A 53252-nucleotide genomic window follows, 5' to 3' on the forward strand; every position below is an offset into this window, starting at 1 on the left:
TCGATCTGCTTTCCCGGGCTGAGTGTGGGGAGTTGGTGCCGGTGTCGGGTGGGTCGGGGGTGTCGGGGCGGGTGTTGGTGGAGTTGTTGTCGGCGTCGGTGGTTCGGGATCCGGGTGCGGTTGCGGTGGTGTGTGGGGGGCGGGGGTGGACGTATGGGGAGTTGGATGAGCGGTCGAGTCGGTTGGCGCGGTTGTTGATCGGTCGGGGTGTGGGTCCGGAGTCGTGTGTGGCGGTGGCGGTGGCGCGGTCGTTCGAGTCGGTGTCGGCGGTGTGGGCGGTGGCGAAGTCGGGGGCGGCTTTCGTGCCGGTGGATCCGTTGTATCCGGCTGGTCGGATTGGGCGCATGTTGTCGGATTCTGCTGTGGTGGTGGGGGTTACGGTGGCTGAGTGGCGGGATCGGTTGCCTGGGTCGGTGGGGTGGGTGGTGCTCGATGATCCGGTGGTCGAGGTGGAGTTGGCGGGGTTGTCGTCTGGGCCGGTGAGCGACGGGGAGCGGACGGCGTGCCTGGGTATCGATCATGCGGCGTATGTGATTTATACGTCGGGGTCGACGGGGGTGCCGAAGGGTGTGGTGGTGACGCATCGGGGGTTGGCGAATCTGTTGGCGGAGCAGGGGGTTCGGTTCGGGTTGGGTCCGGATGCGCGGGTGTTGCATGTTGCGTCGCCGAGTTTCGACGCGGCGGTGCTCGAGCAGTTGTGGGCGTTCGGGTTCGGTGGGCGGCTGGTGGTGGTGTCGCCGGCGGTGGTCGGCGGTGCCGATTTGGCGGGGATTCTGCGGCGGGAGAGGGTGACTCATGCTGCGTTGACGCCGACGCTGTTGGGGACGGTGGATCCGGTGGGGCTCGACGATCTCGGGACCGTTGTGGTCGGTGGTGAGCGGTGTCCGCCGGAGTTGGTGGCGCGGTGGGCGGCCGGTCGGCGGATGTTCAATACCTACGGTCCGGCGGAGGCGACGATCCAGTCGAATGCCAGTGTGCGCATGACGGTTGCGGGTGGGGTGACGATCGGTGGTCCGATTCGGGGTGTCGGGGAGTGTGTGCTCGACGGTTGGTTGCGGCCGGTGCCGGTGGGGGTGGTCGGGGAGTTGTATCTGGCGGGTTCGGCTCTGGCGCGTGGTTATCGAAACCGGGCGGGATTGACGGCGGCGCGGTTCGTTGCGGATCCGTTCGAGGGTTCGGGTCGGCGGATGTATCGGACGGGGGATCTGGTGCGGTGGTTGCGGTTGCCCGGTGGGGGTCTGACGCTCGATTACGTCGGTCGCGCGGATCTGCAGGTGAAGGTTCGTGGTTTCCGGGTGGAGTTGGGTGAGGTCGAGTCGGTTCTGTCGGCGTGTGTGGGGGTGGCGCGTGCGGTGGCGGTGGTGCGTGCGGACGATGGTGCCGGTGATCGGTTGGTCGGGTATGTGGTGCCCGGGGTGGGTGTGGATCTGGATGTGCGTGAGGTTCTTGCGTTTGCGGGGGAGCGGTTGGCTCCGCACATGGTTCCGGCGGCGGTGGTGGTGGTCGAGGCTGTGCCGCTGACGCCGAATGGCAAGCTTGATCGTGCGGCGTTGCCGGCGCCGGATTTTGCTGCGGGCCGAGCGGAGTACCGGGCGCCGGACACCGAGATCGAGAAGGTACTCACCGGGCTGTTCGGGGAGGTGCTCGGCGTCGATGTGGTGGGCGTGGAGGATTCGTTCTTCGCGCTCGGTGGCGACAGCATCATGTCGATCCAGTTGGCGGCGCGGGCGAAGGCTGCGGGTGTGGTGTTCTCGCCTCGGGACGTGTTCGAGTGCAGGTCGGTGTCAAGGCTGTCGGAGGTTGCCGTCCGCGGCGACAGTGGTTCGACGCAGTTGCTGGAGGAGCTTGCCGGTGGCGGGGTAGGGGAGATCCCGTTGACGCCGGTACTGAGGTGGTTGCTCGAACGCGGAGAGTCCGGGTTCGGTCGTTTCTCCCAGGCCGTGATGCTGAATCTGCCGGAAGGCATCGGAGCCGACGGCCTGATGAGCACAGTGCAGGCGGTGCTCGATCACCATGACATGTTGCGCGCACGGTTGCGCCAGGATGCCGATGGAGTGTGGGCGTGGGAAGTGTTGCCGCGCAGTACGATCCTCGCCGACGGGCTGATTCGTCGGGTGCCCCTCGACATGTCGCCGGGAACGGTCGAGTTCCACGAGCTGGCGGCGGCGGAGTTGAACACCGCGGCGGATCGGCTCGACCCGGCGGCCGGGATCGTGGTGCAGGTGGTCTGGTTCGATCCCGAGGACGAGGCGGAACGGGGTCGGGTCCTGGTGGTGGTCCATCATTCGGCGGTCGACGGGGTGTCCTGGCGGGTGCTGGTGCCGGACCTGGCGGCAGCGTGGTCGCGGATCGAGGCGGGTGAAGCGCCCGATCTGGCCCCGGTGGGGACGTCGATGCGCAGGTGGGCGCACGGGCTGGCCGAGGCGGCGCACCGGCCGGAGCGGGTTGCGGAACTCGAGATGTGGCGGGCGCTGGCTGCGGTGGACGATCCGGTGATCGGGTCCCGACTCCTCGACCTCACGATCGACCTGGTCGCCACTACCCGGAGCGTGGAGGTCGACATACCGCCGGAGGTAACCGAGGCCCTGTTGACCACAGTCCCGGGGGCGTTCCACGGCGGGGTGGGCGATGGGTTGCTGGCCGCGTTGGCGGTGGCGGTGACGAAGTGGCGGCGCGAGCGTGGAGATGGTGTTGACGGGTCCCTTCTCGATGACGCGGTGATCCGGCTCGAGGGGCACGGGCGCGAAGAGAGTGTGGTCGCTGGTTCGGACCTGACTCGCACGGTCGGGTGGTTCACCACGAGTTTTCCTCTGCGTCTGGATCTTTCCGGAATCGATCTCGACGATGCGTGCGCCGGTGGGCCGGCCGCGGGGGCGGTGGTCAAGTCCGTCAAGGAGCAACTCCTCGCGGTCCCGGACCACGGGATCGGCTACGGACTGCTGCGCTATCTCAACGAGGACACCGGATCGGTGCTGCGGGACCAGCCTGCGCCGCAAATCGCGTTCAACTACCTCGGCCGCGTCGCCGGCGGGATCCCCGACGGCGGGCGTGGGGCAGGCTGGCTCCCGGTCGACGACGCCAGCGATCTCACCGGTGCGCAGAATCCAGACATGCCGGTGCCGGCGGTGCTCGACATCAACGCTTTCACCTTCGACGACGGAGGCCGACCGAGGTTGCGGGCGATCTGGTCCTTCCCCGGCGGAGTGCTCACCGCCCGTGAGGTGGGTGCGGCGGCCCGGATGTGGCGCAATGCGCTGGTCGCGCTGGTCGCGTATGTCGCGACGCCGGGGGCAGGCGGGCGGACCCCGTCCGATCTCGACCTGGTCGGGCTCGGGCAGGCGGAGATCGAACGGCTCGAGGACCGGTATCCGAACATGACGGATGTGTGGCCGCTCTCGCCGCTGCAGGAGGGGTTGCTGTTCCACACGTCGGTGTCCGAGGAGTCGGTGGACGCCTACGTGGTGCAGTTGGTCGTCGAGCTGCGCGGGGACGTCGACCCGGCGCGTCTGCGGCGCGTGGGACAGGTGCTGCTGGAACGGCATCCGAACCTGCGGACCGCGTTTGTCCCCGGCGTCGCCGGGGGCCCGGTACAGGTGGTTCAGGACCACGTCGTGGCCCCGTGGTCGGCGAGCGACCTGTCGGGTTCGGACGACGATGAACGGAATTGTGCGTGGGATCAACTGATGTCTGCCGACCGGGCGACGCGGTTCGATCCGGCCCAGGCCCCACTGCTGCGCTGGATGCTGGTCACCACCGGACCTGAGCGTCACCGACTGGTGCTGACCAATCATCATCTGCTGCTTGACGGTTGGTCGACGCCGCTGCTGTTGCGCGAACTGTTGCTGCTCTATGCCACCGACGGCGACGGCGCGATGCTGCCTCGTGTCCATCCCTATCGGGACTACCTGACCTGGGTAGGTGGGCAGGATGAGCCGAGGTCACTCGAGACCTGGGCTCGCGCGTTCGATGGCGCCGACGAGCCGACCCTGGTGGCGCCGGCCGACCCGGGCCGTCGATATTCGGAATCGCGGGAGGTGCTCGGTGGGCTGACCGAGGAACAGACTGCGGCGCTCACCTCCCTCGCGCGCGCCCGCGGAATCACCCTCAACACCGTGGTCCAGGCGGCGTGGGCGATCGTGTTGGGCACGTGGACATCCCGGGACGATGTGACGTTCGGTGCGACCGTGTCCGGGCGCCCTTCGCAGGTTGCAGGCGTCGAGTCGATGATCGGGCTGTTCGTCAACACACTGCCGGTCCGGGTCCGGCTCGACACCGCAGACAGTCTGGGACAGCTACTCGACCGGATCCAGGCGGAGCAGGCCGGACTACTCGATCACCACCACGTGAGGCTGGCCGACGTCCAGCGGGCGGCCGGGCCTGGAGCAGTTTTCGACACGATGACCGTGTTCGAGTCCTATCCGGTCGATCGGGGTGGGCTCACCGCCGAGACCGACATAGCCGGAATGCGGGTGGTGGATGTGAGTGGGATCGACGCCTCGCACTATCCGATCGGTCTCGTTGCCCACGTCGACACGCGACTGCACCTGCGAATCAGCTACCTGCCCGAAGTCTTCGACCGCGACACGATGGAGGCGATCCTGCAGCGGGTCCTGCGCGTGATCGATGCCGTCGTCGCCGACCCTGACCTGCCGCTGGCCCGGCTCGATCTGCTTTCCCGGGCTGAGTGTGGGGAGTTGGTGCCGGTGTCGGGTGGGTCGGGGGTGTCGGGGCGGGTGTTGGTGGAGTTGTTGTCGGCGTCGGTGGTTCGGGATCCGGGTGCGGTTGCGGTGGTGTGTGGGGGGCGGGGGTGGACGTATGGGGAGTTGGATGAGCGGTCGAGTCGGTTGGCGCGGTTGTTGATCGGTCGGGGTGTGGGTCCGGAGTCGTGTGTGGCGGTGGCGGTGGCGCGGTCGTTCGAGTCGGTGTCGGCGGTGTGGGCGGTGGCGAAGTCGGGGGCGGCTTTCGTGCCGGTGGATCCGTTGTATCCGGCTGGTCGGATTGGGCGCATGTTGTCGGATTCTGCTGTGGTGGTGGGGGTTACGGTGGCTGAGTGGCGGGATCGGTTGCCTGGGTCGGTGGGGTGGGTGGTGCTCGATGATCCGGTGGTCGAGGTGGAGTTGGCGGGGTTGTCGTCTGGGCCGGTGAGCGACGGGGAGCGGACGGCGTGCCTGGGTATCGATCATGCGGCGTATGTGATTTATACGTCGGGGTCGACGGGGGTGCCGAAGGGTGTGGTGGTGACGCATCGGGGGTTGGCGAATCTGTTGGCGGAGCAGGGGGTTCGGTTCGGGTTGGGTCCGGATGCGCGGGTGTTGCATGTTGCGTCGCCGAGTTTCGACGCGGCGGTGCTCGAGCAGTTGTGGGCGTTCGGGTTCGGTGGGCGGCTGGTGGTGGTGTCGCCGGCGGTGGTCGGCGGTGCCGATTTGGCGGGGATTCTGCGGCGGGAGAGGGTGACTCATGCTGCGTTGACGCCGACGCTGTTGGGGACGGTGGATCCGGTGGGGCTCGACGATCTCGGGACCGTTGTGGTCGGTGGTGAGCGGTGTCCGCCGGAGTTGGTGGCGCGGTGGGCGGCCGGTCGGCGGATGTTCAATACCTACGGTCCGGCGGAGGCGACGATCCAGTCGAATGCCAGTGTGCGCATGACGGTTGCGGGTGGGGTGACGATCGGTGGTCCGATTCGGGGTGTCGGGGAGTGTGTGCTCGACGGTTGGTTGCGGCCGGTGCCGGTGGGGGTGGTCGGGGAGTTGTATCTGGCGGGTTCGGCTCTGGCGCGTGGTTATCGAAACCGGGCGGGATTGACGGCGGCGCGGTTCGTTGCGGATCCGTTCGAGGGTTCGGGTCGGCGGATGTATCGGACGGGGGATCTGGTGCGGTGGTTGCGGTTGCCCGGTGGGGGTCTGACGCTCGATTACGTCGGTCGCGCGGATCTGCAGGTGAAGGTTCGTGGTTTCCGGGTGGAGTTGGGTGAGGTCGAGTCGGTTCTGTCGGCGTGTGTGGGGGTGGCGCGTGCGGTGGCGGTGGTGCGTGCGGACGATGGTGCCGGTGATCGGTTGGTCGGGTATGTGGTGCCCGGGGTGGGTGTGGATCTGGATGTGCGTGAGGTTCTTGCGTTTGCGGGGGAGCGGTTGGCTCCGCACATGGTTCCGGCGGCGGTGGTGGTGGTCGAGGCTGTGCCGCTGACGCCGAATGGCAAGCTTGATCGTGCGGCGTTGCCGGCGCCGGATTTTGCTGCGGGCCGAGCGGAGTACCGGGCACCGAAAGCGGGCGTCGAATCCGCTGTGGCGGCTGCCTTCGCGGTCGAACTCGGTGTGGCGAGGGTCGGTGCGGACGACAACTTCTTCGCCCTCGGCGGCAACTCGTTGACGGCCACGGGGGTGGCTGCGCGACTGCGGGAATCGACCTCCACGGAGGTACCGGTCGAGTGGATCTTCACACATTCGACGCCCGAGTCGCTGGCACACCGGATCGAGACGCGCGAGGCCGAGACCGTCGAGAACGACGGCGCCGGTTCAGCGGTCGAGGTGCTACTCCCGCTGCGTGCCACGGGCAGTCGGAATCCGCTCTTCTGCATACATCCCGCCATCGGGCTCGCCTGGTGTTACAGCGGGCTGGTGCAGCACGTCGACGACGACCGGCCGATCTACGGAATCAATTCCCCCGCGCTGACCGATCCCGATGTACGTTTCGGATCGCTCGACGACCTTGCCCACCGCTACGTCCGGGAGATCCGGTCTGTGCAGCCACACGGTCCTTATCACCTGCTCGGCTATTCGGTGGGCGGGCAGATTGCGCACGCGATGGCGGTCCAACTTCGTCGAGAAGGTGACGACGTGCTCACCCTTGCCATGATGGACAGCCGCGCGCCGTCCGGAGCCGAGGTCGACGGTGAGATGACCACGGCCGCAAGGTTGGTCGCCGAGTTCGGTGGGGTGGAGTTGGTCGACGAGGGGGAATCGGACATGACGACCGAGCAGGCCGCACGGCTGCTGCGTGCGAAGGGTGGACTCTTTGCATCACTGACTCCGGATCACCTCGACACCCTCTACCGGGAGTACCAGGACCTCGTCCATGGCGCTCTCGCGCATCGGCCGTCGACCCTCGAAGGTACCGTGGTCGCGTACTTCAGCGCGGCGACAGACTCGGACGACGATCACGGTCTCGACCGTGAGGCCGGAGCAGCGGGCTGGAGAAAGTACATCATCGGTGAAGTACGCGAGTACCGAATCCCTACGCGTCACGAGCAAATGACGAGCCCGCAGGGCCTTTCGGTCGTGGGCCCCCTCCTCAACCGGCACTTGAATCTGGTCGACCGAGAGCGGGGGGCACCCGAGTAATGCGCAGCACGACACAAACCGTGCACCCGTTGCCCGACTCTTCGGCGCGGACTACCGTGGTGTCGAGCGGGCCGAATGGATGTACAGGTCGTGCTCGATGCCCTTGGCTGCCCCGGACCCGGCAGTCCCATTGGAGGACAGCGATTCGCCGAGAGGGTTCCTCAGGACTGCAGCTGTTCACGGCACTCGCCGAAGCAGTGTCTCTAGTCGGTCTTTCGCCTGATCGCCAGGTGCGGACGCACCGCAGTCGACCCGGAAAGCATGCTTTTGCGTATGGCGCGGAGCGCCACCGGTCCCTTCCTCTCGTCGGCGCCTTTGCGCGTCGGATGGTGGTCGATGCGAATCGGGTAGGAGGACAAATGACCGCGATTCGGCTCGAGAAGTTGTTCGGAGAGGACGCGGTCGTGGGCTCCGAGCATCGGTGCTCCGAGGTGCTGCGTAGTTGGGTTTGCGACTACCTGATCCGACCGCATCCGGATCTCGGCAGATCGGGTCCGGTCTGCCCGTTCACCAATCCGTCGATCTCGCGAGGACTGTTGTGGGTCGGATTCATCGATGGCTGCGACGTCGGTGTTCAGCAGATGACCGAGGCGGTGGACGAGATGTTCGCTGCTTTTCGTGAATTGCCGCCGGTTGACGGCGACGATGCGCTCCTGAAGGCCGTGCTCCTCGTGTTCGCCGACGTCTCGGACTACTCGCTGATCGAGGAGGCGCAACGCGAAGGTAAGTCCAAGTTCGTCCAGGAAGGACTCATGCTCGGCCAGTTCTATCCGGGATGCACCACGTCCGGGCTACGGAACAAGGCGTTCCAGGCACTGGACGCGCCGCTTCCCATTCTGGCGGTGCGCAGTATGGTCGGCTCCGATTTTCCGTTCCTGGCGGAGCGGAGCGAGTGGGTCGACGCCTATCTGAAGAAGTTTGCAGACCGGATCCCAGGTCCGGTCAGGAGCAGCATCACGGAGAAGGTGGTCGGGGAGTTCGCGGTGGACACCTGCCCGGACCGGTAGACGGGACAGGATTGATCGGGTGTGACAGGTGACTGCCGCGACGCGGTGGCAGAGCGGGGTGCCGGTCACAGTCGACAGGTTGCTCCTGACGGCTGCGTCCCATAATCGGAGTATGGCGATCACCATGCGACGATCCGGGCCGCAGGACCGGGAGGCGATCCTCGCGCTGATGGCGGCCTCGCGCGGTGACGGCCTGTCCGTCCAGGAGCGCGCCGAGCGCGGCTTCGTCCAGGGGCGCATGGACGCTGATGTCCTCACCCGGTTCCAGGAGGGCACCGGCGTCTTCATCGCCGAGGAGACCGGCAGACTCGCCGGGTTCGCGATGACGTCGGAGCCCGGCGCGGTCGCCTCGGGTCCGCCGCGCTTGGCGCTGGATGCGCTGTCGGGCGCCCAGGCGCCGGGACGATTGTTCCTGTACGGGCCGGCGGCTGTGGACCCGGGCTTCCAGGGGCGCGGGGTGTTGACGATGCTGCTCACCGCGCTCAGTCGTGAGCTTCGGGACCGCTTCGATCTCGGCGTCGCCTTCGTCGAGGCGGCGAACGCGAAGTCGCTTGCGGTGCACCGGCATTACGGGATGACCGCGGCGGCGACGTTCGTGTTCGACGGGCGCGACTACTTCGTGTTCACGTTCGACCCGGCCGAGTTCGCGGCCCGCCCCAACCCCTGAACGGGAGTTCAGCACACGCCGTCGCGCTCGAACCGTGCCGTGAACTCCCGTTCAGGGGTTCGCGGGGCGCGCGCGGGGTCAGCCGTCGCCGGCGGTGAGCTTGCCGAGGATGCGGCGCAGCTGCGCGCGGTCGTCGGCGTCGAGCGGGGCGAAGAAATCGGCGGCCTGGGCGTCGCGGGCGTCCGACATCTCGGCGATCAGCTTGCGGCCGGTGTCGGTGAGCTGGACGCACACCGCGCGCCGGTCGCCGCCGTCGGAGACGCGCTCGACGAGCTCGCGCTTCTGCAGGCGGTCGACCACCTCGGTGGCCGACCGGGGCGCGATGCGCAGCGCCTTCGCGACGTCGCCGAGGCGGGGGCGGCCGTCGGACTCGGTGCCGATCACGCGCAGCGCGCGGAACTCGTGCGGAGAGAGTTCCCATGGTTCGAGCGCGGTGAACCACTTGCGCCGCAGGGCGCGGGACGTGGACATCACGAGGTCGCGGAGCTGTTCGGACGATGCCTCGGTCATGGTGTCGGAGCTTACCTCACTTGACAGTCACCTCATGTTGAGGCAACCTCAGTAAAGGCTTGCCCCGACTTCTGAGAGGGGTGGTTAGATGACAAGCCCACCATTCGGTGGACCCGGTGGGGGTCCCATGCGTTCCCGCAAGATCGATCCCGCCGACCGCGCCCAGCTCGAGGACTCCCCCGTGAGCCTGCGCCGGATCGGCTCCCTGTTCGCGCCGTACCGCTGGCAGATCGCCGTGGTGATGGCGCTGATCGTGGTGTCGTCCACGATCTCGCTCGCCAACCCGTTCCTGGTCCGCGAGGTGATCGACCGCGCGATCCCGGAACAGAACGTCAGTCTGCTGGTGTGGGCCGTGCTCGGCATGCTCGCGATCACGGTCGCGGGCTCGGTGCTGGGCGTGATCCAGACCTGGATCTCGACGACGGTCGGCCAGCGGATCATGCACAACCTGCGCACCCGCGTGTTCACCCATCTGCAGCGGCAGTCGCTCGGCTTCTTCACCCGCACCCGTGGCGGCGAGATCCAGTCCCGGCTCACCAACGACATCGGAGGCATGCAGACCGTCGTCACGTCGACCGCGACCTCGATCGCCTCCAACGTCACCACGGTCGTCGGCACCGCGATCGCGATGGCGGTCCTCAGCTGGCGGCTGTCACTGCTGTCGCTGATCGTGCTGCCGCCGGCGATCTGGCTCACCCGCAAGGTCGCGCTGATGCGCCGCGAGATCACCGCGCAGCGCCAGCGCGCGCTCGCCGACATGCAGACCCAGATCGAGGAGAGCTTGTCGATCAGCGGTGTGCAGCTGGGCAAGACGCTCGGCGCCGGCCCGGCGATGTCCGACCGCTTCACCGACACCTCGCACCGGCTGGTGGATCTCGAGGTCCGCTCGCAGCTGTCCGGACGCTGGCGGATGGCGACGATGAGCATCATCTTCTCGGCGATCCCCGCGCTGCTGTACCTGGCGGCGGGGCTGCCGGCGACGTCCGGCGGCATGACGATCGGCACCCTGGTCGCCTTCACCGGACTGCAGACGACGCTCTTCCGCCCGCTGATGGGCCTGCTCGACGTCGGTGTGTCCGTGACGAGTTCGCTCGCGCTGTTCAGCCGGATCTTCCAGTACCTCGACCTGCCCGTGGAGATCGACGACCCGGCGAGACCGGTGCCGATGCCGCGCGAGAAGGTCGACGGCGGCGTGCGGTTCGAGGACGTCGGCTTCCGCTACGAGAACGCCGACCGCGACGCACTCGCCGGCATCGCCATCGATGTACCGGCCGGATCGTCGCTCGCACTGGTCGGTGAAACCGGTTCGGGCAAGACCACTCTGGCATCGCTGGTGGCGCGGCTGCACGATCCGACGTCCGGCCGGGTGACCATCGACGGCGTCGACCTGCGCGACATCTCGCTCGCGGAACTGTCCGAACTGGTCGGTGTCGTCTCGCAGGAGACGTACCTGCTGCACGCGACGATCCGGGAGAACCTGCGGCACGCGAGGCCGGAGGCGAGCGACGCCGAGATCGAGTCCGCGGCACGGGCGGCTCAGGTGCACGAGCTGATCGAGTCGCTGCCCGACGGCTACGACACCGTCGTCGGCGCCCGTGGCCACCGGTTCTCCGGCGGCGAGAAGCAACGCATCGCGATCGCGCGAACCCTGTTGCGGGACCCTCGGATTCTGGTGCTCGACGAGGCCACCAGCGCGCTCGACAACGAGACCGAGCGGGCCGTGCAGACCGCGCTCGACGTCGTCAGCCGCGGCCGCACCACGATCACGATCGCGCACCGGCTCTCCACGATCCGGGACGCCGACCAGATCGTGGTGCTCGACCACGGCCACGCCGCCGAGCGCGGCACCCACGAGGAGTTGCGCGTGCTCGGCGGCCGGTATGCGGCGCTACTCGCCCGCGGAAGCGGCGATGCCGGCGCGGCGGCCGAAGAACGTGCCGTCGCCGAGCGAGGTGCCGCTGATGTAGCCCCACGAGTGCAGGCCCGACGTGGCGCGGCCGGCCGCGAAGAGTCCGGGGATCGGGTCGCCGTCGAGGTCTAGGACGCGGCCGTCGACGGTGGTCCGCAGGCCGCCGATCGTGAACACCTCGGCGCCGCCCCCGCCGGTCCCGCCGTCGCCGTACTCCGGCGGGGCCATGCCGCGCTGGACGTCGATCGCGGCGAACGGCGACTGCAGCGGCCGCAGCCACCGGGCGGACTTGTGGAAGTAGGGGTCCTCGCCGTCGGCGGCGAAGCGGTTGTACTCGCCCACGGTGCTGCACAGCGCGCCCTCGGGCATACCGATCTCGCGTTCGAGTTCCTCGAGTGTCTCGGCGACGAAGTGCGGCTGCACGCCCCAGCGCTCGTCGACCGGGACCTCCTCGTACGCCTGCTCGTCGAGGATCACCCACACCTTCAGGTTGTGCTTGAACAGCGCCGCCTGGCCGACCAGGCCGGGGTAGACGTCCTCGTTGATGAACCGCTGGCCCACGCTGTTGACGATCATGCCGCGCACCATCATTCCCGGCACCAGCGAGATACCGACCTGGCCGGCGGACATGTGCTTGACGGCCGCGCCCACGGCCTGGGCCATGACGATGCCGCGGCCGTCGTCGCCGCCGTCGCTGTTGACGCCCAGGCCCACCAGTTGCGGCGCGTGCTGGGCGAGCATCTCCTTGTTGTCCGCGAAGCCGCCGGTCGTGATGATCACGCCGCGGCGGGCCCGGTACGTCACGGTCTCGTTGAAGTGTCGGGCCACGACGCCGACCACGCGGTCACCGTCGAGGATCAGCCGCAGTGCGGTGGTGTCGGCGTGCACCGCGATGTCACTCTTGCCGACGGCCTCGCTCAGCACCGCCATCAGGACCTTGCCGCCGAAGCCGTCGGAGGTGACGCGGTGACCACGCGGGGCGGGCTTGGCGATCTCGTAGAACGGATAGGCGTTCTCGCCCATCCACATCAGACCGTCGTCGGTGGGCGGCACCCAGGTGGGGGAGTCCCACAGCGACGGCTTGAACGGCACGCCGCGATCGACGAGCCACTGGTAGTGCCCGACGCTCTCGCGGCTGTAGAGGCCCACCTTCTCCTGGTCGGCGTCCGGGCCGAGCGCGGCGAGGAGGAACTTCTCCATGTCGTCGGCGGTGTCGACGAATCCGCACGCCTCCTGGATCGGGGTGCCGCCGCCGAGGTACATCTCGCCGCCGGACAACGCCGACGACCCACCGCCACCGCTCTGCCGCTCGAGCAGGATCACCTCGGCCCCGGACTCGACGGCCTCGAGCGCGGCCGACGCGCCGGCGCAGCCGTAGCCGACGATCAGGACGTCGGTTTCGTGGTCGTAGGTGTCGATCTCCGCGGCGTCGATCGGTGTGACGGGTACGCGAGCGCTCATCCAGAACTCCTGTGTCCTCGGGGCTTGACCTGCCTGTGGTGCCCGTCACACTAGGGTAGGCGTCCGTGGCCGAGAAGGTGGTTGTCCGTTGAGCGGGACACCGGGTATCGATTCGAATTCGTCTGGGCCGCTGGAAATCTCCGCACCCACAGACCGATCAGGTCGGCTCGATCTGCAGGGGCAGGGACCGGTGGCGGCGAACGAACAGGCTCGGTACCCAGCGGGCACCGCCGTCGGCGATCGTGAACGACGTCGTGCGCTCGAGCAGTGCGGTGAGGGCCGCGAGTGCTTCCATTCGTGCGAGCGCCGATCCGACGCAGAAGTGCACACCCTTGCCGAACGCGAGATGGCCCTTGAGGTTCGGTCGGTCCAGCACGACGGTGTCCGGGTTCTCGAACGCGGACGGGTCGCGGTTGGCCGCACCCCACAGCAGCAGGACGTGGCTTCCGACGGGTAGCCGCACCCCTCCCAGCGTGGTATCCGCGACCACGTGCCGGTGATGTCCGCGGAACGGGGACTCGAGGCGCAGGGCCTCGTCCAGGAACGGATCGATCAGCGATGGGTCCCGGCGCAGTCGTTCCTGCAGTGCCGGATCGGCGGCGAGGATCCGGGCGCCGTTGGCGATCAGGCCCGCGGTGGATTCGCCGCCCGCGCCGACCAGTTGCACCAGGATCAGAACCGCGACGTCGTCGGTGAGCGCACCCTCGTTGCACGCATGCGCGAGGACGCCCAGCAGATCGGTCTGCGGATCGCGCTTGGCCGCAGTGAATTCGGTGTGGAGGTAGCCGGCCAGTTCGGCCGCCGACGTGACCAGTTCGCCCAGTCTGTCACCGGTGACCACCCCGCCGAGCAGTTCGGTGCTGTCGTATGCCCACGCGAGGAGTTGTGGAACGTCGTGGTGGGGGAGCCCGACGAGGCTCGCGACCAGCGCGAGCGGCAGTTTGTCGGCCATGTCGGCGGCCCACTCGAAGGAGTCGTCCGATCCCAGTCCCGCGTCCCACAGTTCGTCGACGAGCGCGCGGACGGTGGGGCCGAGCGTGCGGATGCGCTTGGCGAGGGTGGCGAGCACCAGTCTGCGGTGCACCGTGTGGGCGGGGTCGTCCGCGGTCGCCAGCACGTGCACCGCCCGTCCGCCGCCGTCCATGTCGAACGTGACAGGCGGGCCGGCCGGCCGCTGCACCAGCACGCCGGTCAGATTCGACGAGAAGTCCTCCGGTCGGGCCAGTGCTTCGGTCACCAGTTCCCGCGACGACACGAGGTGGAAGTCGGTGCCGGGGACCCGGTAGACGGGCGCATGGGCGCGGAGTTTCCCGTACAGCCCGTACGGATCGTCGAGGTGCTCGGCGGCGAAGACGTCGATGCCGTCCAGTGGTGTCGCGGTCACGAGCCCGCCCTTCGATGTCATGGAACGCGTTGCAGTGATGCCACGGTTCACGGTGTCGGGGAGCGCTGTCAAGAGGCCGTCGGCAACTGAGAAAGCGGCGGTGAACTGCATGTATGCCCTGTCTCATATCGGAGCCGGCGGTGGGGCGTCCGCGCAGATCGGAGGGGAGTCGGTGACGGAGCGGGACGACTGGCTGACGGGCGGGAACCGTCGGGCGCTCGCGGTCGCACGGATCACCGCCGGTGACCCGCGCCGTGGCGCACCTCGACGGTGCGGAGCGGGTGGTCGAGGCGATCGTGACGGCGGTGGCGGCGGTTCGAGCGGATGCGACGTTGTCCTACTGGTTCGCCCACACCCGCACCGGTGACGCCGACGACTACCTGGCGTCCTCGCCGGATCTGAGCCGGGTGGCCACCGCCCTCACCGGTATCGCGCCCGACGAGGCGGGCGGGCAGTGGGTCGTCCGTGTGGTGCTCACCCTGCTCGCGTGGCCCGCCGCCGACACGCGCATGGAGCGACAGATGGTACAACGCTTCGTTGCTCCGGCATTCGACACATAACATCAACCAGTATGAGCCACTGCGTCTTCTGCGCCATCGTCGCCGGCGAGGCCGAATCGAGCCTCGTGTACGAGGACGCGCGCACGATCGCGTTCATGGACATTCGTCCGTTCACGCCCGGCCACCTGCTCGTGGTGCCGAAGAAGCACGCAGCGGATCTCGCTGAGTTGGATCCCGATGACGGAGGACGATTGTTCCAGGTGGGGCAGCAGATCGCGGCAGCGTTGCGAGACAGTTCGGTGGCCGCGGAGGGGGTGAACTTCTTCCTCGCCGACGGCGTGGTGGCCGGCCAGGAGGTGTTCCACGTGCACCTGCATGTCGTTCCGCGGACGGTGGGGGACGGGTTCGGGCTGCGGGGCCGGCCCACGGTTCCACCGAGGCCCGACCTCGATTACCTCGCCGGATCGATCCGCGGTCGGGCTGGGTTCGCGGGATGCCTGACGTGACCACGGCACCGCTTCTGCATCAGCGCTTTCCCGAACTCGCAGAGTCGCTGCCCCATGTTCCCCTCGGTGTACCGCCCACCCCGGTCCGCAGGCTCGACGGGCTGGGCACGCGAAACCGGATCTGGGTCAAGGACGACAGCACGTTCGGCTCCGGTGGCTGGGGCGGCAACAAGGTCCGCAAACTGGAGTGGATCATCCCCGACGTTCTGGCGCGGAAGTCGCGGCGGATCATCACGGTGGGCGGGCTGGGGACCAACTGGGGTCTGGCGACCGCGTTGTACGCCAGGGAGTTCGGCATCGAAACGGCGATCGCGCTGATCGATCAGCCCGTCGACGACCATGTGCGGGCGCAACTGGCCCGGCTGCAGCGCTCGGGCGCGACCCTGCACTTCACCCGGAACAAGGTGCGGACGTTCGCGTCCGCACCGTGGTTGATGCTGCGGCACATTCGCGGCGGACGGCTGCCGTACTACCTGCCGCCGGGCGGTTCGTCCCCGATCGGTGCGCTCGGATACGTCGAGGCCGCACTGGAGTTGGCTGCGCAGGTCGAGGCCGGGGACATTCCGGAACCGGCCCACATCGTGGCGCCGGTCGGATCGGGTGGCACCGTGGCGGGTCTGCTGCTGGGTCTGCAATTGGCGGGCCTGCGCACGGGTGTCGTCGGGGTCGTCGTCAACGACACCCTGCCGCTGGGCGCCGCCGAGATCCGGGACCTCGCGGGTCGGGCCGAGTCCCTGCTGCGTCGTCGTGGCGCGCAGCTGGGCGAGATCGACCTCCGCTCGGCCGGTCTGACCGTGACGCGGGAATATCTGGGTCCCGGTTACGGATACGCCACCGCGGAGGGTCGCGCAGCGCAGCGCGTCGGTACCGAGTACCGCGTCCCGCTCGATCCCGTGTACACGGCAAAGGCATTCGCCGGGTTGCTCGAGATCGACGCGAAGACGCGGGTCGACGACGGTCCCATCGTCATGCTCGACACCTTCGGGCCGCGGCCGGACTGACCGATACCGTGGCGCCATGAAATGGTGGCTCCTGTCCGGTGCGATCGTGTGCGAGGTCGCGGCGACGTTGTCGTTGCGCGCCGCGACCGAACACCCCGCGTGGTACGTCCTGGTGGTGACCGGGTACCTCGCGTCCTTCGCGTTCCTCGCGGTTGTGCTGCGTCACATGGCGGTCGGTGTCGCATACGGGATCTGGGGTGCATGCGGGATCACCCTGACGGCGGTACTGGCCACCGTGCTCTTCGGCGATGCACTGACCGCGCTCATGGGCGTGGGCATCGCCCTGGTCATCGCCGGCGTGCTGACCGTCGAACTCGGTTCGCAGGCCGCCGAGAAGGACAGGGGCGGCGACGGCCGGGAGTTTGAGGCGACGCCGTGACCTGGGTGCTGCTCGTCGGGGCGATCATCGCCGAAGTGACCGGTACCTTGTGCCTCAAGGCATCCGACGGCCTCGCCCGGCGGTGGTGGTTGATCCCCACCGGGGTCGGCTATCTGGTGGCGTTCGGCCTCCTCGCCGTCGTCCTCGACCGTGGCATGGCCGTCGGTGTCGCGTACGGCGTCTGGGCGGCCTGCGGTGTGGCGCTCACGGCGCTCCTAGGTCGCGCGATCTTCAAGGACCCGTTGACGCCGCGGATGGGGTTCGGGATCGCGCTCATCGTCGCGGGGGTGCTCGTCATCGAACTCGGTGCCTCAGCGAGCTGATCTGTACCGATTCCACCTGGACCCATGTCCAGAAAGGTGTCGTGGAACGCTCCGGCATGTGGTAGAACACGTTCCAGTTCGTTGTTCGTCCGTGGTGGGTGCGTCGTGTGCTCGTGCTGTACCGGCCACGTCCACCGAAGGATCTCGATGCACTGGTACACCGGCAACACCGTCTACGACACCGTCCTCACATGTGCGTTCGCGTTCGCCGCGTTCGTCATCGTCGGCGGGTTCTTCGCGCAGAGTTCGTACGGCAGGTTCTCCTCGACCAACCTCGGTTTCAACCTCAACCCGAAGCTCGGGTGGTGGCTGATGGAGATCCCCGCCACCGTCGTCTTCGCGATCTTCTACCTCACCGGACCCAACAGGTTCGAACCCACGTCGATGGTGCTCGCCGCGGTCTGGCTGCTGCACTACGCGAATCGCGGCTGGTTCTTCCCGCTGTCGATCCGGCAGGTGCCGGGCAAGCGCAGCACCTTCAACATCTCGGTCATCGCGATGGGCGTCATCGTGACCTCGATGCACGGCTACCTCAACGGCGCGTTCTTCAGCCACGACTACATGCATCAGTACGACACCGCGTGGCTCACCGATCCCCGGTTCCTGATCGGCCTGGTCGTCTACCTGTGCGGGTTCGCTTTGCTGGTGAACTCCGAATCCATCGTCCGCAACCTCCGGGACAAGAAGAACCCCGGCGCGACGGAGTACCGCATCCCGGAGGGCGGCGGCTTCCGATTCGTCTCCAGCCCCGCGTATCTCGGCGAACTGATCGCATGGGCCGGCTTCGCGCTGCTGACATGGTCGCTCGCGGGCGTCGTCATCTTCCTCATCACCGCCGGCAACCTCATCCCGCGCGCCCTCGCGACGCACAAGTGGTATCGGGACAAGTTCGTCGAGTACCCGACCGACCGCAAGGCGTTGATCCCGGGCCTCGTCTGATCGGTTTGTCAGGCGTCCGGGGCGTTCATCGTGGCGGCGGCACAGGTTTCGGACAGGCCCCAGGCCTCGCAGCACGGGATACCGAGGCCCAGGACGAACTCGACGGTGTCGGGTGAGATCGGGGCGGCCGCGGTCACCGCGATCTGGACACGGTCGAGACCCAGTTTCTTCCTGATCGTGGTGAGGACCAGCCGGTCCGCCAGAGTGTGCTGGACCAGTAGTTTCCGTGGGAGTGGTGCGCCGTCGGATTCGAGGCGCGCCTTCCTCCGTCCGACGCCGATCGCCCTTCGGTGACCCCGTGGTGCCGGAGGTGTCGATGACGGTCAGAACGTCGTTGGGTCCGACGGCTTTCCATGCTCCTTCGAAGTCGAAGTCGAAGTCGAAGTCCGGGTCGCCGTTCGCCTCGAGGTCCTCCAGGCTCGTGGTGCCTTGCGGGTGCGCCGTCCACGCAGACGGTCGTTTCGACCGCGGTGCCCTGCAACGCCTCCCGCACGACGGGCAGGAACTGCTCCTCGCAGACCACGACCCGATTCCCGGCGTTGGTCAGCACGTATTCGAGCTGCTCGGGGGCGAGCGTGTTGTAGACAGAGAAGGGGGTCGCGCCCGCGTGGAGCGCTCCGATGTCGACGAGGTGGATTCGGGTCGGTTGGTCAGCATGATGCCGACGGTGTCCCCGTGGCGAACACCGAGTTTCGCCAGACCGGCGGCGATCCGGCGGACCCGCTCGCCGTACCGGCGCCAGGTGATGACGACACCGTCGTCGGGGGTGCGGAGCGCCACGACGTCCGGGTGGGTCGCGACGGGTGGACTGGAACGCCTCACACAGTGTCCGGGGTTTCGCGCCGGTGACCGGGGGCATCGTGATCCTCCTCGATGTCGTCGACCCCAGCTTTCTCAGGGCCGGTACAGCCTGCGAATCAGCTTGGCCGCGCGCTCGGTGTAGGGCGGGTAGGCGATCCGGAGATCGGGCTTGAACAGCTTGACCAGCACGGCCTTTCGATGGCTGAGTTCATCGAACCCCCACTTGCCGTGGTACCGCCCCATCCCGCTGGATCCCACGCCTCCGAACGGAAGCTGGGGCGCCACGCGCTGGTAGCTGAGGTGATTGACCACCGCGCCGCCGGAGCTCACTTCGGACAGCACCCTGCGGCCGGTCCGGGTGGACTTCGTGAAGACGTAGGCGGCCAGGGGTTTCGGTCGCGCGTTGACGAAGGCGATCGCCTCGTCCAGCGAGTCGACGGCGAGCACCGGCAGGATCGGCCCGAAGATCTCCTCCCGCATGACCGGCTCGTCGGGGCTCGGGTCCATCAGCACGGTGGGCTCGATCGTCAGCGCGGCTCGATCGGATCCGCCGCCGTGCGCAACCGTGGCCTCGGTGTCTGCGAGGTACCCGGCCAGCCGGTCGAACTGATGCTCGTTCACGATCCGCACGCCTCGCCCAGGTGGTCCCGCCCGGAACTCCTCGAGGCTGCGCACTATGTGATGCACCAGCTCGTCCCGGGCGGCGCGCTCGACCAGCACGTAGTCTGCCGCGATGCAGGACTGGCCGGAGTTGAACACCTTCGTCCAGGCGATGCGACGGGCGGTGACGGCGAGGTTCGCGTCCCGCATCACGATCGCGGGGCTCTTGCCGCCCAGCTCGAGGGTTACCGGCGTCAGGTGCGGCGCGGCCCCCGCCATGATCTTCCGGCCGATCTCGGTCCCGCCGGTGAAGACCACGTGATCGAGGCCCTGAGCGAGCAGGTTCTGGGTGGTGCGCCCGTCGCCCTCGACCACGGCGACGGCATCCGGGTCGAGGTACTCGGGCAGCAGCCGGGCCAGCAGGCGCGACGACGCGGGTACCAGCTCCGAAGGCTTGATCACGGCACAATTGCCTGCCGACACGGCGGCGATCAGCGGTCCCAGCGTGACCGTCAGCGGGACGTTCCACGCCCCTATGATCAGCACCACCCCGAGCGGCTCGTACTGCACCCACCCCAGTGCGGGCATCTGGTGCAGCGGCAGTCGTCGCGGCCTGCTGAGCATCCACCGGCGTACCCGTCTGCGTGCGTACGCAGCCTCGAGCCTGACGTCGAGGACGTCGATCATCCAGGACTCGAAGGTGTCGCGGCCCAGATCCTCGGCGAGGGCGCGGGTGATCTCGTCCTCGCGCTCGTTCAGCATTCGTTCGATGCCGCGGAGCTGTTCGATCCGCCACTGCGCGGTTCTGGTGCGTCCGCTCGCGTGCACCTTCCGAAGCCTGGCGACGACTCCCGCGATCACATTCGTGGTGTCCGAATCGGTTGCGCCGGTTTCTGCCTGATCGGTGGTCATGACGGCCTCAGCTCCATTGTGCGGTGGCACAGCTGTATCAGTGCGGCCGACGCGCGACGGGATCGGCCGTTTCACGGGGTGCGGTATCGCCCCATATGTCTCTGATCAACAGTGGTCGCTGATCGAGTGACCGTCAAGACCTCGAGCTCAGTTGTTGTGCTTGCGATCTGCGTGCCCGAGGTCCCGGTCCGGCACGACCGCGTCACGCACCAGCTTCTTGAGTGTCACGATGTCGGGAAAACCGCTGTCGCGCTTACGATCCCACACCAGTGTGTCGCCCGCGGTGACCTGGAAGATCCCGCCGGTACCGGGAATCATTGCCACCTCGCCGAGTTCGGTGCCGAACGTGTTCAGCAATTCCTGTGCCATCCATCCGGCTCGGAGCAGCCAGTTGCATTGCGTGCAGTACGTGAGCGTGACGCGGGGCGAGGCGGAGGTCATGGCTCCAGGGTGGCAGACGGACCGCCGGCTACGCCCCCCAGCGCGTTCAACCACAGAGTCGTCAGGTGCGCGGACGCCTCCTCCAACGCCGGGGGCTCGCCGAAAACGAACCAGATGTACGCGCATCGTTCCGTCATGGCGCCGAGCATCGCGGCAGCGGCATCGACGTCGAGATTCGCGTCGATCAGGCCCTCGTCCTGCCAGCGGGTGAACGCGCGGCAGGTTCGCCCTTGGTAGTAGCGGCGCCGGTCGGTGAGCGCCCGGCGTGCCTCTGCGCTGGAGAGGGCGGCTTCGCCGAGTACCTTCCAGAAGTCGGAATTGCGTTGGAAGGCTTCAAGGTACAGCAGGTTCGTCTCGGCTATTCGGGCACGCGGTTGATCCGGTCCGGCGACTGGGGACGAGAGTTCGCCGTAGACCTCGTCCTCGACGTCGATGATCAGATTCGTGAACAGCTCGTTCTTGTCCTCGAAGTACCGATAGAACGTACCGACGGAGACGCCTGCTTCTGCGGTGATGTCCGCAACGCGTGCCTGATGGAAGCCCCTTTCGGAGAAGACACGCCGGGCTGCGCGCAGGAGCGATCCGCGGGTGCGTAGCCCCTGGCGGGTCATGGACGTCTTGTCGCTCATTTCGTCAATCCCTCGGTGGCAGCGACAACGACAACGCGGCACCAGAGGTCGGTCAGCTGGTCCGCGGCGGCATCGATCGCTGGAGGGCGGTCATCGAGCACGAACCACTGGAAGGCGCATTGTTCGGTAGTTGCGACGAGAGCGAGCGCGGTGAGGTCGACAGGGACGCCGGGCGTGACCAATCCGGCCTCGACCCAGGCGGCGATCGTGTCGCGCACGTGGGCGACATAGACCTCTCGCCGTGCGGCCAGCATGCGGCTGATGTCGCGATTTCCGAGTGCCGCCTGCTCGACTCGTCGCCAGAATGCGGCGTGGCGTGCGAACTCCTCGAGATAGTGGTGGGCATTCGTGCGAATCCACTGGTGGACGCCGTGTTCCGGTGACCAGGATGCCGGCATGATTGCGGCGTCCAGTTCGTCGAGCATGGCTTCGAAGACGAGTTCCTTCGAACTGAAGTACGTGTAGAAGCTGCCCGACGCGACTCCGGCTGCCGTCGTGATGTCGGTGATGCGTGTGTCGAAGAAGCCGCGATCGACGAAGACGTCTCGGGCGGCCGTCACGAGGAGAGTTCTGGTGGGCGTCGATCCGGTGGTGGATTCGGCCGCACGGGAGTTGCGCTTGTTGTCCATACCCCGCCCTGGTTTGCGCCCCGATCAGGGGCGTTGTCTGTTGCCGGTGCCCGATCCTACTCGGCGGTTCGCTGCCGACCGCCCGGCCCGATGGGTGCTGAGGTGAGGAATTATTCAACGTGGCTGGAGGCTCCTCTGCGCAGCGCGACGCGGATGGTTCGTGTCCTTGAACGCTGATGTTTAACACAGTGATTCGGCTATACGTGCTAGATCGCATCGAATTCGTCCAGTCATTGACAACCGTCGACTCCGGGTGGATAGTCGCCTCACCTGAATGGTTCTTCAATAGGCTCGAATGACCCTGGATGTGAGGGCGGTTCAATTGAGAGATCTAGAGGGATCCGTCGCTGTTGTCACAGGCGGCGCCCGCGGTATAGGTGCAGCGATCGCCAAGCGGCTGGCGGCGGCCGGTGTGGATGTCGCGGTCTGGGACGCGCCTGAATGGAACGATCCGCCGCTCGGATACGCCCTCGGCGATGAGGCTGACCTGCGGGATATCGAAACGGAAGTCCGTGCGCACGGGCGCCGTGCGCATGCGATCGCCATCGACGTGCGTGACCCGGACGCCGTCGAGTCCGCGGTGGCCGAGACCGTGTCCGCGCTCGGCGGGCTCGACATACTCGTATGTGCGGCGGGCGTGCGGAGTGCTGTACCCGTTGCCGAGATGACCGACGTGCAGTGGGAGTCGGTGGTCGATACCAATCTGCACGGTGCATATCACTGCATCCGGTCGTCGCTCGCGCACCTCGAGTCGTCCGGTTCGGGCCGCGTGGTGATCGTGGCCGCGGAGGAAGGCAGACGCGGTGCTGCCGGACTCTCCCACTACGCCGCAGCAGCGTGGGGGTTGATCGGGCTGGCCAAGTCGTTGGCGCTCGAGTCCGCGGAGTTCGGGCTCGCGGTCAACGTCCTCGCTCCCGGTCCCGTCGATACGACGATGTCGCGGACCTCCGACTTCTGGGCCCTGGCGCAGGCCGGGCGTGCTGGAAACGACCCGGTGGGAGAGGTGAACGAGGAGTCCGCCCGTAGCGCCCTCGAGCTGATTCACCCCAGCAGATCCGCGTACGTGTCGATCGAATCCATCTGTGATGCGGCGATGTTTGTGATCGGGGCAACGGGGCTGGATATGACGGGATCGGTGCTCGATGTCTCGGCCGGATTGGCCGCAACCAATACGGCGTGAGGAGAGGTGATGAGGAGCTTCGAAGGACGAGTCGTCGTCGTGACCGGTGCCGGCAAGGGCCAGGGACGTTCCCATGCGCTGTCGTTCGCGCAGCAGGGCGCGTCGCTGGTGCTGTGTGATCTGGGACAACAGATCCCGTGCGCGTCGCCGATGTCGACTCCCGAGCAGTTGTCGGAGACGGCCCGGATGGTCGAGTCGGTCGGTGGTCAGTGCATCTCGATGCTGGCGGATACCCGTTCGAGCGCCGACATGGACAAGTTGGTCGGCGCTGCCGTCGAACGGTTCGGCAGGGTCGACGTCTTCGTCGCGAACGCCGGCCTCGCATCGTTCGGCCCGCTTCGCGACATGTCTTATGACGTTTGGCGTGAGGTGGTCGACGTCAACCTCACCGGCGTCGCGACGAGCATTCGAGCGGTTGTGCCGCAGATGATCGAACAGGGGAGCGGGCGGATCATCGCGACGTCGTCGTCGGTCGCGCGAGAGGGCGGGCCCAACAACGCGAACTATGCCGCCTCGAAGTGGGGTGTCATCGGGTTCGTCAAATCACTGGCGATCGAGCTGGCACCGCACAACATCACGGTCAATGCTTTCGCCCCGATGTCGGTGTCGACAGACATGTGTCACAACCAGTTGACCTATCGGCTGTTCCGGCCGGACCTCCGAGAGCCGACGACCGACGACGTGCGTGAGGTGTTCGCAGGACTCAATCCCATGGGTGTTCCGTGGCTCGAGGTGGCCGATGCGAGTGCGGCAGTGCTGTTCCTCGCCTCGGACGATGCCCGGTACGTCACCGGCAACGCCTTCGACGTCGCCGCCGGATGGAACGCATTCCACGTCGCGTAATCACTTCTCGTGCTCCCCCCCGAATTCAGATCTCAGCAACAACGAAGGAGTTCTTCGATGACGATCGACCCGAAGCATCTTCTGTCGGACCTCGCTCAGGGCGGACCTGCCCTGTTCTTCCCGGACCCGCCGACTGCAGTCACGTTCAACTTCGACCAGGGCATCGCCGCCGAAGAGACGTTTCCCATCGAGGACTTCAAGGAGCTGATGGGTGATGTGCTCGACCGTGACGGCGGGTTGGCGCTGGAGTACATCTCGTTCGATTATGACAAGTCCAACGACCAGATCGTCTATCTGCCCTCCTACATCGAACTGATGCTCGGCCACACCGGTCTTCGGGCGGAGCTGGCAACGTGGCTGGGCCGGACCCAGGGGATCGGCGGTCTCGGCGCGGACAACTTCATCCTGACCTCCGGGTCGGTCCAGGCAATCGCTTTGGCGGTCAATGCATTCGTCAACCCCGGCGACGGCGTTCTCGTCGAAGCGGCAACCTTCCCGTATGCAATGCGGTTCATGCAGATGCGGGGTGCCGACATTCGAACGGTCGACATCGACCAGGACGGCCTTGTCATCGAGTCCCTGGAGGCACGTCTGGAGGAGTTCCGCCGGGACGGCGTGAAACCGAAACTGCTGTATGTGATTCCGACATTTCAGCTTCCGACATGTGTGGTGATGCCGGAGGAACGCCGTCGGCGCCTCCTCGAGATCGCCGAGAAGTGGGAACTGATCGTTCTCGAGGACTCGATCTACGCCGATCTGCGCTACGGCGGAGATCCGGTGCCCTCACTCCGAAGCATGGACACCTCCGGTCTGGTCATCCAGTCTCACGGGTTCTCGAAGGTCCTCGCCCCTGCACTGCGTCTCGGGTGGATGTGCGCATCCGAGCAGATGATTCACGCGTTGGCCTCGGTCCGGCAGGACCTGGGCGTCAGCCAGTGGATGTGCCGGATGATGGCCGACTACCTTGCCCAGAACAAGCTCGATCCGCACATCGAGAGGGCAAACGCCGTCTATCGCCGCAAGCGCGACATCGCGGTGCAAGCCGTGCGTGAGCATTGCGGCGGTCTGGTCGACTTCGATGTGCCTGACGGGGGCTTCTATCTGTGGTTGCGGATCGACGACTCGGTGGACTGGGATCGAGCCCAGCACGCCGCTGCGATGAGTGGCGTCTTCTGTCGACCCGGCGAGAAGTTCCTCGGAAGGGAAGCGGGGCAGGGCTATCTGCGGCTGGCGTACAGCCATGCCCCCGACCACGAGATCGAGCGCGGGATCAAGGCGCTCGGTGACGCCATCACCTCCAACGTCCGGGCCACCGCATAGTCCGAAAACTCTGGAGCCTGCCCCGAGTTCTGCGGTGGGCACTCCATCGACCGAGTGAGAGGGATTGACATGACCGTGTCGGTAACACAGCGATCCACGCGCCGTCGCCTGTCGAGGATCATGCTCGGCGTTCTCGGGGCGGTGACGGCGACCGTCATGCTCGTCGGATGCGCCGGCGCCACCGGTGACACCGCAACCGATCCGGGTTCTGATCCGGCTGGTAGCGAGTGGTTGGCCGCCGCTCAGGATGCGGCGCAGGCCGCCACCACGGTTCCCACCGTCATCCGAGCGGCCCAGCTCGGTCCGGTGACCCCACCTGCGACCCGCACCATCTTCTTCGTCGGGTGTGACCAATCGATACCCGGATGCGTTGCACAGGTGGCAGGGGTTCAGGAAGCGGCCGCTGCCCTCGGATTCACCGTGAAGGTGTGCGACGCGAAGGCCGACGTCGCGTCCTTCCAGAACTGTATGAGCCAGGCGGTGAACGCCAAGCCCGACGTGATCGTCAACAATGCCCGGCCCGCGGCGGATGCCGCCGAGGCGTACGCCGGGGCGCACGCCGCCGGGATTCCCGTCATCGGCCAGTTCACCTCGGAGCAGCCCGATCCCGCCAAGGGAAACACCGTCGAGGTTGGCAACGTCTGCCGTCAGGAAGGCGAAATGCTCGGCAACTTCATCGTCGCCGAAAGCGGTGGTAAGGCCGACGTCGCAGTGTTCGCCGACACCGTCTACGGGTGCAACGGGCAGCGCGCAGAGGGAATCGAGGCCGCCCTCGACAAGTGCGACTCGTGCAAGACCACGATCAAGCGATTCTCGGCGGCCACGGCGCAAACGGACCTACCTCCCGCACTCCAGGCGGCCATCCAGTCGAATCCGAAGCTGAACTGGATTGTAGGAACACCCGGATTCTCCGGTCTGATGGCATCGGACGCGGTTCGTCAGGCGGGCAAGGCCGACTCCATCTCGGTCGGAACCTTCGACGGCGACGAACCGTCACTGGCGCTGGTGCGCAAGGGTGACATCATCAAGGCCGACGTTGCCTCGGGTGTGTACGAGAACGGGTGGACTGTCGTGGACGCGGCCGTGCGTCTCGCCGCCGGTCAGTCGATCCCGGACGGGATCTCGAACCCGACCCAGCTCCTGATGACCCAGTCGAGCGTTCCCCAGAACGGAACCTACGAGGGTGCAACGGGTTTCCGAGAGCAGTTCGAGACGCTGTGGGGTGTCGCGTGATCTCGGATGCGCCGGGTAGAGGTGAGGGTGCGTGATGACGGCTCTCGAAATGGCCGCTATCACCAAGACCTATCCGGGACAGCGCGCGCTCGACAATGTGGACTTCGCGGTCGCAGCCGGGGAGATTCATGCCCTGCTCGGCCACAACGGATCGGGAAAGTCGACGCTCATCAAGGTGATGTCGGGATATCACCTACCGGATTCGGGAGCGGGAGGTTACTCGGTAGCCGGGAAGCCGATCAGGTTCGGCGACGTGGCCGGGATACGCAACGCGGGAATGCGGTTCATCCACCAGGACATCGGGATGGTCGAGGGCCTGACCGTCCTCGAGAATCTGAGGCTCGGTGTCGGGAACTACGACGCCCGCCGCCTCGGTCGCATCAAATGGCGCCGTGAACGTGAACTGGCGAGACGCAGCCTCGAAGAACTGGATCTGGGCCACATCGACCTCGACGCCCCGCTCTCGGATCTGACCGCCGTGGAGCGGACCGAGGTCGCGGTCGCCCGAGCCCTCGGGGACCAGAGTTCGGTGACGGTGCTCATCCTCGACGAGGCGACGGCGGCGATGCCCTCCGAGCAGGTCGGCAACTTGTTCCGCCTGGTCCGTCGGCTCGTCGAGCGCGGCGTGGGAGTCGTCTACGTGACCCACCGGCTGGAGGAGGTCCTCGAAATCGCGGACCAGGTGACCGTCCTCCGGGACGGCAAGGTGGCCCTGCGCTCGCGGGTTGCCGACCTGACGGGAGCGGAACTGGCGCGGGTGATCGCGGGCACGGAGTTGACGCCCGTGCGAAGCCCCCGGAACGAGGGCCGGGTGCGGGGCGATACTCGTCTCGAGTTCGTCGACGTGGTTGCAGGCAGGGAATTGAAGGGCGCCAGCTTCTGTGTGCGAGCCGGCGAGGTTGTCGGCATCGCGGGACTCACCGGATCCGGAGTGCACGAGGTAGTGCGACTGCTGCAGGGCGGTGCCCGAGTGGTCTCGGGGGAGGTGAGGGTGGAAGGGCGACCCGTGGGTCGATTCGGAACCCGGCCGATGCGCGAACACGGAGTGGCAGTACTGCCCGGCGAGCGGCGCCTCAAGGCGATCTTCACGATGTCGGTGGCCGAGAACATGACGATATCGAGGCTCCGGCCGCTGTGGCGCAGGGGAATCCTCAGCCGGCGAGCGGAACGGACCGAGGTACTCGCCGGGATCGATCGCTTCGGCATCCGCCCGGGAGACCCGGACCGGCCGATCGAACTGCTCAGCGGCGGCAACGCCCAGAAGGTGTTCGTTCTCCGCTGGCTGCGCATCGATCCGCGTGTACTCGTCCTCGAAGAACCTACGCACGGTGTCGACGTCGGAGGATCAGCGGAAATACTCCGAGTCGTGTCCGAATCGGCAGCGCGGGACGGCATCGCAGTCCTGCTCTGTTCGTCGGATACCGACGACCTCGCAGCAGCGTGTGATCGCGTCCTGGTGTTCCGGGACGGGTCTGTCCAAGCAGAGCTACAGGAGGAGGAGATCACTCGTGAAAGAATCGTTGGACTCTGTTACGCCCCGTCCTGATCTCTCGGCGCGCGACATCGCCGGGACTCGTGCCAGACGCACGTCCGTGAACTCGCTCGCATCGAAATGGGCCGGCCCGGCGCTGCTGCTCGCGATGATCATCGGATTCACGATCGCCCTCCCCGGCGTATTCCTCACCAGCAGCAATCTCGTTGCGGTGGTGAACAACCAGGCGATCGCCGCGATAGTTGCGCTGGGGCTGCTGTTCCCGCTCGCTGCCGGTGTCTTCGACATCTCGATCGGAGGTGTGATCACGCTGTCGGTGATCTCCTCCGCGTCGATGTTCCAGGCGACCTCCGGCAGGATGCCGGTGATCGCGGTCATCGTCGTTGCCCTCCTGGCCGGATCGCTGGCGGGATTCGTCAACGGCCTCCTCGTGGTTCGACTCCAGATCGATCCATTCATCGTGACTCTGGGAACCGGCTCGGTCTTCCTCGGGCTGTCCCAGCTCGTCGCGAACGGCAAAGCGGTATCGGAGAACATCCCGACCGCATTCACCGACCTCGGGCGGGGTGAGATCCTCGGGATACCCAACCCCATCGTGTGCGTCATCGTGCTGGCGGCGATCGTGTACTACGTCCTCGAACACACCCCGCTCGGGCGCATGATCTATGCGACCGGCGCCGGTCGTGAGGCCTCGCGGTTGGCGGGGGTGCCGACGGATCACATTCTCTACCTTGCATTCTGGGCTTCGGCATTCTGCGCAGCCCTGGCCGGACTCGTGTACACGGCCCGCATCGGCACGGGGCAGCCGGATGTCGGCGGACAGTATCTGTTGCCGTGTTACGCGGCCGCCTTCCTGGGATCGACCATGATCAAGCCGGGACGATTCAACGTCCCAGGTCTGCTCGTCGGTCTCGCGATCATCGCAATCGGAATCAACGGACTGCAGCTGTGGGGCATCCCCTTCTGGGTCATCTCCACCTTCCAGGGCGGCGCTCTTGTCCTCGCCGTGGTCCTCACCAAGATTCGCAAGACCCCGAAGACGACCTGACCGGAACGACAGAAGGTACGAGAGGAGAACCCGATGGGCAATCTGGATGGCAAGGTCGCTTTCGTCACGGGAGCCGCACGCGGGCAGGGGCGCTCACACGCGCTGGCCCTCGCGCGTGCGGGTGCAGACGTCGTCGTGTCCGACATCTGCCGCGACCTCGATTCGATCCGTTACGCACTCGCCACCGAGGATGATCTCGCCGAGACGGTCCGCCTCGTCGCAGAGGTGGGGCGGAAATGCCAGCCCTTCGCTCTCGATGTGAGGGACGGCGACGCGCTCGACGACGCGGTGTCCGAGACGGTCGACCGTTTCGGCTCACTCGACATCTGTGTCGCGAACGCGGGAATCTGTGGGCATGGAAAGTTCTGGGAGATAACCGATTCCATGTGGGATGAGATGATCGGAGTCGATCTGACCGGAGTGTTCAAGACGCTCCGTGCCGTCACGCCCACGATGGTGGGGCAGGGACGCGGACGGATCGTAGCGACCGCCTCGATGGGCGGTCGCATGGGCAACCCGAATCTGGCCCACTACGTGGCCGCGAAGTGGGGCGTCATCGGCCTGGTCAAGACCCTGGCGCTCGAAGTGGCCGAACACGGGATCACCGTCAACGCGGTGTGCCCGGCAACTGTCGACACGCCGATGGTGCACAACGCATCGATGTACGAGTTGTTCTGTCCAGGGCTCGATTCCCCGGACCGCAGCGACGTCGAGCCCATCTACTCACGGATGAGTCCCATGCGGACACCGTGGGTCGATCCGCAGGACGTCTCGGACGCAGTGCTCTATCTGGTCTCGGACCAGGCGCGCTACGTCACCGGGTCGACGCTCGACGTCTGTACCGGCGCAACGGCCGGGATGCCCTGATGACGCAGATCTCCGAATCGAGCGGGGTGCAACGAGGGTTCAGCCCACCGCATCTGACGTTTGCCGGGATGTCGCAGTCCGTCCGGTGTGGGGGACTCGTCCTCGTCTCCGGTCAGGTCGCACTGGGCGACGACGGAACGGTGGTCTCCGACGATCCGCGCGATCAGGCCGAACAGTGCTTCGCCAACATCGAGTCGGCCCTCAGCCTTGCCGGTGCGCGCGTCTCCGATGTCGTCAAGCTCGTCTGCTACCTCACCGACGCCTCATATTTCGGTGCCTACAGCGACGCCAGGGCGAAGTGCCTCGGTGACAATTCGCCTGCCGGTACGGCCGTCGTGGTGGCGAGTCTGCTGGATCCGGCGATGCTGATGGAGGTGGAGGCGTGGGCTGTCGTACCGCAGCCCGATTGAGTGGTGACGCGGAGCTACTCGGCGGGGTCCAAGGATCGCCGCGCACCGTGCCACTCGGTGACGGGACGTCCCTCGACGAGGTGCTCGTCGACGAATCGCTCGACCCGGTCGGCGTGCAGTGCGGCGTACCAGGTGTTGTCGGGGTACACCACGGCGACCGGGGCCTGCGAGCACGGGAACAGGCAGCCCGTCTGGGTGACGAGGACGTCGTCGTCACCCAGACCGCGGGCCTCGAGCGCGTGGTCGAGCGCCTGCGCGGCCTCCGGACCGCCGCGGGCCGAGCACCGCGGACCCCGGCACACCAGGACGTGCCGTGCGAAGCCGGGCACCTCGTCCCAGGCAGGGGAGGTCAGGGGAGCGGTGGTGGTGCGCGCCGGGGTGGTGGGGCCCGAGATCGCGGCGTCGAGCAGGTCGGCGTAGTTCGCGTTGTCGGAGAGCGGATTCGCGACCCGCACGTCGGGAATCCGTTCCTCGGAGTGCTCGCGGGAGTGCTCGCGCAGCCAGTGCCCGATGACGCGGCGGAACCACGCGTCGATCTTGCGGTCCAGCACCGTCTGGGCGCTCACCACGACGACCTCGGTCGCGCCGGACGCGGTCGCCTCGTCGAGCGCCGTGGTGACGGATGTTCCCGAGCCGCCGAGCACCGCCGTCACGAAGACGGTGTCCGGGTGCCGGTCCTGCAGGGTGCGCAGCGCCCCGAGTACCTGGTCGCGGGGATCGGCGCCGCGATCGGTGGGCGCGGTGACGACCACCCACCGGTTCTGCGCAATCGTGTTCATGAGAAAGACCTTTCGGCTGCCGCGTCGACGGTGCCGCACAGCACCACCATCGGACGGCCCGTTCGTGGATGGGGTTGCACCAGGGCGTCGAGGCCGTACACGTCCGCCAGCAGTTCGGCGGTGAGTACCGACTCCGTCGGGCCCTCGGTGACGACCTGGCCGTCGCGCAGCACCACAAGGTGATCGCAGTACATGGCGGCCAGGTTCAGGTCGTGCATCGCGGCGACTGTGGTGAGCCCGCGGGCCCGGATCAGTTCGAGCAGTTCCAGCGACGCCGAGACGTCGAGGTGGTTGGTGGGCTCGTCGAGTAGCAGCACACAGGGGCGCTGCGCGAACGCGCGGGCCAGCTGGGTCTTCTGCTTCTCGCCGCCGGACAGGCTCTGCCACAACCGGTGTCGCAGGTCGGCGATGCCGGCCGTCGCGAGGCAGTCGGTGACGAGTTCACCCGTGCCGAGTGCGGCGGGGCGGGCCCAGCCACCGCGGTGCGGAATGGCGCCGAGTTCGACGATCTGTTCCACCGTCAGGTCCAGTTCGGTGGCCGAATGCTGTTCCACCAGTGCGACGGTCCGGGCGAACTCGCGCCGGTGCATCGCGGTCGCCGGGACGTCGCCGATCAGCACCCGTCCGCTGTCGGGACGTTCGAGCCGGGCGATGGCCGACAGCAGCGAGGTCTTGCCCGATCCGTTCGGCCCGATCAGCCCGGTGACCCGACCGTCCGGGGCCGTGCACGACACCCGGTCGAGGATCCGCGTGCCTCCGGCCGACCAGGTGACGTCCTCGACCCGGATCTCGGGAGAGTGGTGCGTCATGAGGTGGCTCCCCGTCGTCGGAGCAGCCACACGAACGCCGGCACCCCGACGACCGCGGTGACGATACTGATCGGCAGTTCCCGCCCGGGCATGACCGTGCGGGCGGCGATGTCGGCCCACACGAGCAGCAGGGCGCCCACCAGAGCGACCACCGGGAGCAGGCGCGCGTGCAGCGGCCCGACGAGCATCCGGGCCGCGTGCGGCACCACGAGCCCGACGAAGCCGATGATGCCGGCCTGCGCCACCAGCGCCGCCGTGCACAGTGACGCCACCGCGTACAGCACCCAGCGCGACCGCTCGACGTTGGTGCCGAGGCTCGCGGCGGCACGCTCACCGAACGCGAACGAGTCCAGTACCCGGCTGTACGCCAGGAAGATCGTCATCGTCGCGGCGACGACGACGACGATGCCGACCAGACCCGACCAGCGCACGCCGGCCACCGAGCCCAGGGTCCAGTTCAGCACCCGGTGGGCGGAGTCGCGGTCGCCGAACAACACCAACGCCGACGTCAGTGCCGCGGTCAACTGCCCCACCGCGATACCGGCGAGGACGAGTCGACCGGGCAGCAGCGCCCCGGACCGGGACGTCGCGATGACGAACACCAGCAGCAGGCTGCCGAGGGCACCGAGGAATGCGGCGGACGACACGGCGCCGAATCCCAAGGCGCCCACCGCGCTCGCGCCGGTCGTCAGTGCCAGGACCGCACCCAGTGACGCGCCCCCGGACATGCCGAGCAGGTACGGGTCGGCCAGCTGATTGCCGGTCAGCGACTGCAGCACGGCGCCGCACAGGGCGAGCCCCGCGCCGATCGCCGCGGCCGCCAGCACCCGCGGCATCCGCAGGTCCACGACGATGTGGGTGGTGAGCAGATCGGTGCCCGGGCCGATGCCGAGGCGTCCGGCGATCGACTCGACGACCGTGCCGATCGACAGGTCGGCCGCACCGATCGCGACCCCGGCCGCGCAGCTCACTGCGAGCAGCGCGACCAGGATCACCGACCAGCCGGTGCTGGTCGTCGCGGCTACCCGGGCCGGCACCCGGGTCGTCGGACTCATGCCCCGTTGTCGCCCAGCTGCTCGGCGACCAGGCTCGCGCCCTCGATGGTGCGCGGTCCCGGCGTGCTCGCCGAGAACGGGACCACGACGAACGCGTCGTCGCGCACGGCCTTCAGATCCTTCAGGGCCGGGTCGCTCCGCATGTAGTTCTTCTTCTCCTCGGCCGTGTCCCACGACGCGTCCGCGAGGACGATGACGTCGGGGTTCGCGGCCAGCACCGTCTCCCAGCTGCCGTCGAGCCACGCGCCGTCGGCATTCGCGAAGATGTTGGTGCCGCCGACCGCATCGATGATCAGCTGCGGTCCGCCGGCGTTGCCGCCGACGTACGGGGTATCGGTGTTGCTGTCGTACCAGAAGATGCTCTTGCCCTTCGCGGGCGCCGCAGCCTCGATGCCGCTGAGGGTCTCGCGCATCTGTGCGACGACGGCGTCGGCCTCGGACTTGCGGCCGAACAGGGTCCCGTAGTCGGTGATCTCGGTGCCGATCGAATCCCAGGACACGGCGGGACGGGTCGACTTGTCCTTGCAGCCGAACGGGGAGACGTAGGTGGCGACACCGAGGGCGTCGAACGACTCGTGCGAGCCGACGGCCTTGTCGTCGAACGCGCTCGAGTACGACGCGAGCACCAGGTCGGGCTTGATCTCGAGCAGGGCCTCGCGGCTCGGGTAGTCCTTCTCGTCGAGCGCCGGGACCTGCGCGTAGGCGGAGGCCCACTGCGGCGCGATGGTGTCGTCGAGGTAGGCCGTGCCGGCCATCCGGTCCTGGGCGCCGATCGACAGCGCCGTCTCGGTGGCGCCCTGGTTGAGGGTGACGCCCCGCTCGGCGGGGCCGTCGAGGGTGACGGTCCGACCGCAGTTCTGCAGGGAGATCGCAGCGGTGTCGGCGTCGGAGTCCGACGATCCGCCGCACGCGGACAGCGTGAGTACGGCAGTGATCGACAGTGCCGCGGAGGAGATGACTCGGTGTGAAACAGGGGTACGCAAAGCGACCCGCCTTCCATGACTCGTGGAAAACGTGCTGGTGTGCGTCACGGCCGGTCTCCTGGCTCGGCAGGGATAGCCGCCGGCTACGCCTTCCCGGATGCGTGCGCATCCAGTGGCTGGGGTCGAACCCCTAGTAGTCGACGTACCTGCCCACAGTGGCGAGTACCGCGCCGGCTTCAACCGGACTTCCCGAACACCGTGACAACATCGTGAAGAATAGACGACGGGTCAGGCGGCGCTGTCCGCCTTGTCTGCTTCCTCGGCCTCCTCGGCCTCCTCGGCTTTCTCGGCCTTCGGCATCAGCGCCGACGACACGGTCAGCAGCACCGCGATCCCGAACAGGCCGAGGAACACCAGATGGATGGCTTCGGACAGGTCGCCCGGATCCGGTTCGGCCGTGTCGCCGACCCGCGAGTTCACCAGCGCTCCGAACACCGCGACGCCCACGGCGCTGCCGATCGAGCGCGCGAACATGTTGGTCGAGGTCACCACGCCGCGTTCGGTCCAGTCGACGCTGGTCTGCGCCGCGATCAGCGTCGGGGTGGCGATCAGGCCCATCCCGGATCCGATGACGAAGCATGTCGCGCCCACCTGCCACACCGGTGAGCCGTCCGAGAGCAGCAGCAACAGCGCGGTGCCGACGAGTGCGAGGGCGCTGCCGATCAGCGCGGTGGTGCGGAACCCGACGCGCAGGTACAGCCGTCCGGCCTGGGATGCGGCGATGGGCCAGCCGATGGTGAGCACTGCGAGCGCGAAGCCCGCTACGAGCGCGCCGGTGCCAAGCACGCCCTGCACGAACGTCGGCACGTACGACGTGAGGCCCATCAGGATCGCGCCGACGGACAGCGACACCAGGCTGCTCGCGACCAGCACCCGGCGGGTCAGCATGTGCAGCGGCAGGATCGGTTCGGCGACGCGGCGCTCGACGAGGACGAACCCGACGAGCAGCAGCGCCCCGACGACGAAGATGCCGATACCCATCGGGGACAGCCACTCCCACGACTGGCCGCCCTCGAGCAGTCCGAGGATCATCAGCGCGGCGCCGCCGGTGAGCAGGATTGCGCCGGGGTAGTCGATGCGTCGCCGCGCGGCGGTGGTCTTCTCGGTGAACTTGCGATGCAGCATCCACGCCGCGATCGCGCACAGCGGAAGGTTGACGAGGAAGATCCAGCGCCACGACAGGTACTCGGAGAACACGCCGCCCAGCGTCGGGCCCAGGACGGCGGACATGCCCCACACGCTCGCGATGTAGCCCTGCACCTTCGCGCGTTCGGCCACGGTGTAGATGTCGCCGGCGATGGTGAGGCTCATCGGCTGCACCGCCCCGGCGCCCAGACCCTGGATCGCGCGGAAGACGATCAGCGCCGGCATGCTCCACGCGAGGCCGCACAGCAGAGAACCGATCGCGAACAGCGCGATGCCCAGCAGCATGATCGGTTTGCGGCCGAACACGTCGGACAGCTTGCCGTAGATCGGCACCGAGACCGCCTGCGCCAGCAGGTACACCGAGAACAGCCACGGGAACTGCGAGAACCCGCCGAGATCGCCGACGATGGTGAGCACCGCGGTCGCGATGATCGTGCTGTCGAGCGCGACGAGGGACGTGCTGAGCATCAGCGACAACAGGATCGGGCCGCGTTCCGAGCGCAGTCCCACCGATGCCCTGGCTGCGGCGGTCGTGTCGGTCGCCATCACTCTCCTGTAGATCGATGCCGAGGTGGATCAGCCGACCGTGTCCCGGCGCACACCAAGTCTGAAACAAGGCTAACGATCTTCGGTGCGGTCCTATTCCCGACGCCACCCACCCCGCGTTTCGCGCACTTATCGTGCAAATCCGGGCTCGGAAGGCGCGACAAGTGCGCAAAACGCGGGAGAACGGGGGACGGGGGAGTCGGGGTCGGTCGTCGTGTTCGGTGAAGTCGCGGTCGTGGTCGGCGGCCTTGCCGTACCCGGTCTCGCTGACACCGCGCTTCCAGTGGCCGATGACGAGCGTCGACTTGCGGTCGAGGCCGACGTTGTGGCGCAGGTGGCGGCGCAGGTCGAGCACGACGGCCGACTCGGCGGACACCCACGCGAACACCTTCTCGTCCGGGGCGTCGGGGAACGCGTGACGCCACCACCGGCCGCGGCGCCGATCGTGTCGCCCGGTCGCGCCCGCTCCGCCCAGGCGCTCGCTAGCCCCTCGTCGCCGTCCCGGACCGAGGCGACGGTGATCTCGGCGGGCAGTCGGTGATAGGAGGACGGCATGTTCTGCAGACACTGACCAAGCGGTTGCGTGCTGTGGGGTGCGCCGATTCGCCGGACCGATAGGGTAGCCACGTGCGTCCTTCACTCGATTCCTACACCCACCTGGCCGGCGGCAAGGTCCGCGATCTGTACACGATCGACGACGAGCACCTGCTGCTGGTCGCGAGTGACCGGATCTCGGCCTACGACCACGTGCTGACCACCCCGATCCCGGACAAGGGGCGCGTGCTCACCGCGATGAGCGTCTTCTTCTTCGAGAAGTTGGGCGGCACCAACCACCTCGCCGGTGACCCGCTCGACGAGCGCATCCCCGAGGAGGTGCTCGGCCGCGCGCTGGTGGTGCGCAAGCTGAACATGGTCCCCGTCGAGTGCGTCGCCCGCGGCTACCTCACCGGTTCGGGGTTGCTGGACTACCAGAGCACCGGCGCCGTGTGCGGCGTCGAACTGCCGGAGGGCCTGGTCGAGGCGAGCAAGCTGCCGGATCCGATCTTCACGCCCGCCAGCAAGGCCGACCTGGGTGACCACGACGAGAACATCGACTTCCAGGCCGTCGTCGACAAGGTGGGTCGGGATCTCGCGGTCAAGCTGCGCGAGGACACCCTCGACATCTACTTCCGAGCGTCGTCGTTCGCGGCCGACCGCGGCATCATCCTCGCGGACACCAAGTTCGAGTTCGGTCTCGATTCCGACGGCAACCTGGTCCTGGCCGACGAGGTGCTGACGCCGGACTCGTCGCGCTACTGGCCGGCCGACGGCTACGAGCCGGGCAAGGTGCAGCCGAGCTTCGACAAGCAGTTCGTGCGCAACTGGCTCACCAGCCCCGCGTCGGGCTGGGACCGCGCCTCGGACACCCCGCCCCCGCCGTTGCCGCAGGAGATCGTGGACGCGACCCGCGCCCGCTACATCGAGGCCTACGAGCGCATCTCGGGTCTGTCCTTCGAGGATTGGGTGGGCTGAGATGAGCGCGCTGACTCCGCCGGTCGCCAAGCGGGTGCCGCTCGAGCGGACCCATCACGGGGACACGTTCGTGGACCACTACGAGTGGCTGCGGGCCAAGGAGGACCCGGAGGTCATCGAGTACCTCGAGGCGGAGAACGCGTACACCGCGCAGCAGCTCGAGCATCTGGAGCCGTTGCGGGAGAAGGTGTTCCAGGAGATCAAGTCGCGGACGCAGGAGACCGACATGTCGGTCCCGACGCGGCTGGGCAACTGGTGGTACTACGCGCGCACCGCCGAGGGCAAGCAGTACGGCGTCAACTGCCGGTGCCCCATCTCGGGACCGGACGACTGGACGCCGCCGGAGCTGTCGGCCGACACCGCGATGCCGGGCGAGCAGGTGCTGCTCGACGGCAACATCGAGGCGGAGGGCCACGAGTTCTTCTCCGTCGGCGCGTTCTCGGTCAGCCACGACGGCACGCTGCTGGCGTACTCGGTGGACGTCATCGGTGACGAGCGCTACACGCTGCGGTTCAAGAATCTCGAGACCGGTGAGCTGCTCGCCGACGAGATCCCGAACACCGCACCCGGTGCGACGTGGGCCATCGACCACCAGCACATCTTCTACCTGACGGTCGACGAGTCGTGGCGTCCCGACACCGTGTGGCGCCACAAGCTCGGCACCACACAGGACCAGGACGTCCAGGTCTTCCACGAACCGGACGAGCGGTACTGGGTGGCGGTCGGGTCCACGCGCAGCGAGAAGTACCTGATGATCTGGCTCGGGTCCAAGGTGACCACCGAGGGCTGGATCCTCGAGTCGGCGAACCCCGAGGGCGAGTTCCGGGTGATCCTGCCGCGCCGCGAGGGTGTCGAGTACTCGGCCGAGCACGCGGTGATCGCCGGCGAGGACCGCTTCCTGATCCTGCACAACGACGTGGTCGACGGCGAGAAGGCCGAGAACTTCGTGTTGGCGCAGGCCCCGGTGTCGGAGCCCGGTGCGATGGAGATCCTGATCCGGCACCGCCACGACGTCCGACTCGAGGACATCGACACGTTCGCCGACCACCTGGTGCTCAGCTACCGGCGGGACGTGCTGACGCGCCTGGCGATCTGGCCGCTCACCGCGGACGGCTACGGCGACCTGGTCGAGATGGAGTTCGACGAGGAACTGTTCTCGGTGGGGCTCGGCTCCAACCCGGAATGGGACCAGCCGATGCTGCGCCTGGGGTACACCTCGTTCATCACACCCTCCCGTGTGTACGACTACGAACTGGCGACCGGCGCGCTGCTGCTGCGCAAGTCGCAGCCCGTGCTCGGCGGGTTCGATCCCGCCGACTACGAGCAGCACCGCGAGTGGGCCATCGCCGAGGACGGCACCCGCATCCCGCTGTCGATCGTGCGGCGCAAGGGAATCGGTGGCGACCCCGCGCCGACACTGCTGTACGGGTACGGCTCGTACGAGGCCAGCATGGACCCGGCGTTCTCGGTGGCACGGCTGTCGCTGCTCGACCGCGGCATGGTGTTCGCGGTCGCGCACGTGCGCGGCGGCGGCGAGATGGGTCGGCACTGGTACGAGAACGGCAAGACGCTCACGAAGAAGAACACCTTCACCGACTTCGTCGCGTGCGCACGACATCTCGTCGACGAGGGGCGTACGACACCGGCGCAGTTGGTCGCCGACGGGGGCAGCGCGGGCGGCCTGCTGATGGGCGCGGTCGCGAATCTCGCGCCCGAGTTGTTCGCCGGCATCCTCGCCAACGTGCCGTTCGTCGATCCGCTCACCTCGATCCTGGACCCGGACCTGCCGCTGACGGTGATCGAGTGGGACGAGTGGGGCAACCCGCTCGAGGATCCGCAGGTGTACGAGTACATGCGGTCCTACAGCCCGTACGAGAACGTCGCCGCCAAGGAGTACCCGGCGATCCTCGCGATCACGAGCATCAACGACACCCGTGTGCTGTACGTGGAGCCCGCGAAATGGGTTGCCGCGCTGCGTGCGACGAAGTCCGGTGAGGCGCCGTTGCTGCTCAAGACCGAGATGAGTGCCGGTCACGGGGGCGTCAGCGGACGCTACGAGAAGTGGAAGGAAGTTGCCTTCGAGTACGCGTGGGTGCTCGACACCGCGGGCGCGGCGTAGAGCTTCTTCCGAGGCGAGGGGCGTGGGCACCGACGGTGCCCACGCCCCTCGTTCGTTCAGGCCGGGACGGGTCTGCTGTACGCAGCCCCTGCGGTGGGTGCGGTACGGGGCTCGCTCACCAGCGGCTGGACCGGCTCCGTCCGGTGGTCGGGCCACGCTGCTCTTCACGGTGCTGCGGCAGCTGCGGCGCTTCGGCGAGCACGCTCAGCCGGTGGTGGCGACCCAGGCGTAGCGCACCTGGGGTCGTCCAGCCTTGCCGTACTCGGTCTCCCGGCCCACCGCACCGTCGTCGGCGAGCCGTTCGAGGTAACGCCACGCGGTCACCCGGGACACCCCCACGGCCGCGGCGACCTCCGCCGCGGTCAACGGGCGGCCGGCGTCGCGGACGCACGCGCCGATGAGGTCCGCAGTCTGCGGTGCAACACCTTTCGGTGCAGTTGCGCGCTCGTCGGCGCTGCGCAGCACCGCCATCGCGCGGTCGATGTCGCGCTGGCTGGCGGCGGTACCGCCCCGCGACATCGTGGCCCGGAACTCGCGGTAGTGCTCGAGCTTGTCGCGCAGCGCGGCGAACGTGAACGGCTTGAGCAGGTACAGCAGCACGCCGCGGGTGACCGCCGTCCGGACCACCGCGAGGTCGCGGGCCGAGGTGACGGCGATGATGTCGGGGCGGGGCCGCAGCCCGCTCAGCGCGTCCGCCAGATCGAGTCCGTTGGCGTCGGGCAGTCCGATGTCGAGCAGGACGAGATCGATCGGGTCGTCGCCGGCCGCGGCACCCGCGACCGCCCGCATCGCCGCGTTCGCGGTATGGGCGACGGAGTGGACCGAGAAGCCCTCGACCCGTTCGACATACGAGCGGTGCGCCTCCGCGATCAACGGCTCGTCCTCCACGATCAGGACGCGGATCATCGGGTGCCGTCCCGTCGACCCGGCGTGTGCAGGGGAATCTCGACGACGAGCATTCCGGCCAGCGACGGCTCGGTGCGCAGACGGCCGCCGTGCCGGGCCACCACCTGCGCCACCAGCGCCAGGCCCAGTCCGCGTTGCATCGCCGGGCGGCCGTCGACCTGCTTGGTCGAGTATCCGCGGGTCATGGCTCGTGTCAGCGCGTCCGGATCCATCCCCGGCCCGCTGTCGGCGACGCGGATCACCAGGTTCGAATCCTCCTCCGCGACGGTCACTTCCACCCACGGGGCGGTCTCGTCGGTCTCGGTCGAGCGGGCCGCGTCGATCGCGTTGTCGATCAGGTTCCCCACCACGGTCACCATCTCCAGCGGCGTCAGCGTGGTCAGCGGACCCATGGCTGTGTCCTCGGTGACCGTCAGTTCCACACCCTGCTGCGCGGCCTCGGTGACTTTCCCCAGCAGCAGCGCCGCCAGCGCCGGTTCGTGCACCGCCGCGATGAGCCGGTCGATCAGCTGCTGCGACGTCGCCAACTCGGCCGTGGTGAACACGACCGCCTCGTCGTGGTGGCCCAGCTCCACCATCGTCACGATCGTGTGCAGCCGGTTCGCGTACTCGTGGGCCTGGGCGCGAAGGGACTCGGCGACGCTGCGTGTCGAGTCCAGCTCACCCAGCGCGTTCTGCAGGTCGGTGTGGTCGCGCAGGGTCACGACCGTGCCGATGCGTCTGCCGTCCCACAGCACGGGTGCCCGTCCCACCACCAGGATGCGGTCGGCGGTCACGTGCACCTCGTCGTGTTCCTCGTCGGCGTCCGGTCCGATGCGGCGGAGGGTCTCGGGCAGTTGGTCGACGGTGATCGGACCGTCCGGCAGCCACAGCAGCCGGCGGGCCTCGTCGTTGACGACGTCCACGCGAACCCTCCCGTCGCGGTCCCGTCCGAACACGATCAGCCCCTCGCCGATCGAGCGGAGCACCGCGTCGTGATGCTCGTACATCCGGCGCAACTGGTCGGGGTCCAGGCCCAGGGTCTGTCGTCGGATCCGGTTGCTGACCAGGGTCGCGCCGATCGCGGCGATCCCGACGGCGATCGCGGAGATCCCCAGCAGCGACGGCAGGCTGTTCGCGAACTGCTGGCCGATCCGCTCGCGGGTGACACCCACGGAGACAAGACCGACGATCTCGTCGCCGTCGCGGACCGGGGTCACCGCGCGAATCGACGGGCCGAGCGACCCCGTATAAGTCTCGGTGAACGTCTCCCCGGCCAGTGCGCGATCGATGTGACCCCCGAAACGTTGCCCGATCAGTGTCGGATCGGGGTGGGTGTACCGGGTGCCGTCCGGTGCCATCACCACGATGAAGTCGGTGTCCGTCGCCGCCCGGATGCGTTCGGCCTCGGGCTGCAGCAGTGCGGTGGGATCCGGACTGCGCAGCGCCGCGATCGTCGACGCCGACAACGCGTAGGTCTCTGCGATACCGGTCACCTCCCGACGGCTGGCGTCGTCGGAATCACGTCGCTCGTCGAGTGCGATGAGCACCGAGAGCGCGGCAATGACCAGCGTCAACACGACGAGCTGCAAGATCAGCAGTCGCGTCGCGACGCTCATGGGCTTGCGGGTCACGCCCCGGCGCACCTCGGTCCTCTCGTGAAACTAATGAACACAACCTTCACCGGTGCTCGGATCGGTACCAACATTCTCTGACGAGTCGACGTGACCCCGATCACCTGTATCGACTCGTCGAGAATCCACCCGATCAAGAGGACACCCGATGAGCACGAGTGCAACAGGGAGACCCGGCGCAGCGCAACCCGCCCGGGACAAGAAGTCACGTGACCGCACCCACTGGCTGTACGCCGGTGTCGTCGTCGCGGTTATCGCCGGCATCCTCGTCGGCTGGCTGGCACCCGAGGCGGGCAAGTCTCTCGGCGTGCTCGGCACGATGTTCGTGAGCCTGATCAAGATGATGATCAGCCCCGTCATCTTCTGCACCATCGTCCTTGGCATCGGGTCGGTGCGTGCGGCCGCGAGTGTCGGCAAGGTCGGCGGTCTCGCGCTCGCGTACTTCATCGGTATGTCCACCGTCGCCCTCGGGATCGGCTTGGTGGTCGGCAACCTGCTCAGCCCCGGCAGCGGCCTCGACATCACCGCCACCGCGAACACCGGTGCGGCCCTCGCCGAGAAGGCTCATGCGTCCGGCGGCACGATGGACTTCGTCGCGTCGATCATCCCGACGTCGTTGCTGTCGTCGCTCACCGAGGGCAGCGTCCTGCAGACCTTGTTCGTCGCGCTGCTCGTCGGGTTCGGCGTGCAGGCGATGGGCAAGCAGGGCGCGCCGATCCTGCGCGGCGTCGGCCACGTGCAGAAGCTCGTGTTCAAGATCCTGTCCATGATCCTGTGGCTCGCGCCGATCGGTGCGTTCGGTGCGATCGCGAACGTCGTGGGGCAGACCGGACTCGGCGCCGTCGTCCAACTCGGCGCGCTCATGCTCGGCTTCTACCTGACGTGCCTGATCTTCGTCTTCGGCGTGCTCGGCAGCATCCTGCGCGCCGTCGCCGGGGTCTCGATCTTCAAGCTCGTGCGCTACCTGGCGCGGGAGTACCTGCTGATCTTCGCGACCTCGTCGTCGGAATCGGCCCTGCCGCGGCTCATCGCGAAGATGGAACACATCGGCGTCGAGCGCACCACCGTCGGTGTCGTCGTGCCCACCGGCTACTCGTTCAACCTCGACGGGACCGCGATCTATCTGACGATGGCGTCGATCTTCATCGCCGACGCGATGGGGAAGCCGCTGTCGCTGACCGAGCAGCTCTCGCTGCTGGTTTTCATGATCATCGCATCGAAGGGCGCCGCCGGAGTGAGCGGTGCGGGACTGGCGACCCTCGCCGGCGGCCTGCAGAGCCACCGCCCCGAACTGCTCGACGGCGTCGGCCTGATCGTCGGCATCGACCGGTTCATGTCCGAGGCCCGCGCGGTCACCAACTTCTCCGGCAACGCCGTCGCGACGCTGCTGGTCGGCACGTGGACCAAGTCCGTCGACACCGATCGGGTCCGGGCCGTCCTGGCGGGTGAGCTGCCGTTCGACGAGGACAGCATGGTCGACGACGATGGGCCCGACGAGCCGCAGTCGGCTCCAGTGGAGGGGCAGGTGCATTCCACGCCGATACCCGCTCCCGACAAGCGAGAGTTGGCGAGCGCCTGATGTTCGTGGGACGGATGGCATTTCCGACGCAGGGTGCCCGCGCGTGGCCGAAGCACGAGTCCGAGGCCTTCGCTAGGTTGGTGCACATGACGAGCCCCCTGCAGAACATCACGATCAACACCCTCGGTGGTGTGCCGACCAGCCTCGGTGAGTACGGCGGCCGCGCGGTCCTCCTGGTGAACGTGGCCTCCAAGTGCGGCCTGACCCCGCAGTACACGGCCCTCGAGAAGCTGGCCTCGGAGTACGCGGAGCGCGGCCTCACCGTGATCGGCGTGCCGTGCAACCAGTTCATGGGCCAGGAGCCGGGCACGCCGGAGGAGATCGCGAGCTTCTGCTCCACCACCTACGGCGTCACCTTCCCGCTGACGGAGAAGATCGAGGTCAACGGCGACAACCGGCACCCGCTGTACGCCGAGCTCACCCAGGCCGCGGACGCCGACGGCGAGGCCGGCGACATCCAGTGGAACTTCGAGAAGTTCCTGATCGCCCCCGACGGCACCGTCGCCAACCGGTTCCGTCCGCGCACCGAGCCCGACGCCCCCGAGGTGATCGCGGCGATCGAGGCCGTGCTGCCCCGCTAGGTCTGTCCCCCTCAGGACACCCGACGGCGCCCACACGCACATTCGACCACCGAATGTGTGCGTGGGCGCCGTCCGGCGTTCACCTGCAGCTGCCACCCTCGATGCATGACCGGACAGGTGATCGTGTCGGTGTCGGGGATCAGGGACGAGACGCTCGACGTCGTCGCCGAGTTCGCGGCGGAACTGGACCGCAGATCCGTGCCGCTGTCGCTGCTGGTCGCGCCGCGGCTCAAGGACAAGTACCGACTGGTCTCGGACTCGCTCACGCAGGAATGGCTTCGCGGCCGGCGCGACCGTGGTGACGCGATCGTCCTGCACGGCTACGACCAGGCCGCCACCAAACGCCGGCGGGCCGAATTCGCGCTGCTGCCCGAGCACGAGGCACGGCTGCGGTTGCTGGCCGCGGATCGGGTGCTCGAGGAGGTGGGGCTGCGGACGCGGTTGTTCGCGGCGCCGCGCTGGGTGGCCTCGCCCGGTGCCGTCGCGGTCCTGCCGACCAACGGTTTCCGGCTGCTCGCCGGGATGAGCGCGGTCCGAGACCTCGCGAACGGGACCAGCGTGCGCAGCCACGTGATCGGTCTCGGCGACGGCTTCCGCGCCGAGCCGTGGCGGTGCCGCGCCATGGTGCTCGGCGCGTCCCGCGGCGCCCGGCGGGGACGCCTCGTCCGGCTGGCGGTCTCCGCGAAGCAGTTGGGCAAGGTCGGGCCCCGGCAGGCCGTGCTGGACGCCGTCGACCTGTCGTTGCACCACGGCGCCCGGCCGGACGTGTACCGCTGGCCGCTGCGCGAGGGCGTGCGCGAGGTGGCGTGAGGCGTCAGATCCCCATCGACCGGGCGATCATCGGCCAGTTGTTGTGGAGGTCGTCCTGCCAGTACCCCCACGAGTGGGTGCCGCCCGGCTTGAAATCGAACGTGGCCGGGATGTTCAATTGCGCGAGACGATTCGCGAGGTTGTGGGTGCAGTAGTTGGTGGCCGCCTCGATCACACCACCGACGATCATCTGGTTGGCCAGTGCGATCGGCCGGCCGTCGATGCCGGGCCCGTCCAACGTCTCGTGGTGGCCGGGCAGTCCGGAGCCGGTGGTGATGTAGAGCTCGGTTCCGCGCAGACCTTCGGCGTTGACGACGGGATCGTTGTCGATCCACCCCTGCCCGTCGAGGGGGCCCCACATGTTGGTGATGTCGACGCCGCCGCGCACGCCGGTGACCACCTTGATGGCGTTCTGGCCCGCCCAAGTGCTGGTCTCGGCGCAGCCGCTGTACGAGCCGACGCTCTTGTAGAAGCCGGGCTTGGCGATCGCGTAGTTGAGTACCGAGGTCGCGGTCATCGAGATCGCGGCGATCGACTGCACCCGGTTGGTGTCGAAGGCCTCGTCGATGACCGGCGGCAGTTCCTCGAGCATGAAGGTCTGCCACTTCTGGCGACCGAGTTTCGGATCGTCCTTCACCCAGTCGGTGTAGTAGCTGAACGCACCCTCGAGTGGGGTGACGACGTTGACGTTCTTGTCCTCGAAGAAGTTCATGACATCGGTCTGCCGCTGCCAGGTGGCCCGGTCCTCACCGCCGCCGGTGCCGTTGACGAGGTAGAGCGTCGGGCGCGGCTGACTGGTGTCGGCGGGGAGGATGACCTCGAGTGGGATGTTGCGATCCATCGACGGTGAGTACACCGAGATGGTGACCTTGCGGTCGGAGTTCTTCGTGGTGCTCACCAGGTAGGGAGCCGAGACGTCCGATGCGGCTGCGGTCTTGACCGAGGTGTCGCCACCGGCGGACGCCGTCGCCGGTACCGCAAGCAGTGAAGCGGACACGACCGCCGCGGCGGCCAGGACGCGGGCGCATCCGAGCGTCGAAGTCCCCATGCGAATTTCCTCCCCTGAGAGCCGAATTCGCCGTGCATCACGAAAGTGCCCACGGCCGGTAGTCCACCGAGATGCCGAACGTCCCCCTGAGCGCGGCATTCGTGCAGCACAGTACCGACGGAAAAGCCCCGGGTGTCCCGATCGGAGATACCGGTTCGAGATTCACCCGGGGCTTCACACCATGGCGACCGACGCCTCAGGACACCTCGACGCTCGACTCCTCGGGCAGGACACGGAATTCGGTTCCGCCCGGGCCCATTTCGGTGAGCCGGCCGTAGTAGATGCCGCGGGCCTCCTTCGCGATCACACCCTGATGGATCGGGACCGCGACCCGCGGGTGCACCGCGCGCAGGTAGTCGACGGACTCGGAGATCTTGAGCCACGGCGCCGCCGCCGGCACCGCGAGAACGTCGACCTTCTGCTCGGGGACGAACAGCGAGTCGCCCGGGTGCATCAGCTTGGCCGGGTTCTCGGCGTCGCCGAGCAGGTACGCGGTGTTGTCGATCAGCGGGATCTCCGGGTGGATCACCGCGTGGGTGCCACCGGTGCCGGTGACCTGCACCTCGCCGACGTTGAACACGTCGCCGGGATACACGGCGGTCCACGCCTCGCCCAGCAGCGCCGTCGTCTGCGGGTCGGCGTACAGCCCGGCGCCGGGATTCGCGTCGACCAGCGCGGGCAGCCGCGCCGGGTCGGCGTGATCGGGATGCTGATGGGTGATCAGGATGGCGTCGAGGCCCGTGATCCCTTCGAATCCATGCGAGAAGTTGCCCGGATCGAACAGGATCTTCGCGCCGTCGAGCTCCACCAGGACACAGGAATGGCCGAAGTGCGTCAGTCGCATGAGACGAGTATGCGGGATCACACCGGGCGGCGGGGTGGCGTCCGACGTTCACTCGATGCGGAGTCGCACGGGGCAGCCCGGTAAACTCCTGGATGCCCGGTGCGATCCCGGGCGCAAACCAGCCATAGCGAGGAGCAGCACGTGGCCCGTGTCGTTGTCGATGTCATGCCCAAGGCCGAAATTCTCGACCCGCAGGGGCAGGCCATTGTCGGGGCCCTGTCCCGACTCGGTCATGCCGGTGTGTCGGATGTTCGCCAGGGTAAGCGTTTCGAGCTCGAGGTCGACGACACCGTCAGCGACGACGAGCTCGCCAAGATCGCCGAGTCGCTGCTGGCGAACACGGTGATCGAGGACTGGAAGGTCACGCGAGTCCAGTGAGCGCGCGCATCGGAGTCATCACCTTCCCGGGCACGCTCGACGACGTCGACGCCGCCCGCGCAGTCCGCCTCGCCGGTGGCGAGGCCGTCAGCCTGTGGCACGGCGACGCCGACCTCAAGGGTGTCGACGCGGTCATCGTTCCCGGTGGCTTCTCCTACGGCGACTACCTGCGCTGCGGTGCCATCGCGCGCTTCGCGCCCGTCATGGGCGAGGTCGTCAAGGCTGCGGACGGCGGCATGCCGGTCCTCGGCATCTGCAACGGCTTCCAGGTGCTGTGCGAGGCGGGTCTGCTGCCGGGCGCACTGACCCGGAACGCGGGCCTGCACTTCATCTGCCGCGACCAGTGGCTCAAGGTCGAGTCCAACTCGACGGCGTGGTCGTCCCGCTACGAGGTCGGCGCCGAGATCCTCGTGCCGCTCAAGTCCGGTGAGGGCCGCTACCAGGCGTCCGAGCAGGTGCTCGACGAGCTCGAGGGCGAGGGCCGCGTCGTGTTCCGCTACGCCGGCGACAACCCGAACGGTTCGCAGCGCGGCATCGCCGGCATCGCATCGGCCAACGGTCGCGTCGTCGGCCTCATGCCGCACCCCGAGCACGCCACCGAGTCGCTGACCGGCCCGAGCGACGACGGCCTGGGCATGTTCTACTCCGCGCTCGAGAGCGTGCTGACGGCCTGAGCCGCCGACTTATCGAGACCTGAAGGGACCCTTCGGCCGCTGCGAGCGGACGAAGGGTCCCTTCGTCTGTGCGGAAGTGGGTACGCGAGTCGACCTGGTTCGCTAGCGTCCCGCGCATGATCACCACTGTCGTATGGGGCACCGGCAACGTCGGCCGCGCGGCGATCCGCGCGGTGCACGCCAATCCGCACCTGGAACTGTCCGCGGTCGTCGTGCACAACCCCGACAAGGTGGGACGCGACGCCGGCGAGTTGGGCGACGTCGGCGAGCAGCTCGGTGTCGCCGCGACCGCCGACATCGACGACGTGCTCGCGACTCGCCCCGGCGCGGTCGTCTACGCGGCATCCGGCGAGGTCCGGCCCGACGACGCACTCGCCGACATCGTCCGCGCGCTGCGCACCGGTGCGGTGGTGGTGACGCCGTCGCTGTACGCGCTCTACGACCATCGCAGCGCGCCGCCCGAGCTCCGTGACCCCGTGCTCGAGGCGATCCGGCTCGGCGGCGGGTCGCTGTTCGTCTCCGGGGTGGACCCGGGCTGGGGCAACGACGTGCTGCCGCTGCTGATCAGCGGGCTCGGTTCCACCGTGGATGTGATCCGCTGCCAGGAGATCTTCGACTACGCGGACTACGACCAGCCCGACTCGGTGCGCTACCTCGTCGGGATGGGCCAGCCGATGGACTACGAGCCGCCGATGATCGCGCCGACCGTCCCGACGATGGTGTGGGGCGGCCAGATCCGGCTGATGGCGCGGGCGCTCGGGCTCGAACTCGACAAGGTGGGCGAGACCGTCGAACGGCGCGCCCTCGAAACGGACGTCACGACCACGTCGATGGGGGACTTCTCCGCGGGCACCCAGGGCGCTCTGCGGTTCGAGGTGCAGGGCATCGTCGCCGGCATCCCGCGGATCATCGTCGAGCACGTCACCCGGATCCACCCGTCGTGCGCCCCGGACTGGCCGACGCCACCCGACGGCGGCGCCGGCGCGCACCGTGTGATCGTCGAGGGGCGGCCGCGGATCGAGGTCACCGTCGAGGCCACGGACGAGGGTGGCAGCCGCGCGGCCGGTGGCAACGCCACCGCCGTCGGGCGCCTGGTCAACGCGATCGACTGGCTCGTCGCGGCCGAGCCCGGCCTGTACGACGCCCTCGAGGTTCCGCTCCGTCCGTCTCCGTCGATGCTGCCGCGCCGCTGACCCGCCCCAGATCCACAGCGGGAACGTCAGGATCGACAGGCCCCACACCCACATCGACGCCCGCGGGCGGAACCGCATGTAGTGCACGACGGCCCGCAGGATCCCGCAGAACGCGAGCATGGAAAGTGCCGTCACCCGATCGGCCGTAGGGCCGTTGGTCCTCGTTCCGGCGGCGCCCGCCCGAATCCGGACGCAGTCCGGACTCGATTGCCGAGTGGTGAGAATCTGCACCACACGCCGGCTTCGGCGGAGCACACTGGGCGCCATGAACATCGACATTCCAGAGGGCAAGGACCCGGTCGGCTACGTGTGGGGCGAGATGGTCCCCGGAATCGGGATCCCGGCCTCGAAATTCTCGCTGTCCGTGTACGCGAACTCGACGCTCGACCTGCGGGAGTTCGAGGCTGCCCGGCTGCGGATCGCGCAGATCAACGGCTGCATCGTCTGCATGGACTGGCGCACCGAGCGCGACGGGCAGAAGGTGGAGGACGACTTCTTCGAGGCCGTCGAGAACTGGCGCACCACCGACGCCTTCGACGACCGTGTCCGGCTCGCCGCCGAGTACGCCGAGCGGTACGCGCTCGATCACCACAACCTCGACGACGAGTTCTGGGCGCGGATGAGTGCTCGGTACAGCCAGGCCGAGATCGTCGAGCTGTCGATGTGTCTGGGCTCCTGGATCGCGTTCGGCCGGCTCAACCACGTGCTGGGACTGGATACCGTCTGCGCGTTGCCGGGCAGCTGAGCCGGGTAAGACGGCCGGGTCAGAGGGCCGGGTCAGAGGGCCGGGGTCGGCGGCAGCGCGTCGAGGAAGTCCTCGCTGGGTGCGAAGAACAGCGAACCGGTGACCGCCACCGAGAAGTCCAGCAGCCGATCGTAATTGCCGCGCGGGCTGCCGAGGAACATGTTCTCGAGCATCCGCTCGGTGATCGCGGGCGTTCGGCAGTAGCCGATGAAGAACGTGCCCATCTCGTCGCCGACCCGGCCGTACGGCATGTTGGCGCGCAGGATCTCGAGCGCGTTGCCGTCGTCGTCCTTGATCGCATTGAGGGCGACGTGCGAGTTGGCGGGCTTGACGTCGTCGGTCATCTCGACGTCGTCGGGCTTGCTGCGACCGATCACCCGCTCCTGCTCGTCGACCGGCAGCGCCTCCCAGTCGGCCATCGTGTGCACGTATCGCTGGATGTGCACGTACGAGCCGCCGGCGAACCCCGCGTCCTCCGCGCCGACGGTGACTGCCGCGACCGCCTGCTGTCCGCTGGGATTCTCGGTGCCGTCCACGAACCCGATGAGGTCGCGGTTCTCGAAGTACTGGAATCCGTGCACCTCGTCCACCACCGTGGCCGCGCCGTCGAGACGCTTGACGATCTGGTGGGCGAGCTCGAAACATGCGTCCGGCGTCTGGGCCCGGATGTGGAACAGCAGGTCGCCGGGGGTAGCGGGCGCGACGTGCTTGTCGCCGCGCAGTTCGACGAACTCGTGCAACTGCGCCGGCCGCCGCCCGGTGAACAGCCGGTTCCACGCAGCGGATCCGATCGCGACCACCAGTTCGAGGTTGGAGCCGGGAACCCGCAGGCCCACGGCACGACCCATCCCGGTGACATCGGTGAGCAGGTCCCGGACCGTTGCCTCCCCGCCGGGTGCCACGGTGGCGACGAGGAAGATCGCGGCAGGGGACAGCGGGGTGGCCACCGGCTGGGACTGGGGGAGGGACACGTCGTTCATCGGACTCCGGTTCGTGCGGCGCGGCCGCACGTGCGACTGCAGTCGATCTTGGGGGCGTGGCCAATCTAGCGTCTGCTTCCGACGGCCGAATGTCGGTCCCACGCGCTAACGTCCGGGCATGACGCTGACACTGGGCATGATCACGTTCGATTCGACGGATCCCGGGCCGCTCGCGCGCTGGTGGGCGGACCTGACGGGCGGCACGATCGAGGCGGAGAACGACGGCTGGTTCTACATGGTCGGGGTTCCCGGCTGGGGACAGAAGCTGGGATTCCAGAAGGTCGACGACCCGACCCCGGGCAAGAACCGGCTCCACATGGACATGACCTCTCCCGATCTGGACGCGGAGGTCGAGCGGGTAGTCGCGGCGGGCGCCACCGAGGTGCACCGGGAGAACATGGACGGCTTCCGGTGGGTGGTGTTCGCGGACCCGCAGGGCAACCAGTTCTGTGTCTCGGGAGCACACTGATCCGGGTACTGCATGATTGTCGGTATGCCATCGATTACGCAGGCTGACGCCCAGGGGTTGTGTGCCTTCGTCGACGCGTCGCCGTCCCCGTTCCACGTGTGCGCGACGGTCGCGGCCGAGCTGACCGAGAACGGTTTCACCGAGCTGCGGGAAACCGAGGCGTGGCCGTCCGCGCCCGGGCGCTACTACCTGATCCGCGGCGGGTCGTTGATCGCATGGAGCACCGAGGACGGGACAGCCGGCGGCGCGTCAGTTCCCTCGTGGCCGTTCCGGATCGTCGGCGGGCACACCGACAGCCCGAACCTACGGGTGAAGCAGCACCCGGACCTGGTGTCGGCCGGCTGGCAGATGGTGGGCCTCGAGCCGTACGGCGGCGCGTGGCTCAACTCGTGGCTCGACCGCGATCTCGGCATCTCCGGCCGGCTCAGCGTCCGCTCCGGGGACGCGGTCGAGGAGATGCTGGTCCGTGTCGATCGACCGATCCTTCGGGTGCCGCAGCTGGCGATCCACCTGTCCGAGGAGCGCAAGGGCGTGCAGCTGGACCCGCAGCGGCACGTCAACGCGGTGTGGGGGACCGGGACCGAACCACGATCGTTCGTCGGTTTCCTCGCCGGTGAGGCGGGAGTGGCGGCCGAGTCGGTGCTCGGTTGGGAGCTGATGACCCACGACCTGGCGCCCAGCACGGTGGTCGGCGAGGACGAGTCCCTGATCAGCGCGCCGCGCCTCGACAACCAGGGCACCTGCTACGCCGGAACGCAGGCGCTGCTCGCCGCGGTCGCCGAGCCGGGCGAGAGCACCCCGGTGCTCGCGCTGTTCGACCACGAGGAGGTCGGCAGCATGTCCGACCGCGGCGCCTTCTCCGATCTGCTCAACTCGGTCCTCGAGCGGATCGTCCTGCTCCGGGGTGGTGGTCGGGAGGACTTCCTGCGGGCGATGTCCGGCTCGGTGTGCGCGTCGGGCGACATGGCCCACGCGACGCACCCGAACTACCCGGACCGGCACGAGCCCGCGCACCGCATCGAGATCAACGGCGGCCCGGTCCTCAAGGTCAACCAGAATCTGCGCTACGCCACCGACGCGAGCGGGTCCGCGGAGTTCGCGCTCGCGTGCGACCGCGCGGGAGTCCCGTTGCAGCGGTACGTGCATCGCGCCGACCTGCCCTGCGGCTCGACGATCGGACCGATCACCGCGTCCCGGACCGGGCTGTCCACGGTCGACGTCGGCGCCCCGCAGTTGGCGATGCACTCGGCGCGAGAACTGATGGGTGCCCGCGACGTCGGCATGTACGCGGACGCACTCGCGGCGTTCCTCACGCCTGTGCAGTAAGAGCGAGTTCTCGCGTTCTGCTGCGAACTGGACAGCGGTTCAGTAAGAAGGATGCGCGACTGTGCCGAGCTGAACCGCTCGGCGCACCGCATGTCGGCTCTGCGGGGAGGTCCGACACGCAGCCGTTACCCCCTTCGATCGGAGATCTGCATGTCTCGTCCTTCGCTGCGCCGCCTTGCGGCCGCCACCGCCGCTGCCACCCTCGTCGCCACCGGAGTCACCGTCGGGCTCGGAGCCTCGGTGGCCCAGGCCGCGCCCGCATGCGCGCTCAACCAGTCGGTCACCGACAGTTGGGCCGGCTCCCTCTGGACGCCGTACACCGTGAGCAAGGAGGTTGTCGGCGACGGCACGGTCGCACCGGGACACACCGTCACGTACCTCACCAAGGTGTCCGGTTCGGGAGCGCTCGTCAACCAGATCCGTGACTTCCACCCGGCAGGTTTCCAGTTGGTGAAGGCTCGCCTGAACGTCAAATGGCTGGTCGGGGATCAGCAGTGGGAGGACGTCACCGGTACCGCCGTCGTGGGCAACAACGCCGTCATCGCCAAGGGTGGCGGGTGGACCACCGCGGGTGGCGGAGTCATCGCCTTGGAAACCACCTACAAGGTCCCGGATAACGCCACGGTCGGCTCCAAGCTCGACAGCGGCGCCGGCACCAACATCGTGCTCGCTGCTGGTGACTGGAACATCAACCCGATGGGCGTGTGCGTCACCGTTCGTCCGCCGAACCCCGTCGAGGCCGGCTCGGGCAGCCTCGAGGATCTGGGCTTCGGTTCGGTGAACACCGGATCGGGCCAGGTCTTCGGATCCATCACCGATCCGCAGGGTT

At 67.8% G+C, this 53252-nt stretch carries 46 protein-coding genes, 3 pseudogenes and 1 riboswitch; of the genes and pseudogenes, 30 read left to right on the plus strand and 19 right to left on the minus strand.

The window, feature by feature from the left end:
* Positions 1-128 precede the first annotated feature (128 nt).
* From DEU38_RS28395 to DEU38_RS10110, 3 genes are all read left to right on the plus strand, one after another.
* Positions 129-7337, plus strand: a complete 7209-nt coding sequence (locus tag DEU38_RS28395; RefSeq protein ID WP_258557795.1) for a non-ribosomal peptide synthetase — start codon at positions 129-131, stop codon at positions 7335-7337.
* 359 nt (positions 7338-7696) lie between these two features.
* A complete protein-coding gene (locus DEU38_RS10105; RefSeq protein ID WP_114720616.1) occupies positions 7697-8344 on the plus strand; it encodes a DUF6875 domain-containing protein in 648 nt (215 codons plus the stop codon).
* A 112-nt stretch (positions 8345-8456) separates the two neighbouring features.
* Entirely contained in the window at positions 8457-9011 is a 555-nt protein-coding gene (locus DEU38_RS10110) for a GNAT family N-acetyltransferase (protein ID WP_114720619.1), read from the plus strand.
* A gap of 78 nt (positions 9012-9089) precedes the next feature.
* On the opposite strand, the gene DEU38_RS10115 is transcribed toward DEU38_RS10110, so the two are convergent.
* On the minus strand, positions 9090-9521 hold the full coding sequence (locus tag DEU38_RS10115) for a MarR family winged helix-turn-helix transcriptional regulator (RefSeq protein ID WP_114720622.1): 432 nt from the start codon (positions 9519-9521) through the stop codon (positions 9090-9092).
* A gap of 127 nt (positions 9522-9648) precedes the next feature.
* Here DEU38_RS10115 and DEU38_RS10120 point away from each other — a divergent pair, with 127 nt between their 5' ends.
* On the plus strand, positions 9649-11562 hold the full coding sequence (locus tag DEU38_RS10120; RefSeq protein WP_258557774.1) for an ABC transporter ATP-binding protein: 1914 nt from the start codon (positions 9649-9651) through the stop codon (positions 11560-11562).
* Here the strand turns inward: DEU38_RS10120 and DEU38_RS10125 are convergent.
* Positions 11482-12891, minus strand: a pseudogene (locus DEU38_RS10125) (FAD-dependent oxidoreductase); the annotation flags it as partial. The gene DEU38_RS10120 and the pseudogene DEU38_RS10125 sit on opposite strands and share 81 nt — an antisense overlap.
* Positions 12892-13048: 157 nt before the next feature.
* Positions 13049-14296, minus strand: a complete 1248-nt coding sequence (locus tag DEU38_RS10130; RefSeq protein WP_397484550.1) for a cytochrome P450 — start codon at positions 14294-14296, stop codon at positions 13049-13051.
* A gap of 221 nt (positions 14297-14517) precedes the next feature.
* Here DEU38_RS10130 and DEU38_RS10135 point away from each other — a divergent pair, with 221 nt between their 5' ends.
* The 6 genes from DEU38_RS10135 to DEU38_RS10160 all read left to right on the plus strand — a co-directional run bounded on the left by DEU38_RS10135 (position 14518) and on the right by DEU38_RS10160 (position 17923).
* Positions 14518-14835 (plus strand): hypothetical protein, encoded by a 318-nt coding sequence (locus tag DEU38_RS10135; protein ID WP_258557775.1) that lies wholly within the window; start codon positions 14518-14520, stop codon positions 14833-14835.
* An 11-nt stretch (positions 14836-14846) separates the two neighbouring features.
* Positions 14847-15281 (plus strand): HIT family protein, encoded by a 435-nt coding sequence (locus DEU38_RS10140; protein WP_114720979.1) that lies wholly within the window; start codon positions 14847-14849, stop codon positions 15279-15281.
* Positions 15269-16282 carry a 1-aminocyclopropane-1-carboxylate deaminase/D-cysteine desulfhydrase gene (locus DEU38_RS10145; RefSeq protein ID WP_114720628.1) on the plus strand — a complete coding sequence of 338 codons (1014 nt, stop codon included), beginning with the start codon at positions 15269-15271 and terminating at the stop codon, positions 16280-16282. Before DEU38_RS10140 ends, DEU38_RS10145 begins: the two co-directional genes overlap by 13 nt.
* A gap of 16 nt (positions 16283-16298) precedes the next feature.
* Positions 16299-16661 carry a multidrug efflux SMR transporter gene (locus tag DEU38_RS10150; protein ID WP_114720630.1) on the plus strand — a complete coding sequence of 121 codons (363 nt, stop codon included), beginning with the start codon at positions 16299-16301 and terminating at the stop codon, positions 16659-16661.
* A complete protein-coding gene (locus DEU38_RS10155) occupies positions 16658-16984 on the plus strand; it encodes a multidrug efflux SMR transporter (protein ID WP_114720633.1) in 327 nt (108 codons plus the stop codon). Before DEU38_RS10150 ends, DEU38_RS10155 begins: the two co-directional genes overlap by 4 nt.
* Positions 16985-17131: 147 nt before the next feature.
* The gene (locus tag DEU38_RS10160) at positions 17132-17923 is read left to right on the plus strand and encodes a methyltransferase (protein ID WP_114720636.1); all 792 of its coding nucleotides are present in this window, start codon (positions 17132-17134) and stop codon (positions 17921-17923) included.
* 23 nt (positions 17924-17946) lie between these two features.
* On the opposite strand, the pseudogene DEU38_RS29675 reads toward DEU38_RS10160, so the two are convergent.
* The 5 genes and pseudogenes from DEU38_RS29675 to DEU38_RS10185 form a co-directional block, all read right to left on the minus strand.
* Positions 17947-18782, minus strand: a pseudogene (locus DEU38_RS29675) (AMP-binding protein); the annotation flags it as partial.
* Positions 18783-18817: 35 nt separating this feature from the next.
* Positions 18818-20236 (minus strand): aldehyde dehydrogenase family protein, encoded by a 1419-nt coding sequence (locus DEU38_RS10170; protein ID WP_114720639.1) that lies wholly within the window; start codon positions 20234-20236, stop codon positions 18818-18820.
* Between the two features lie 147 nt (positions 20237-20383).
* Positions 20384-20677 carry a SelT/SelW/SelH family protein gene (locus tag DEU38_RS10175; RefSeq protein ID WP_114720642.1) on the minus strand — a complete coding sequence of 98 codons (294 nt, stop codon included), beginning with the start codon at positions 20675-20677 and terminating at the stop codon, positions 20384-20386.
* On the minus strand, positions 20674-21306 hold the full coding sequence (locus tag DEU38_RS10180) for a TetR/AcrR family transcriptional regulator (protein ID WP_114720644.1): 633 nt from the start codon (positions 21304-21306) through the stop codon (positions 20674-20676). The genes DEU38_RS10175 and DEU38_RS10180 overlap by 4 nt, the downstream gene beginning before the upstream one ends.
* Positions 21303-21935 carry a TetR/AcrR family transcriptional regulator gene (locus tag DEU38_RS10185; RefSeq protein ID WP_114720647.1) on the minus strand — a complete coding sequence of 211 codons (633 nt, stop codon included), beginning with the start codon at positions 21933-21935 and terminating at the stop codon, positions 21303-21305. Before DEU38_RS10185 ends, DEU38_RS10180 begins: the two co-directional genes overlap by 4 nt.
* Before the next feature lie 295 nt (positions 21936-22230).
* On the opposite strand from DEU38_RS10185, the gene DEU38_RS10190 reads away from it, so the two are divergent.
* The 8 genes from DEU38_RS10190 to DEU38_RS10225 all read left to right on the plus strand — a co-directional run bounded on the left by DEU38_RS10190 (position 22231) and on the right by DEU38_RS10225 (position 30328).
* Complete coding sequence (locus DEU38_RS10190) at positions 22231-23115, plus strand: SDR family NAD(P)-dependent oxidoreductase (protein ID WP_114720649.1); 885 nt, start codon at positions 22231-22233, stop codon at positions 23113-23115.
* Positions 23116-23124: 9 nt separating this feature from the next.
* Complete coding sequence (locus DEU38_RS10195; RefSeq protein WP_114720652.1) at positions 23125-23958, plus strand: mycofactocin-coupled SDR family oxidoreductase; 834 nt, start codon at positions 23125-23127, stop codon at positions 23956-23958.
* A gap of 57 nt (positions 23959-24015) precedes the next feature.
* Positions 24016-25278, plus strand: a complete 1263-nt coding sequence (locus DEU38_RS10200) for a PLP-dependent aminotransferase family protein (protein WP_114720655.1) — start codon at positions 24016-24018, stop codon at positions 25276-25278.
* Between the two features lie 69 nt (positions 25279-25347).
* Entirely contained in the window at positions 25348-26511 is a 1164-nt protein-coding gene (locus DEU38_RS10205) for a sugar ABC transporter substrate-binding protein (RefSeq protein WP_114720657.1), read from the plus strand.
* Between the two features lie 34 nt (positions 26512-26545).
* Positions 26546-28057, plus strand: a complete 1512-nt coding sequence (locus DEU38_RS10210) for a sugar ABC transporter ATP-binding protein (RefSeq protein ID WP_114720660.1) — start codon at positions 26546-26548, stop codon at positions 28055-28057.
* Between the two features lie 46 nt (positions 28058-28103).
* Positions 28104-29051: an ABC transporter permease gene (locus DEU38_RS10215; protein ID WP_114720663.1), complete on the plus strand. Its 948-nt coding sequence runs from the start codon at positions 28104-28106 to the stop codon at positions 29049-29051.
* A 33-nt stretch (positions 29052-29084) separates the two neighbouring features.
* Positions 29085-29918, plus strand: coding sequence for a mycofactocin-coupled SDR family oxidoreductase (locus tag DEU38_RS10220; RefSeq protein ID WP_114720665.1), 834 nt, complete (start codon positions 29085-29087; stop codon positions 29916-29918).
* On the plus strand, positions 29918-30328 hold the full coding sequence (locus DEU38_RS10225; RefSeq protein ID WP_114720668.1) for a RidA family protein: 411 nt from the start codon (positions 29918-29920) through the stop codon (positions 30326-30328). Before DEU38_RS10220 ends, DEU38_RS10225 begins: the two co-directional genes overlap by 1 nt.
* A gap of 14 nt (positions 30329-30342) precedes the next feature.
* On the opposite strand, the gene DEU38_RS10230 is transcribed toward DEU38_RS10225, so the two are convergent.
* From DEU38_RS10230 to DEU38_RS29680, 6 genes and pseudogenes are all read right to left on the minus strand, one after another.
* On the minus strand, positions 30343-31107 hold the full coding sequence (locus DEU38_RS10230; protein WP_114720671.1) for a ferredoxin: 765 nt from the start codon (positions 31105-31107) through the stop codon (positions 30343-30345).
* Complete coding sequence (locus DEU38_RS10235) at positions 31104-31916, minus strand: ABC transporter ATP-binding protein (RefSeq protein WP_114720673.1); 813 nt, start codon at positions 31914-31916, stop codon at positions 31104-31106. The genes DEU38_RS10230 and DEU38_RS10235 overlap by 4 nt, the downstream gene beginning before the upstream one ends.
* A complete protein-coding gene (locus DEU38_RS10240) occupies positions 31913-32971 on the minus strand; it encodes an iron ABC transporter permease (RefSeq protein WP_114720676.1) in 1059 nt (352 codons plus the stop codon). Before DEU38_RS10240 ends, DEU38_RS10235 begins: the two co-directional genes overlap by 4 nt.
* On the minus strand, positions 32968-33912 hold the full coding sequence (locus tag DEU38_RS10245; protein WP_114720982.1) for an ABC transporter substrate-binding protein: 945 nt from the start codon (positions 33910-33912) through the stop codon (positions 32968-32970). Before DEU38_RS10245 ends, DEU38_RS10240 begins: the two co-directional genes overlap by 4 nt.
* 72 nt (positions 33913-33984) lie before the next feature.
* Positions 33985-34170: riboswitch (cobalamin riboswitch) on the minus strand.
* Positions 34171-34182: 12 nt separating this feature from the next.
* Positions 34183-35646 (minus strand): MDR family MFS transporter, encoded by a 1464-nt coding sequence (locus tag DEU38_RS10250; protein ID WP_114720679.1) that lies wholly within the window; start codon positions 35644-35646, stop codon positions 34183-34185.
* A 331-nt stretch (positions 35647-35977) separates the two neighbouring features.
* Positions 35978-36286, minus strand: a pseudogene (locus DEU38_RS29680) (hypothetical protein); the annotation flags it as partial.
* Between DEU38_RS29680 and DEU38_RS10260 the strand changes: the two are divergent.
* Both DEU38_RS10260 and DEU38_RS10265 read left to right on the plus strand, forming a co-directional pair.
* Positions 36274-37158: a phosphoribosylaminoimidazolesuccinocarboxamide synthase gene (locus tag DEU38_RS10260; protein WP_114720682.1), complete on the plus strand. Its 885-nt coding sequence runs from the start codon at positions 36274-36276 to the stop codon at positions 37156-37158. The pseudogene DEU38_RS29680 and the gene DEU38_RS10260 overlap by 13 nt on opposite strands.
* Position 37159: 1 nt before the next feature.
* The gene (locus tag DEU38_RS10265; protein WP_114720685.1) at positions 37160-39277 is read left to right on the plus strand and encodes a S9 family peptidase; all 2118 of its coding nucleotides are present in this window, start codon (positions 37160-37162) and stop codon (positions 39275-39277) included.
* Between the two features lie 204 nt (positions 39278-39481).
* On the opposite strand, the gene DEU38_RS10270 is transcribed toward DEU38_RS10265, so the two are convergent.
* Together DEU38_RS10270 and DEU38_RS10275 are read right to left on the minus strand one after the other, a co-directional pair.
* On the minus strand, positions 39482-40183 hold the full coding sequence (locus DEU38_RS10270; RefSeq protein WP_114720688.1) for a response regulator: 702 nt from the start codon (positions 40181-40183) through the stop codon (positions 39482-39484).
* Complete coding sequence (locus DEU38_RS10275) at positions 40180-41781, minus strand: sensor histidine kinase (protein ID WP_181818735.1); 1602 nt, start codon at positions 41779-41781, stop codon at positions 40180-40182. Before DEU38_RS10275 ends, DEU38_RS10270 begins: the two co-directional genes overlap by 4 nt.
* Before the next feature lie 163 nt (positions 41782-41944).
* On the opposite strand from DEU38_RS10275, the gene DEU38_RS10280 reads away from it, so the two are divergent.
* The 3 genes from DEU38_RS10280 to DEU38_RS10290 all read left to right on the plus strand — a co-directional run bounded on the left by DEU38_RS10280 (position 41945) and on the right by DEU38_RS10290 (position 44766).
* Positions 41945-43375, plus strand: coding sequence for a cation:dicarboxylate symporter family transporter (locus tag DEU38_RS10280; RefSeq protein WP_258557777.1), 1431 nt, complete (start codon positions 41945-41947; stop codon positions 43373-43375).
* Between the two features lie 86 nt (positions 43376-43461).
* Positions 43462-43956, plus strand: coding sequence for a glutathione peroxidase (locus DEU38_RS10285; protein ID WP_114720985.1), 495 nt, complete (start codon positions 43462-43464; stop codon positions 43954-43956).
* 105 nt (positions 43957-44061) lie between these two features.
* Entirely contained in the window at positions 44062-44766 is a 705-nt protein-coding gene (locus tag DEU38_RS10290) for a DUF2334 domain-containing protein (RefSeq protein ID WP_114720693.1), read from the plus strand.
* Positions 44767-44770: 4 nt separating this feature from the next.
* Here the strand turns inward: DEU38_RS10290 and DEU38_RS10295 are convergent, their stop codons facing one another.
* Both DEU38_RS10295 and DEU38_RS10300 read right to left on the minus strand, forming a co-directional pair.
* The gene (locus DEU38_RS10295; protein ID WP_114720696.1) at positions 44771-45814 is read right to left on the minus strand and encodes an alpha/beta hydrolase family protein; all 1044 of its coding nucleotides are present in this window, start codon (positions 45812-45814) and stop codon (positions 44771-44773) included.
* A 196-nt stretch (positions 45815-46010) separates the two neighbouring features.
* Positions 46011-46658 carry an MBL fold metallo-hydrolase gene (locus tag DEU38_RS10300; RefSeq protein ID WP_114720698.1) on the minus strand — a complete coding sequence of 216 codons (648 nt, stop codon included), beginning with the start codon at positions 46656-46658 and terminating at the stop codon, positions 46011-46013.
* Positions 46659-46799: 141 nt separating this feature from the next.
* On the opposite strand from DEU38_RS10300, the gene purS reads away from it, so the two are divergent.
* The 4 genes from purS to DEU38_RS10320 all read left to right on the plus strand — a co-directional run bounded on the left by purS (position 46800) and on the right by DEU38_RS10320 (position 49648).
* Positions 46800-47036 (plus strand): phosphoribosylformylglycinamidine synthase subunit PurS, encoded by a 237-nt coding sequence (gene purS / locus DEU38_RS10305; RefSeq protein ID WP_114720701.1) that lies wholly within the window; start codon positions 46800-46802, stop codon positions 47034-47036.
* The gene (gene purQ, locus DEU38_RS10310; RefSeq protein ID WP_114720703.1) at positions 47033-47710 is read left to right on the plus strand and encodes a phosphoribosylformylglycinamidine synthase subunit PurQ; all 678 of its coding nucleotides are present in this window, start codon (positions 47033-47035) and stop codon (positions 47708-47710) included. Before purS ends, purQ begins: the two co-directional genes overlap by 4 nt.
* Before the next feature lie 116 nt (positions 47711-47826).
* Positions 47827-48903 carry a dihydrodipicolinate reductase gene (locus tag DEU38_RS10315; protein WP_114720706.1) on the plus strand — a complete coding sequence of 359 codons (1077 nt, stop codon included), beginning with the start codon at positions 47827-47829 and terminating at the stop codon, positions 48901-48903.
* 265 nt (positions 48904-49168) lie between these two features.
* Positions 49169-49648, plus strand: a complete 480-nt coding sequence (locus tag DEU38_RS10320) for a carboxymuconolactone decarboxylase family protein (protein WP_114720709.1) — start codon at positions 49169-49171, stop codon at positions 49646-49648.
* 32 nt (positions 49649-49680) lie between these two features.
* Here the strand turns inward: DEU38_RS10320 and DEU38_RS10325 are convergent, their stop codons facing one another.
* Positions 49681-50628 carry a Dyp-type peroxidase gene (locus tag DEU38_RS10325; protein WP_114720988.1) on the minus strand — a complete coding sequence of 316 codons (948 nt, stop codon included), beginning with the start codon at positions 50626-50628 and terminating at the stop codon, positions 49681-49683.
* A gap of 118 nt (positions 50629-50746) precedes the next feature.
* Between DEU38_RS10325 and DEU38_RS10330 the strand changes: the two genes are divergently transcribed.
* From DEU38_RS10330 to DEU38_RS10340, 3 genes are all read left to right on the plus strand, one after another.
* On the plus strand, positions 50747-51097 hold the full coding sequence (locus tag DEU38_RS10330; RefSeq protein WP_114720712.1) for a VOC family protein: 351 nt from the start codon (positions 50747-50749) through the stop codon (positions 51095-51097).
* Between the two features lie 24 nt (positions 51098-51121).
* Complete coding sequence (locus tag DEU38_RS10335) at positions 51122-52423, plus strand: M18 family aminopeptidase (RefSeq protein WP_181818732.1); 1302 nt, start codon at positions 51122-51124, stop codon at positions 52421-52423.
* Positions 52424-52573: 150 nt separating this feature from the next.
* Positions 52574-53252 (plus strand): hypothetical protein (locus DEU38_RS10340; RefSeq protein WP_114720717.1); only part of this gene is annotated, 679 nt, incomplete at its 3' end.

The organism is Rhodococcus sp. AG1013 (assembly GCF_003350365.1).
Classification (GTDB): Bacteria; Actinomycetota; Actinomycetes; order Mycobacteriales; family Mycobacteriaceae; genus Prescottella.

Excerpts from the sequence above, each read along its gene's own strand:
- DEU38_RS10105 (WP_114720616.1), top strand. The coding sequence starts at position 7,697 with ATGACCGCGATTCGGCTCGAGAAGTTGTTCGGAGAGGACGCGGTCGTG.
- DEU38_RS10110 (WP_114720619.1), top strand. The coding sequence starts at position 8,457 with ATGGCGATCACCATGCGACGATCCGGGCCGCAGGACCGGGAGGCGATC.
- DEU38_RS10115 (WP_114720622.1), bottom strand. The coding sequence starts at position 9,521 with ATGACCGAGGCATCGTCCGAACAGCTCCGCGACCTCGTGATGTCCACG.
- DEU38_RS10120 (WP_258557774.1), top strand. The coding sequence starts at position 9,649 with ATGCGTTCCCGCAAGATCGATCCCGCCGACCGCGCCCAGCTCGAGGAC.
- DEU38_RS10130 (WP_397484550.1), bottom strand. The coding sequence starts at position 14,296 with ATGACATCGAAGGGCGGGCTCGTGACCGCGACACCACTGGACGGCATC.
- DEU38_RS10140 (WP_114720979.1), top strand. The coding sequence starts at position 14,847 with ATGAGCCACTGCGTCTTCTGCGCCATCGTCGCCGGCGAGGCCGAATCG.
- DEU38_RS10145 (WP_114720628.1), top strand. The coding sequence starts at position 15,269 with ATGCCTGACGTGACCACGGCACCGCTTCTGCATCAGCGCTTTCCCGAA.
- DEU38_RS10150 (WP_114720630.1), top strand. The coding sequence starts at position 16,299 with ATGAAATGGTGGCTCCTGTCCGGTGCGATCGTGTGCGAGGTCGCGGCG.
- DEU38_RS10160 (WP_114720636.1), top strand. The coding sequence starts at position 17,132 with ATGCACTGGTACACCGGCAACACCGTCTACGACACCGTCCTCACATGT.
- DEU38_RS10170 (WP_114720639.1), bottom strand. The coding sequence starts at position 20,236 with ATGACCACCGATCAGGCAGAAACCGGCGCAACCGATTCGGACACCACG.
- DEU38_RS10175 (WP_114720642.1), bottom strand. The coding sequence starts at position 20,677 with ATGACCTCCGCCTCGCCCCGCGTCACGCTCACGTACTGCACGCAATGC.
- DEU38_RS10180 (WP_114720644.1), bottom strand. The coding sequence starts at position 21,306 with ATGAGCGACAAGACGTCCATGACCCGCCAGGGGCTACGCACCCGCGGA.
- DEU38_RS10185 (WP_114720647.1), bottom strand. The coding sequence starts at position 21,935 with ATGGACAACAAGCGCAACTCCCGTGCGGCCGAATCCACCACCGGATCG.
- DEU38_RS10190 (WP_114720649.1), top strand. The coding sequence starts at position 22,231 with ATGACCCTGGATGTGAGGGCGGTTCAATTGAGAGATCTAGAGGGATCC.
- DEU38_RS10195 (WP_114720652.1), top strand. The coding sequence starts at position 23,125 with ATGAGGAGCTTCGAAGGACGAGTCGTCGTCGTGACCGGTGCCGGCAAG.
- DEU38_RS10200 (WP_114720655.1), top strand. The coding sequence starts at position 24,016 with ATGACGATCGACCCGAAGCATCTTCTGTCGGACCTCGCTCAGGGCGGA.
- DEU38_RS10205 (WP_114720657.1), top strand. The coding sequence starts at position 25,348 with ATGACCGTGTCGGTAACACAGCGATCCACGCGCCGTCGCCTGTCGAGG.
- DEU38_RS10210 (WP_114720660.1), top strand. The coding sequence starts at position 26,546 with ATGACGGCTCTCGAAATGGCCGCTATCACCAAGACCTATCCGGGACAG.
- DEU38_RS10220 (WP_114720665.1), top strand. The coding sequence starts at position 29,085 with ATGGGCAATCTGGATGGCAAGGTCGCTTTCGTCACGGGAGCCGCACGC.
- DEU38_RS10225 (WP_114720668.1), top strand. The coding sequence starts at position 29,918 with ATGACGCAGATCTCCGAATCGAGCGGGGTGCAACGAGGGTTCAGCCCA.
- DEU38_RS10230 (WP_114720671.1), bottom strand. The coding sequence starts at position 31,107 with ATGAACACGATTGCGCAGAACCGGTGGGTGGTCGTCACCGCGCCCACC.
- DEU38_RS10235 (WP_114720673.1), bottom strand. The coding sequence starts at position 31,916 with ATGACGCACCACTCTCCCGAGATCCGGGTCGAGGACGTCACCTGGTCG.
- DEU38_RS10240 (WP_114720676.1), bottom strand. The coding sequence starts at position 32,971 with ATGAGTCCGACGACCCGGGTGCCGGCCCGGGTAGCCGCGACGACCAGC.
- DEU38_RS10250 (WP_114720679.1), bottom strand. The coding sequence starts at position 35,646 with ATGGCGACCGACACGACCGCCGCAGCCAGGGCATCGGTGGGACTGCGC.
- DEU38_RS10265 (WP_114720685.1), top strand. The coding sequence starts at position 37,160 with ATGAGCGCGCTGACTCCGCCGGTCGCCAAGCGGGTGCCGCTCGAGCGG.
- DEU38_RS10270 (WP_114720688.1), bottom strand. The coding sequence starts at position 40,183 with ATGATCCGCGTCCTGATCGTGGAGGACGAGCCGTTGATCGCGGAGGCG.
- DEU38_RS10275 (WP_181818735.1), bottom strand. The coding sequence starts at position 41,781 with ATGAGCGTCGCGACGCGACTGCTGATCTTGCAGCTCGTCGTGTTGACG.
- DEU38_RS10280 (WP_258557777.1), top strand. The coding sequence starts at position 41,945 with ATGAGCACGAGTGCAACAGGGAGACCCGGCGCAGCGCAACCCGCCCGG.
- DEU38_RS10285 (WP_114720985.1), top strand. The coding sequence starts at position 43,462 with ATGACGAGCCCCCTGCAGAACATCACGATCAACACCCTCGGTGGTGTG.
- DEU38_RS10290 (WP_114720693.1), top strand. The coding sequence starts at position 44,062 with ATGACCGGACAGGTGATCGTGTCGGTGTCGGGGATCAGGGACGAGACG.
- DEU38_RS10295 (WP_114720696.1), bottom strand. The coding sequence starts at position 45,814 with ATGGGGACTTCGACGCTCGGATGCGCCCGCGTCCTGGCCGCCGCGGCG.
- DEU38_RS10300 (WP_114720698.1), bottom strand. The coding sequence starts at position 46,658 with ATGCGACTGACGCACTTCGGCCATTCCTGTGTCCTGGTGGAGCTCGAC.
- DEU38_RS10315 (WP_114720706.1), top strand. The coding sequence starts at position 47,827 with ATGATCACCACTGTCGTATGGGGCACCGGCAACGTCGGCCGCGCGGCG.
- DEU38_RS10320 (WP_114720709.1), top strand. The coding sequence starts at position 49,169 with ATGAACATCGACATTCCAGAGGGCAAGGACCCGGTCGGCTACGTGTGG.
- DEU38_RS10325 (WP_114720988.1), bottom strand. The coding sequence starts at position 50,628 with ATGAACGACGTGTCCCTCCCCCAGTCCCAGCCGGTGGCCACCCCGCTG.
- DEU38_RS10330 (WP_114720712.1), top strand. The coding sequence starts at position 50,747 with ATGACGCTGACACTGGGCATGATCACGTTCGATTCGACGGATCCCGGG.
- DEU38_RS10335 (WP_181818732.1), top strand. The coding sequence starts at position 51,122 with ATGCCATCGATTACGCAGGCTGACGCCCAGGGGTTGTGTGCCTTCGTC.